We start from the raw sequence: 55,611 nt of genomic DNA, 5'->3' as shown, positions 1-55,611 counted from the left end.
TGTGACGCCGCAGGCGATCTACCAGCGGGTCACGCGCGGTCTGCTCCGCGCCGAGACGGTCGAGCTCGCCGACGGCCGAAAGTACAAGCGGGTGTTCCTGCCCGAGGAGTGAGTCGGGCGAACCGCCGCGGGCGTCAGCCGATCGGCTCGAGGAATTCGAGCCGGTTGCCGTGGCAGTCCTCGCTGTAGAAGCGACGCATGCCCGGGAAGTCGTCGTCGAACCGCACGGGGTACCCCGCGCTGCGGAGTCTGCCCGCCCAGTCGTCGAGATCGGTGACGAGGAGCCCGGGATGCGCCTTCGTCGCCGGGCGGAAGTCGGGGTCGACGCCCAGGTGCAGCTCGATGCCGTGGCCACGGAACCAGCATCCGCCTCGACCGGCGAGCACCGCGGGTTTCTCGAGTTCGGTGAACCCGAGCACTCCGACGTAGAAGTCGCGGAGCGCGGCCTCGTGCCGGGGCGGACATGCGAGTTGGACGTGGTGCAGCATCCGGCCTCCAAAGTCTCTCGATATCAAGATACATCGGGTGACGGTGCCGGCGCCATCAGGGCGCGATCGCGGCGGTGTGCGCCCGGCCCTCAGGCGTCGCGTTCGTCGGGGTCGATCGGGCGCGGAGCCCCGGGCAGCAGCCCCAGCTCGGCGATGAGCGTCTCGGCGCCGTTCTCGCCGATCGCGAAGCACTGCCAGCCCGGTCCGCCGCGGGCGAAGAGGTCGAACGAGACGCGGGCGCCGGCGGCCTCCGTGTCGAACTGGGCGGCGTAGACCGCGCAGGAGCGCTGCGCGGCCGACTGGGCCGTGCCGAAGACCGAGAGCACGATGGGCAGCAGCATGGCGCAGAGGGCGACGAGCACCGTGATGCGGATGGCTCGCCGCCGCCGTTCGCCGAACACGGGGTCGCGCGAGTCATCGTCGTCGTCGCCGTGCAGCTCGGGATGCGGCTCGCTCACGCGGCACCCTCCGCGAAGATCGAGGCGATGCCGCCGGCGCTCGCGAGCAGCGTCGCCGCCGCGACGCCCACGAGCGCACCGCGCGGGGGAGTGATCACGAGCCGGTGCCCGGCGAGCTGGCGGCGTCGCACCGTGCCGATCGCGACGGCGGCACCGGATGCCGCGAACAGCAGCGCCCCGACGGCGACGAGCAGCGGCTGCCCGGTGACGAACCCCGCACGCATCGAGAGCAACGCGTTGACCGCGAGCGCGAGCGCCGTGCGACTCCACGCGAGCGCGGTGCGCTCGGGCTGGAGCCCGGGGTCGCCCGGTGCGGGAACGCTGTGCGCGGCCATGTCAGTCGTCCACAGCCATCAGGCCACGAGCAGCAGCACCACGAGCACGGCGCTCGTCAGGAGGCAGACTGCAGCGAGCGCGGGCAGCACCCAGCTGAACGGGAGCGGGCGGCCGTTCCGGATCGCGATCTCGTTGGCGCGCCACCGCGTGTACGACACGACGCTGAGCACGGCCGCGACGACACCGAGGCCCGTCGAGAGCACGGTCACGACGAGGCGCGGATCGAGCTCCGTCGCGAACTGGTGCAGCAGCACGCCGCCCGCGAGGAGCGCGAGCGCCGTGCGGATCCATGCGAGGAACGTGCGTTCGTTGGCGAGGGTGAACCGGTAGTCGGGTTCCTCGCCCTCGTCACGCCACTTCGGGTCGCGCATGCTCGCCGCCTGTTCCGTGCTCGGTGTCGGTGCGCCGGGCCTCAGTGCGAGGAGGGCGTGGTCTCGATCTCGGAGCGGTCGCCCGACCAGAGGGTGTGGAACACGCCGGCCCGGTCGACCCGCTTGTAGGTGTGCGCGCCGAAGAAGTCGCGCTGGCCCTGGATGAGCGCAGCCGGCAGGCGCTTCGCGCGCAGGCCGTCGTAATAGGCGAGCGACGACGAGAACGCGGGGGTCGGGATGCCGGACTGCGCCGCGATCGCGACGACCCGGCGCCACGCCTCCTGCGCGCCCGCGACGGCGTCGCGGAAGTACGGGGCGACGACGAGCGCGACGAGCGCGGGGTCGTCGGCGTAGGCATCGGCGATGCGGTTCAGGAAGCGGGCGCGGATGATGCATCCGGCACGCCAGATCTTCGCGATGTCGCCCTTCTTGACGTCCCAGCCGTACTGCTCGGCACCGGCGATGATCTCGTCGAAGCCCTGCGAGTAGGCGATGATCTTCGACGCGTAGAGCGCGAGGCGCACGTCTTCGATGAACGCGTCGGCGTCGCCGTCGGCGACCGTCCACGCCTCGGCCGGGCCGGGCAGGTCGGAAGCCGCTTCGCGCTGCGCACGCTTCGAGGAGAGGCTGCGGGCGAAGACCGCCTCGGCGATACCCGAGGTCGGCACGCCGAGGTCGAGGGCGTTCTGCACGGTCCATGCGCCGGTGCCCTTGGCGCCCGCCTCGTCGAGGATGACGTCGACGAGCGGCAGGCCGGTCGCGGCATCCGTCTGGCGCAGCACCTCTGCCGTGATCTCGATGAGGTAGCTCTCGAGCTCGCCCGTGTTCCACTCGGCGAAGATGTCGGCGATCTCGGCGGGGGACTTGCCCGTGCCCTGCCGGATGAGGTCGTAGGCCTCGGCGATGAGCTGCATGTCGGCGTACTCGATGCCGTTGTGCACCATCTTGACGAAGTGGCCCGCGCCGTCGGTGCCGACGTGGGTGACGCACGGCTCGCCCTCGGCGACCGCGGCGATCGAGGCGAGGATCGGGCCGAGGGTCTCGTAGGACTCGGCGGAGCCGCCGGGCATGATCGAGGGGCCGTTCAGTGCGCCCTCCTCGCCGCCCGAGATGCCGGTGCCGACGAAGTGGATGCCGGTGGGGGCGATCTCGCCCTCGCGGCGGATGGTGTCGTGGAAGTTCGCGTTGCCGCCGTCGACGATGATGTCGCCCGGCTCGAAGCGGGCGACGAGTTCGGAGATGACCGCGTCGGTGCCCTTGCCCGCCTGCACCATGATGATCGCCGTGCGGGGCTTGGCGAGCGAGGCGACGAAGTCGTCGTAGCTCTCGGAGGCGACGAATCCGGCCTCGGGGTGCTCGGTCGTCAGCGTACGGGTGCGCTCGGGGGAGCGGTTGAACACCGCGACGGTGTTTCCCTCACGGCTCGCGAGATTGCGCGCGAGGTTCGACCCCATGACCGCGAGTCCGACGACGCCGATGTTTGCTGATGCTGATGCAGGCACGAACACTCTCCTCGTGAGTTTTCTGGGATCGAGTCCAGCGTACTGTGAGCGAGGCTCACCGTTGCGCGACGTTGCTGAGAGGTCCCGGGCGACGCGCGCCGGCAGGGCTGGTAGACTTCATGGTCGGTCAACTGCGCCTCTGGTGCACTGGCCGTGAACTTCGGCGAGGGAGGCCCGGGTTCGTCCGCGTGAGCGGACGCGACGGGTGTCCGTGATCGACGCGGTAGGAGCAGGCTCCACGGCTTTTCCTCACGCTTCTGCGCAGTCCGACTGCGCGCGTTCGAGTCGAAAACAACAGACCACGATCTGGGCCGCGAGCCCGCAAGGAGAGACATCATGGACGAAGACAACAAGGTCGTCGCAGACACCCGCGAGTCGTTCGGCAAGGGCGCTGCCCGCAAGCTGCGCGCCACCGGCAAGATCCCCGCCGTCGTGTACGGCCACGGCACCGAGCCGCGCCACATCGCGCTGCCCGCGCACCAGATCGGCCTGATCCTGCGCAAGGCGAACGCCGTGCTCGACCTGCAGATCGAGGGCAAGAGCCAGCTCGCCCTCGTCAAGGACGTGCAGAAGGACCCGGTGCACCAGGTCATCGAGCACCTCGACCTCATCGTCATCAAGAAGGGCGAGAAGGTCCAGGTCGAGGTTCCCGTGCACGTCGAGGGTGAGACCGCCCCCGGCACGATCGCCGACGTCGACCAGCACACGCTGTCGCTCGAGGTCGAGGCCACGCACATCCCCGAGAACGTCGTCGTGAGCGTCGAGGGCCTCGAAGAGGGCACCCAGATCCTCGCCGGCGCCGTCACGCTGCCCAAGGGCGCGACGCTGCTGACCGACCCCGAGGCGCTCGTCATCAACGTGCACACGCCGCAGAAGGTCGACCTCGGCGAGGAGGCCGCTGAGGCCGAGGCCGAGGGCGAAGCGACCGAGGAAGCTGCCGAAGCCGCTGCCGAAGAGGCCGCCGAGTAGACCTCGAAGCACCGCGACGAGGCCCCGCCTCCCGCATCCGGGTACGCTCGGAATGCGGGGCGCGGGGCCTCGCCCGTTCCACTCACGCATGGAGGTCAGATGGGAATCCTCGACCTGCTGCGCGCGCGCCGGAAGGACGACGACGCCATGCCCCAGAACACCTGGCTGGTGGTCGGCCTCGGCAACCCCGGCGCCCAGTACGCCGGCAACCGTCACAACGTCGGCCAGATGGTCGCCGACGAGCTCGCGGAGCGCATCGGCGCGCCCTTCAAGAGCCACAAGACGCCGTCCCGGGTGGCCGAGGGCTTCCTCCGCCCCGGCGGCCCGAAGCTGGTGATCGCCAAGCCCAACAGCTACATGAACACCTCGGGCGGGCCCGTCTCTGCGCTCCTGAAGTTCTACTCGCTGAGCCCTGATCAGCTCATCGTCGTGCACGACGAGCTCGACCTGCCGTTCGACACCGTCCGACTGAAGCAGGGCGGCGGCCACGGCGGCCACAACGGCCTCCGCGACATCCAGAAGGCGACGGATGCCGCGCCGTTCCTGCGCGTGCGCGTGGGCATCGGTCGCCCGCCCGGGCGCCAGGATCCGGCCGACTTCGTGCTCAAGGACTTCTCGGGTGCCGAGCGCCAGAACCTGCCGAACCTGCTGTCGGATGCCGCGGACGCCGTCGAGGCGGTCGCGAGCGACGGTCTCGTGGCGGCGCAGCAGAGGTTCCACGCGCCGAGCTGAGCTCGGCGCGCTGCTGATCAGATCAGCCGGCGGAGGAACTCCTCGGGCGAGAGGCCCTCGGCCTGAGCACGGACGCGCAGCCGATCGATCTCCTCGGTGGACAGTTCGAGGGTGACGCTGTGCCACGCCTCGGGTTCCTCATCGAGGCTGAACAGCGCGTCGTCGAGGTCGGGCTCGCCGAGCGCGAGTTCGGGTGCACCGAGGTCGATCGGGTCGGGCAGGGCTTCGGGCTCGACCGCGTCCGTGGTGCGCGCGACGGGAGCCGTCGTGGCCTCGCCATCTTCGCAGTCGGTGCTCCAGCCCGGGCCCGACGGGATCTCGCGGCCGCGCTGGTAGGCCTCGGCGACCGCACGAGCACGGGTGTCGGCCGCCTCGTTCAGCGGGTGGCCGATGTGGCCCTTGACCCACTCGAAGCGGTATCGGCGGCCGGCGATCGCCTCGTCGATCTCCTGCAGCAGCTCGACGTTCATCACGGCCTTGCCGTCGGCCTTGCGCCAGCCCTTGCGCTTCCACCCGGGCATCCACTTCGTCACCGAGTTGATCACGTACTGGCTGTCGCACTGCACGAGCAGCTCGTCGTCGAGGTGCGCCGTGGCACGGAAGAGCTCGAGCACCGCCTTCAGCTCGCCCTGGTTGTTGGTCGCGTGCTTCCAGCCGCCGGCCGCCCAGCACGAGTCGTCGACGTACCAGGCCCAGCCCGCGGGGCCGGGGTTTCCGAGGGCCGATCCGTCGGCGGCGGCGGTGATCATTGCGGAGGGCCTCCTGGCGTTTCGTGTGCGGCGCCCATCGTATCGGCCGGCACCGACGCGCGGCATTCCGCGGGTTCCCCCGGCCGGGTGGCTCCTGCGGCGGTGTCGGATGCGCCGCGTAGACTCGACGGGTGAACCTCCAGGGCTTTCTCACGGCGCTCTCGCGTGCCGAAACCATCGAAGCGGCACTCGCCGAAGCCCAGCGGAACGCAGACTTCTCGGCACCCGCGGGCCTCGACGCCCCGTTGCTCGCCGGCCTGCTGCAGCGCCGGGCCGATGCCGGCCTGCCGCCCGCGCTGCTCGCCATCACCGCCACCAGCCGTGAGGGCGAGTCGCTGCGCGCCTCGCTCGCCCCGTACCTGCCCGACGCCGAGCTCATCGAGTTCCCGGCATGGGAGACGCTGCCGCACGAGCGGCTGAGCCCTTCGGCCGAGACCGTCGGCCGCCGGCTCCATGCCCTGCGGCGCATGCACGATTGGGCCGAGGCCGGCTCGCGGCATCCGCTCGTCGTCGTCGCCTCGGTGCGGGCTGCCCTGCAGCCGCTCGCCGACAACCTCGCGTCGCTCGAACCGATCGAGCTCGTCGCCGGCGGGCGCGGCTACAACCTCGCCGAGCTCGCGCTTCGACTCGTCGACCTCGCATATGCGCGAGTCGACATGGTCGCCCGGCGCGGCGAGTTCGCGGTGCGCGGCGGCATCCTCGATGTGTTCCCGCCCACGGCAGACCACCCGGTTCGCGTCGAGTTCTTCGGCGACGAGGTCGAGGAGCTGCGTGCGTTCTCGGTCGCCGACCAGCGCTCGCTGCCCGACGTCATCGAGCGCGTCTCGCTTCCGCCGAGCCGCGAGCTGCTGCTCACCGAGCCGGTGCGGCAGCGCGCCCGCGAGATGGTGCACGAGTTCCCGAGCCTCGCAGGACTCCTCGAGAAGGTGTCCGAGGGCATCCCGGTCGAGGGCATGGAGTCGCTCGCACCGGCGCTCCTCGAACGACTCGTTCCGCTTGCGCACTACCTGCCCATCGGCGCCGCGGTCGCCGTGCTCGAGCCCGAGCGCGTGGCCGGTCGCGCGGTCAACCTCGGCGAGACCAACCGCGAGTTCCTCGCCGCGGCGTGGAATGCCGCGACGGTCGGCGCCGCCGCGCCGATCGACCTCGCCGCCGGCGATTTCCTCACCGTGCGCCAACTGCGGGATGCCGCACTGTTCAGCGCCCCCGGCGAACCCGACCCGCAGCGCGTGTGGTGGAACTTCTCGGGCTTCGACATGGGCGACGCCGCCGAGGTCGTCGCCGCGGCCGGTGGAGCGGCCGAGTCGCACCTGACGAGCTCCTCGGCGACCGTGCGCCTCGCGGCGAACGCGATGCCGAGCTTCCAGGGCAACGTCGCCGGTGCCGTCGACCACGCCGCCGAGCGCCTGCGCGACGGGTGGGCGCTCGTCGTGGCATCCGCCGGTCACGGTCTCGTCGAGCGCGCGCGAGACGTGCTCGCAGAGGCGGGGCTCGCCGCCCGGCTCGTCGACCAGGTGCCGGCCGAGCTCGAGGCGGGCGTCGCCTACCTCGTGCAGGCCGATGCCGCGCACGGCTACGAGGTACCGGGGGTCAAGCTCGGCCTGCTCGCCGAGTCCGAGTTCTACGGGCGCGCGGCCGGCTACGACGCCCGCCAGGGCAAGAAGCTCGCGAGCCGCCGCCGCAACGTCGTCGACCCCCTGCAGCTGAAGGCCGGCGACTTCGTCGTGCACCAGACGCACGGCATCGGCAAGTTCATCGAAATGGTGCAACGAGAGGTCGCCACCGGGGCGCGACCGACCGGCCCGAGCCGCACCGCGGGCATCCAGCAGCAGCCCACGGCGGTGCGCGAGTACCTCGTCATCGAGTACGCGCCGTCGAAGCGCGGCCACGCCGGCGACCGGCTCTTCGTGCCGACCGACCAGCTCGACCTGCTGTCGCGCTACGTCGGCGGCGAGGCGCCGTCGCTCTCGAAGATGGGCGGCAGCGACTGGGCGCAGGCCAAGGGCAAGGCCCGCAAGGCCGTGCGCGACATCGCCGTCTCGCTCGTGAAGCTCTACTCGGCGCGCATGGCGTCGAAGGGGCACGCGTTCGGGCCCGACACCCCGTGGCAGCACGAACTCGAAGAGGCGTTCCCGTTCACCGAGACGCCCGACCAGCTGCAGACGATCGACGAGGTCAAGGCCGACATGGAGCGGTCGATCCCCATGGATCGACTGCTCGCCGGCGACGTCGGCTTCGGCAAGACCGAGGTCGCCGTGCGCGCCGCGTTCAAGGCGATCCAAGAGGGCAAGCAGGTCGCGATGCTCGTGCCGACGACGCTCCTCGTCAAGCAGCACCTCGAGACCTTCAACGAGCGGTACGCGGGCTTCCCCGTGCATGTGCGCGCCCTCAGCCGCTTCCAGACCGACAAGGAGGCCCGCGACACGATCGCCGGTCTCGCCGACGGCACCGTCGACATGGTCATCGGCACGCACCGCATCCTCACCGAGAAGGTGACGTTCAAAGACGTCGGCCTCGTCATCATCGACGAGGAGCAGCGATTCGGCGTCGAGCACAAGGACGCACTGAAGAAGCTGAAGACCAACGTCGACATCCTGGCGATGAGCGCGACGCCGATTCCGCGCTCGCTCGAGATGGCGGTCACCGGCATCCGCGAGATGTCGACGCTCGCGACACCGCCGGAAGACCGCCACCCGATCCTCACCTTCGTCGGGCCCTACTCCGACCAGCAGGTCGCCGCCGCCATCCGGCGCGAGATGCTCCGCGAGGGGCAGGTCTTCTTCGTGCACAACCGGGTGTCGTCGATCAATCGGATCGCGGCCCAACTCGCCGAGCTCGTGCCCGAGGCGCGCATCGCCGTCGCGCACGGTCAGTTGAACGAGCACGTGCTCGAGCAGATCGTGAACGATTTCTGGGAGCGCAAGTTCGACGTGCTGGTCTCGACGACCATCATCGAGACCGGCCTCGACATCACGAACGCGAACACGATCATCATCGACCGGGCCGACAAGTACGGGCTCAGCCAGCTGCACCAGCTGCGCGGCCGGGTGGGGCGCGGCCGCGAGCGCGCCTACGGCTACTTCCTCTACGACCCGGCGAAGCCGCTCTCCGAGACCGCCCACGACCGGCTCTCGACGATCGCGGCCAACAACGAACTCGGCAGCGGCATGCAGGTCGCCCTGAAAGACCTCGAGATCCGCGGCGCGGGCAACCTGCTCGGCGCAGAGCAGGCCGGTCACATCGCGGGCGTCGGCTTCGACCTGTACCTCCGCATGATCGGCGAGGCCGTCTCGGCGTTCCGCGGCGACGTGGCGACGGGCCAGACCGAGCTGCGTCTCGAGCTGCCCGTCGACGCGCACATCCCCGAGGACTACGTCGACTCCGAGCGGCTGCGCCTCGAGGCCTACCAGAAGCTCTCGGCCGCGAGCGGGCCGGCCGCGAAAGACGGCCAGATCGACCAGGTCGTCGACGAGCTCGTCGACCGCTATGGCGAGCCGCCCGAGCAGGTCAAGCACCTCGTGGCGATCTCGAGGCTCCGCCGCGAGGCGCAGCGCGCCGGGCTCTCCGATGTCATCGCGACCGGTTCGAAGCTGCGCATCGCGCCCGCGAACATCCCCGACTCGCGGCGCGTGCGCCTCGAGCGCATGTACCCGGGCGCCAAGCACTTCGCGCAGAACGACGTGATCCTCGTGCCGTTCCCCGTGACCAACGGCGAGCTGCCGAGCGACGGCGACCTCATCGACTGGGTGTCGCGACTCATCACGGCGATCTTCCCGATTCCCGAGGCTTCGGCGACGGATGCCTCGGGCTCCGGCAATGCCGCCATCGTCGACGGGACCGCCGGCTAGACCTTCAGGTGACCCCACTCGGAGAGGAACTCCTCGACCGACATCTGCTCGAGGTCGGCGTTGATCGCACGCAGGAGGGCATCGGCCTCATCGAGCGATCCGGCGCGCGTGCGAATCACGGGGGCGTCGGTGCCCGTGCGCACGATCACGAGATCGGCGACCGACGGCCCACCGAGCCCTGTGGCCTCACCGGCGAGGAGCAGCGCGGCGTGCCAGGCCTTGCCGAGCCCCCGACGTCGGGTCTCCTGGAGTTCGGCGCGAAGGAACCGGGCGGCTGGCGTGCTGTCGCTCATCGTTCGAGTGTCGCACGCGGTCAGCGCGAGAATGCACCGCCGACGCCGGCGTGACCGCCGTGCCGCTTGTAGTGGCGCGAGCGCAGCGTCACGACGACCGCGGAGACGACGATCGCGACGCCCGAGCCGAGCAGCACCGCGAGGGTGCCCTCGTCTGCGACCTCGGGCAGCCCGACGAAGGCGAGTTCGTTCATGAGCAGCGAGACGGTGAAGCCGATGCCGCCGAGCGCGCCGACGACGAAGAGGTCGCCGAGGGTGAGCGGAATCCCGGCGCGGCGCCGCACGACGAGCGCACCGAGGCCGCCGGCCACCATGATGCCGATGATCTTGCCGACCGGCAGCCCGATGAGGATGCCCCAGAACGCCGGGTCGAGCTCGCTCGGCTGCACCTGCGGCACGGCCACCATCGCCGCCGAGAAGGCGAAGAGCGGCAGGATCACGCCGTTCGACCACGGCTCGAGCGCGTGCACCGCGCGGCCTCCGGGGCGGCGTGCCATGACGAGGCCGAGCGCCACGCCCGCGATCGTCGCGTGCACCCCCGACTGGTAGACGAAGTACCAGGCGAGCGCGCCGAGCACGATCAGCACGAGCACGATCGGCCACTGCGGCCTGCGCGAGAGGATCCACCCCGAGCGCGGCTTCATCATGCGGCTCACCGCGCCGAACAGCGCGATCGCGATGCCCGCGAAGCCGATCGAGGCCAGGTTCGCGTCGGCGGTGAAGAAGAAGGCGATGATCAGGATCGCGATGAGGTCGTCGAGCACCGCGAGGGCGAGCAGGAACACGCGCACGCGAGTCGGGATCCAGGTGCCGAACATGGCGAGCACCCCGAGGGCGAAGGCGATGTCGGTCGCGGTGGGGATGGGCCATCCGTCGACCGTGTCGGTGCCCGCCGTGAACGCGAGGAAGATGAGGGCCGGCACGACGACCCCGCCGACCGCGGCGATCGCCGGCAGCAACGCCTTCGACAGGCTGTTGAGCTCGCCGATGACGAGCTCGCGCTTCAGCTCGACCGCGACGATGAAGAAGAAGACGGCGAGCAGGCCGTCGCTGATCCAGTGACCGGCCGACAGGTCGAGGCCGAGCCACGGCAGATCGATGTGCGCGTTCTTGAGCTCGATGAGCGCCGGCCCGAACGAGAGGTTCGCGACCAGGAGGCCGAGGACGGCGGCGATGAGGAGGAGGGCGGCAGCCCAGCGCTCGGAGCGGAGGAAGTTCATATCGGACTCCAGGAAGTCACGTGCACGAGCTGCGTGAGAAGCGCGTGCGACAAGGCGGTACGGTCACGACGGTCTCCCGTCGGCCGACCAGACTTCCCGGCACTCCTCAGGGCAGTCTACGGGCGGCGGGCGTTCGGGGCCGGGCGCCGCGCCTACGCTGGTGCGGTGCAACTCTCGCTCTGGGCGACGCTCCTCGCCGCCTGCTTCGTCATCAGCTTCACCCCGGGCGCCGGTGCGATCAACACGATGGGCAACTCCCTGAACGTGGGGTTCCGCCGCTCCATCTGGGGCATCCTGGGCCAGCAGGCGGCTCTCATCGTGCACATCCTGATCGTCGCCGCCGGCCTCGGAGTGCTCGTCGCAGGATCGCCCGTCGCGTTCGAGATCATCCGCTACGCGGGCGCCGCCTATCTCGTCTACCTCGGCATCCGGCAACTGCTCGCGAAGCCGCAGCCGCAGGCGGTCGATGAGGGCGAGGGCGCCGATGAGGGGTCAGACGAGGGCGACGGCGCAGCCGACGGCGAGGCGGATGCCGCGCGGCGGGCGCCGAACGCGAGCGCCGAGTCGCGCTGGTCGATGTTCCGCAGGGGGCTCTGGGTGAACCTCCTGAACCCGAAGGCGATCGTGTTCTTCCTCGCCTTCCTGCCGCAGTTCATCCGCCCCGAGCTGCCGCTCCTGCCGCAGTACCTGATCGTCGGTCTGACCGTCGTGGTCGTCGACGTGATCGTGATGTGGGGATTCTTCGCGGTGGCCGCGCACAGCCTGCGCCGGTTCACCCGTTCGGTGCGCGGCCAGCGCATCCTGAACGGCATCTTCGGCTCGCTGTTCATCGCCGTCGGCGTGCTGCTCGCGGTCGTGCACTGAGCGTTCGGGAGCAGCGTTCAGGCGACGCGCTCGCGGCCGACGCCACCTAGGCTGCCGGTATGAGCGCAGCGCACCCCGGACTCGACGAACTCATCGACACCGTGGCCCTGCTCCGGGCACCGGGCGGCTGCCCGTGGGACGCGGACCAGACCCACGAGAGCCTCGTGCAGTATCTCGTCGAGGAGAGCTGGGAGCTCATCGACGCGATCGAGTCGGGCAGTCGCGAGGAGATGATCGAGGAGCTCGGCGACGTGCTCTACCAGGTGCTCTTCCACGCCGATCTCGCGGCCCACACCGACGGCGAGCGCTTCGACATCGACGACGTCGCCCGCCACATGACGGCGAAGATGGTGTCGCGGCATCCGCACGTCTTCGGCGATCGCGAGGCCGAGACCGCAGCCGACGTCGTCGCCTTCTGGGACGACCTGAAGGCCGACGAGAAGCCGCATCGCACGAGCGTGCTCGACGGCATCCCGCGCGGCATGCCCGCGCTCGCCCTCGCGCAGAAGGTGCTCGGCAAGGCCGAGAAGGTCGGCGTGGCGGATGCCACGGCGCAGGCCCTGCCCGCCGCCGCGCCGGTCGATGAGGACGAGCTCGGCCGGGTGCTGCTCGGGCTCGTGGCATCCGCGCGTTCGCAGGGTCTCGACGCCGAGCGGGCGCTGCGCGCCGCCGTGCGCGGCCTCGAAGACGAGGTGCGAGCGGCCGAGGAGTCGCGCGCCGGATCGCGAACCGACTGACGCCCCGACCTGCTCGCCGCTGAGCGGCCGGCGGATGCCTCGCGGCGGCCGTGTGACGCGCCGACGACACGCTCGCGGTCGACCCGTCACGGGCGTACCGTCGGACGAGAACTTGACTCCCGAGGGGGGCGCATGGGCATCGAGGACTGGCGGCTCGAGGAGTTCTTCGACCGGTACGCCGAGGCGCAGCGCGACTTCGACGCCGATGCCACCGCCCGGTTCTGGGGGCTTCCCGGCATGGTGATCACCGACGACTTCGCCGGCGCACTCGAGAGCCGCGCCGACATGGCGACCGGGCTCTCGTCGTCGTACCCGCTCCACCGTCGTCTCGGCTTCGCGGGAATCGTGCCCGAGCTCCGCGCGGTCAGCGCACTCACCGACGTCATCTCCCTGGTGCGTGTGCGCTGGAGTCACCTCGATGCGGACGACGAGCTCATCGTGACGAGCGACGTCGAGTACCTCGTGCGCGACGACGCCGACGGGTTGCGCATCTACGTCGCCGTCGGCATCGACGAGGCCGACGCGCTGCGCCGTGCTGCGGCGGCCAAGGGCATCGAGCTCGACGCGGGCTGAGGCGCGGTGGTCGCTCGCCGGGGCTGCGCCCGCGGTCTCACGCCGCGAACGACGCCCGCGTGCTGGAAGAATGGTCGGCATGGCTGCATCCGTCACCCCTCCGCGCGGCATGCGCGACTTCCTCCCCGCCGAGAAGGCCCGCCGCGAGCACGCCCTCGGCGTGATCCGCGGGGTGTACGCGGCGCACGGCTTCGACGAGATCGAGACGCCCGTCATGGAGGACTCGTCGCGGCTGCACGCCGGGCTCGGCGGCGACAACGAGAAGCTCGCCTTCGCCGTCATGAAGCGCGCGCTCGGCGCCGACGACCTCGCGCGCGCCGCGGCATCCGGCGACGCGCTCTCGCTCGCCGACCTAGGGCTGCGCTACGACCTCACGGTGCCGCTCGCCCGGTTCTACGCGACGCACCGGGCAGCGCTGCCGCCCGTGTTCCGCTCGATCCAGATCGCGCCCGTGTGGCGTGCCGAGCGCCCGCAGAAGGGCCGCTACCGGCAGTTCGTGCAGTGCGACATCGACATCATCGGCGAGGCGGGTGCGCTCGCCGAGCTCGAGCTGCTCACCGCGACCGTCGCGACGCTCGATGCGCTCGGCCTCGCGGGCTGCACCATCCGCCTGAACGACCGGCGCATCCTCGCCGGCATCCTCGCCTCGTGGGGCGTGCCCGACGAGCTGCGCGAGCGAGCGCTCATCACGATCGACAAGCTCGACAAGATCGGCACCGGGGGAGTGGCGGCCGAACTCGCCGAGCTCGGCATCGTCACCGGCGACGCGGATGTCGCCGCCGAACTCGAGGCGCTGACCAACGCCGACTGGCACCTCGCCGATGGTGTCGCACCGCCGCCCACCTGGCTCGACGGCGAGGCCTACGCCGACCTGCTCGCGCTGCGCGCGGCCCTGCCCGACGCGGCGATCGAGTTCGACCCCACCCTCGTGCGCGGCATGGGCTACTACACGGGCACGATCTTCGAGATCGCCCACCCCGACTACGGCTACTCGCTCGGCGGCGGCGGCCGCTACGACGGCATGATCGGCCGCTTCCTCGGCCAAGAGGTGCCCGCGTGCGGCTTCTCGATCGGCTTCGAGCGCATCGTCGACCTGCTCGCCGTGCGCGACGAGGAGCGCCCGCGCGCGGTCGTGCTCGTCTACGATACGGACGTCCCGGCCGCACGCCTGCTCGAGCTGAAGCGCGAGCTCGTGGCATCCGGTTCGCGGGTGCGCCTCGAGCGCCGGGTGAAGAACCTGCGCGCCCTGCTCGAGCGCGTCACCGCCGACGGCTTCGACGCGTTCGCGCAGGTCGGCGCCGAGACGACGGATGCCGCGTCGCTCTCGTTCCGCGACCTCGCCGCGTAGTACCTGCGCCGCAGGCACGAGACATCCTCGACCTCTAGACTGACAGGCGGATCACGACGGAGTCGTCCGCTGCATACCCACCCATCACAGAGGAGTTCACTGTGGCAATCATCGAAGCTGTAGGCGCACGCGAGATTCTCGACTCGCGCGGCAACCCGACCGTCGAGGTCGAGGTGCTGCTCGACGACGGTTCGCTGGCCCGCGCTGCGGTGCCCTCGGGCGCATCGACCGGTGCCTTCGAGGCGTACGAGCTGCGCGACGGCGACAAGGACCGCTACCTCGGCAAGGGCGTGCAGAAGGCCGTCGACGCCGTGCTCGACGACCTCGGCCCGGCCATCGAAGACCTCGACGCCGCCGACCAGCGCCTCGTCGACGCGGCGCTCATCGAGGCCGACGGCACCGACAACAAGAGCCGCCTCGGCGCCAACGCCATCCTCGGCGTGAGCCTCGCGGTCGCGAAGGCCGCAGCCGACTCGGCCGACCTGCCGCTCTTCCGCTACCTCGGCGGCCCCAACGCCCACGTGCTGCCCGTGCCGATGATGAACATCATCAACGGCGGTGCGCACGCCGACACCGGTGTCGACATCCAGGAGTTCATGGTGCTGCCGATCGGCGCGCCGAGCTACTCCGAGGGCCTGCGCTGGGGCGTCGAGACCTACCACGCGCTCAAGAGCCTGCTGAAGGCCAAGGGCCTCTCGACGGGCCTCGGCGACGAGGGCGGCTTCGCCCCCGACTTCGCGCACAACCGCGCGGCGCTCGACTTCATCTCCGAGGCGATCGAGAAGGCCGGCTTCACGCTCGGCACCGACCTCGCACTCGGGCTGGATGTCGCGGCGAGCGAGTTCTACGAGAACGGCGTCTACACGTTCGAGGGCAAGGAGCGCACGTCGGCCGAGCTGAGCGCGTACTACGCCGAGCTCGCCGCCGCGTACCCGCTCGTTTCGATCGAGGACCCGCTCGACGAGTCCGACTGGGACGGCTGGGCGCAGCTCACCGCCGAGCTCGGCTCGAAGGTGCAGCTCGTCGGCGACGACCTGTTCGTCACCAACCCGAAGCGCCTCGCCGAGGGCATCGCCAAGCACACCGGCAACTCGATCCTCGTCAAGGTGAACCAGATCGGCACCCTGACCGAGACCCTCGACGCCGTCACCCTCGCGCAGCGCTCGGGCTACACCGCCGTCATGTCGCACCGCTCGGGCGAGACCGAAGACACGACGATCGCCGACCTCGCGGTCGCGACCGACTGCGGTCAGATCAAGACGGGCGCGCCCGCTCGGAGCGAGCGGGTCGCCAAGTACAATCAGCTTCTGAGGATCGAAGAGGAACTCGGTGAGGCCGCGGTGTACGCCGGCCGCACGGCGTTCCCCCGCTACACGGCCTAGAAGCAACACACGTGACGGGGGCGGCCGAGTGGCCGCCCCCGTCGTCGCGTTTCCGGGTGCGATGACGAGGAGGGGCGATGCGCGACGACACCGGTCGGTCCGGCCGCACCCCCCGGCGCCCGACGGTGCCGACCCCGAAGCCGGCCGCGAAGCGCGCCCCCGCGTCGCCCGGTGCGGGTTCGACGGCGTCGACCTCGAAGGGTTCGAAGGCCTCGAACGCGAAGTCGCCGGCATCCGCGAAGGCCTCGAGTCCGAAGTCGTCGGCATCGAAGTCGACGGGCGCGAAGCCGAAGGGTTCCGCGAAGTCCGCCGCAGGGCGGGCGCCGACCGGGCAGGGCTCCGCAGCCGGAGCGGGCTGGCTCAGCGGCATCCGTTTCTCAGGTTTCTCCCTCATCATGATGGGAGTGCTCGTGCTCGCCGTCGTGGTGCTGGCGCCGACCATCGCGGCGTTCGCACAGCAGCGGCAGCAGATCGCCGAGCTCCGCGCCGCCGTCTCCGCCCAGGAGGAGGAGGTGCAGCGGCTGCGCGAAGAACGCGAGCGCTGGAACGACGACACGTTCATCGTGACGCAGGCTCGCGAGCGCCTGTACTACGTGATGCCGGGCGAGGTGAGCTACCTCGTCATCGACGACCGAACGGCGGCGGCGAAGGCGGATGCCATGGCCGAGGTCTCGGCCGAAGTGACCGAATCGAAGGGTGACTGGATGACCACCCTGCTCGGCTCGGTGCTGACCGCCGGGCTCGCCCCCGATGCCGCGCCCCCCGCTGAACCCGCTCCGACCCCCACGACACCGCCAGCAGAACCCGCAGCCGAGGAGACCCGATGACCCGCCCGCCCTTCGAACCGGTGAGCGAGCGCGATGTGCGCATCGTCTCGGCGCAGCTCGGCCGCCCGGCCCGCGACGTCGTGGGCATCGCTGCACGCTGCGTGTGCGGCGCGCCGACGGTCGTCGCCACGGCGCCGCGCCTCTCCGACGGCACGCCCTTCCCGACGTTCTACTACCTCTCGCACCAGGCGGCGACTGCCGCGATGTCGTTCCTCGAGGCCGCCCAGCTCATGGTGGAGTGCACCGAGCTGCTGGCCGCTGATGCGGACGTCGCCGAGGCCTACGGCCGCGCCCACACCGACTACCTCGCCGACCGCGAGTCGATCGCCGTAGTGCCCGAGCTCGCCGGCATCTCCGCGGGCGGCATGCCCACGCGCGTGAAGTGCCTGCACGCGCTCGTCGCGCACTCGCTCGCCGCAGGGCCGGGCGTCAACCCGATGGGCGACATCGCGCTCGAGCGCTCGACCTGGTCGCCCGACGTCTGCCGCTGCCCCGACTACGGCGTCGACGAGGCGCCGGCATCCGCAGCTGCGGCCGAGACCCCCGACGGATCCATCGGGTGAACCGGTCGACGCGCCTGAATCGCCCCGAACGCCCTGCGCGTTCCGGGCGGGCCGGGCGCGCCCGCCGGCCGCTGGCATCCGTCGTGCGTGCCACCGCGACGCTCGCGGCGGTGGCGATGCTCACCCTCACCGGAGCCGGCGCTGCCCACGCCGACCTCGTGCGCGACTACGAGTACTGGCTCGCCGACTACGGCTTCACGACCGCCTGGAACACCACCAAGGGCGAGGGCGTCACGGTCGCGGTCATCGACACCGGTGTGAACGGCAATGTCGCCGAGCTCCGCGGCGCCGTCGTCGGCGGCACGGATGTCTCGGGCCTCGGCACCCCCGACGGCCAGACGCCCGTCGGGGACGACGAGACGCACGGCACGATGGTCGCCGGCCTCCTCGGCGGTCGCGGCACGGGCGAGGGCAGCGGCGTGATCGGCACGGCACCCGAAGCCGACCTGCTCGCCATCTCGGTCGCGTTCGGTCAGGACACCGGGGCGGCGAAGTCGAACGACGACCAGATCGCCGAAGCGGTGCGCTGGGCGGTCGACAACGGCGCCGACGTCATCAACATGTCGCTGACCCGCAACACCCCCGACTGGCCCGAGAGCTGGGACGACGCGTTCATGTACGCCTTCGAGCACGACGTCGTCATCGTCGCGGCAGCGGGCAACCGCGGCAGCGGCACGAGCCAGGTCGGGGCGCCCGCGACGATTCCCGGGGTGCTCACGGTCGCCGGCGTCGACAAGGACAAGAACGCGAGCCTCGACGCGAGCTCGCAGGGCATCTCGATCGCCGTGGCCGCGCCGAGCGAAGACCTGGTCGGCGTGCTGCCCGACGGCAGTCATGTGCAGTGGGACGGCACGAGCGGCGCCGCGCCCATCGTGACCGGCCTCGTCGCGCTGATCCGCTCCGAGTATCCCGACCTCGATGCGGCGAACGTCATCAACCGGCTCATCGCGACGGCCGACCCCAACGGACAGACGGTACCGAGCGCGCTCTACGGGTACGGCCTCATCGATCCGGTCGCCGCGCTCGAGTCGGATGTGCCCACGGTCGACGAGAATCCGCTCGGCAGCCTGGCGGACTGGATCACGCTGCACCGTCGTGCCGAGGTCGAGGCGCCCGACGAGAGCAGCAGCGTCGATCAGCCCATCGTGCCCATCGCCGACCCGCCGCTGCCACGATCCGACGGCGCCCTCACCCTGCTTCCGACGCAGTGGACGCTCGCCTACATCACCGTGCCGCTCTCACTCGTCGCAGGGTTTGGTACGCTAGCAGCGCTGTTGGGCATCGGCGCCACTCGGCATACCAGGCGGACTGTCCGCAATCGCGAGCAGTGATCGCACGCAAATCAGCCCGCACGTTCCAAAACTGAGGAGTCCATTCACCGTGCCCAAGATTCTCATCGTCGGCGGTGGCTATGCGGGGTTCTACACGGCGTGGAAGCTCGAGAAGTGGCTGCGTGCCGGCGAGGCCGAGGTGACGATCGTCGACCCGCTGCCGTACATGACGTACCAGCCGTTCCTGCCCGAGGTGGCTGCAGGGTCGATCGAGCCGCGCCACTCCGTGGTTGCGCAGCGTCGTCACCTGAAGAAGACCAACGTCGTGACCGCGAAGGTCACGCGCATCGATCACGCGGCCAAGACCGCGACGATCACGCCCGAGCTCGGTGAGCCGTGGCAGTTCGACTACGACGTCGTGATCGTCACGGGCGGCGCGGTCTCGCGCACGTTCCCGATCCCGGGCATCGCCGACAACGCGATCGGCCTCAAGTCGATCGAGGAGGCCGTTGCGATCCGCGACCGCGTGCTGACGAACTTCGACAAGGCATCGAACCTTCCCCCCGGGCCCGAGCGCGAGCGCCTGCTCACGTTCGTCGTCGTCGGCGGCGGCTTCGCGGGCATCGAGGTGTTCGCAGAGCTCCGCTCCTTCGCGAGCTCGCTGCTCGAGTACTACCCGCAGCTCACCTTCGATGAGACGCACTTCCACCTCATCGAGGCCATGGGGCGCATCATGCCCGAGGTCTCGCTCGAGACGAGCCACTGGGTCATCAAGCACCTCGCCCAGCGCGGTGCCGAGATCCACCTCGACACGCAGCTCACGAGCGCGGTCGACGGCGTCATCGAGCTGTCGACGGGCGAGAGCTTCGAGACCGACCTCATCGTCTGGACCGCCGGCGTCATGGCGAACCCCGCCATCGTGCGTTCGAGCGACCTTCCCGTCGAGGAGAGAGGCCGCATCAAGACCCGCGCCGACCTCCGCGTCGGCGACGACGACGAGTTCGTGGCCGACGCTTGGGCCGCCGGCGACATCGCCGCGGTTCCCGACCTCACCGGCGGCGGCGTGGGCGGCTACTGCGTGCCGAACGCACAGCACGCCGTGCGTCAGGGCAAGCTGCTCGCGAAGAACGTCGTCGCGGTGCTCCGCGGCGAGGAGCCGAAGCAGTACTTCCACAAGAACCTCGGTGCGGTCGCCGGCCTCGGCGTCGGCTCGGGCGTCTTCCAGTCGGGCAAGCTCGCGATCAAGGGCCTTCCGGCCTGGTTCGCGCACCGCGGCTACCACGGCCTCGCCATGCCCAGTTGGGAGCGCAAGTTCCGCGTCTTCTGGGGCTGGTGGAACAACTTCTGGCTCGGCCGCGACATCGTCTCGCTGAGCGCCGTGCAGCAGCCGCGCGCCCAGTTCGAGTTCTTCGCCGCGCGTCCGAAGCCGCCGGCTGTCGAGGCGCCCGTTCCCGCAGCCGCTCCGGCCGCGAAGGCGGGGAAGTCGGCCAAGCAGGAGGCCGTCGCCGCGAAGTAGCGACGACCCCCTGACTATGCTGTGACGCGGCGTCGCCCTTCGGGGCGGCGCCGCGCTCCCGTAGCCCAATCGGCAGAGGCAGGCGACTTAAACTCGCCTCAGTCTGGGTTCGAATCCCAGCGGGAGCACCGCTGAGGGGGCGCCCCCTCGAGTCGGGTTCGGTCAGCACTCCCGCGCCGCGAGCGTCGGCAGTTCGTCAGCTCACGGCCTTGCGCACGAGTTCCGTGACCTTCGCCTCGACCGCCGGGGTCCAGTTGCGAACCGCGTAGCCGATGGGCCACAGGTCGCCGTCGTCGAGGTTCGCCCGATCCTCGAATCCGATCGTCGCGTAGCGGGTCTTGAACTTCGCGGCCGCCTGGATGAAGACGACCATCTTGCCCTCGGCGTTCGCGAAGCCGGGCATGCCGTAGTACGTCTTCGGCATGAGATCGGGCGCGACCGCGGTGACGACCTTGTAGAGCCCCTCCGCGAGCACCCTGTCGTCGGGCTCCATCTCGGCGATGGCGTCGAGCACCGCCTTGTCGCCGGCAGCGCGGTTCTTGCCGGCCTTCTCCTGCTCGCGGAGCTCCTTCGCGCGCTGCTTGACGGCGTCGCGTTCTTCTTTGCTCAGTCCTCCGGACGTATCTGCCTTCGCCATCTCGTGGTCCTTCCTCGGATCCTCATCGGTGCCGCCGCGTGGGCGGGGCGTCGATGTCAGGCTATGCGGGGGCGAGCGCCCTGCGCTTCTCCATTCCTGATCGATCCCAGCGTGTCGTCAGGTCAGGCGGTCGAGGCGCCGGAGGATGAGCCCCTCACGGAGCGCCCACGGCGACACCTCGAGCTCGTCGACGCCGAATGCGCGCATCGTCTCGGAGAGCACGACGGCGCCGGCGACGATCTGGAACGTGCGGTCTGCCGTGATGCCGGGCAGCGCAGGCCGGGCATCCGCGGGGATGCGCGCGAGTCGCGGCGTCCAGTCGTCGAGGCCGTCGCGGGTCAGGATGCTGCGCTCGGTGTCGCCGAAACCGTCTTCGACACTGCCCGCGAGCCGGGCGAGCGACCGGATCGTCTTCGAGGAGCCGACGACGTGATTCGGGGCCGGCAGGGCCTTGAACGGTTCGACCGCCTCGGCGAGCACCGCCCGCGCGTGGGCACGGAGCCGCGCGACCTGCTCGGGCGAGGGCGGGTCGTCGGGCAGGAACGAGATCGTCGAGCGCCCGGCGCCGAGGGGGAGCGACCGCGCGACATCCGGCACCTCGTCGTTGCCCTGCGCGAGTTCGAGCGAACCGCCGCCGATGTCGAAGAGCAGCAGGCGCCCGGCCGACCAGCCGTACCAGCGGCGCACGGCGAGGTAGGTGAGACGCGACTCGTCGTCGCCCGACAGCACCTGCAGCCGCACGCCGGTGTCGCGCTCGACGAGATCGAGCACGGCCTCGCCGTTCGTCGCCTCGCGGATGGCCGAGGTCGCGAAGGCGAGCAGCTCCTCGATGCCGGCTTCGCGAGCAGCGGATGCCGCCCCGCCCACTGCGGTGAGGATGGCCGTGACGCCCTCGGCGCTGATGGCGCCATCGGGCTCCAGGTAGCGCATGAGCCGCAGCACCGACTTGTGCGAGGCTGTCGGTATGGGGCGTGCGCCTGGGTGCGCTTCGACGACCAGCAAGTGCACCGTGTTGGAACCGACGTCGAGGACTCCGAGGCGCATGCTGCGAGCGTAACGGTTTTCGTGCATACTGATGCGACTGGGACGATCGTCCCACTTCAGTCGTCGAAGGTGTCGAGAGGAGTCGCATTGGCCCGCATCCCCGCTTCAGAACGGCGTGCCGCGCTCGTACAGGCGGCACTCCGCGTGGTGTCCCAGCGCGGAATCGCACACGCAACCACTCGGGCGATCGTCGCCGAGGCGGGCATGTCGCTGGCGAGCTTCCACTACGCGTTCGATTCGCGCGACGAGCTCATCGACGAGCTCATCACGACGGTCGTCGCCCGCGAGCAGGAGGCGGTGCTGCCCGACGACCTGCAGGGGCACGACATCCGCGACATGCTCGAGGCCGGACTGCTGCGCTACTTCGACCACCTCCGCGGCGATCCCGAGCACGAGCAGGCGATGCTCGAACTCACCCAGTACGCGCTGCGCTCGCCCGAACGGCATCCGCTCGCCATCGCCCAGTACGACCGGTACACCGAGCTCGGCGCGAGGTCGCTCTCGGCCGCGGCCGAACTCGCGGGCGTCTCCTGGACCACACCCGTCGAGCAGGTCGCACGGGTCCTCATCGCCTTCACCGACGGGCTCACCCTCACGTGGCTCGTCACCCGCGACGACGACGTCGCCCGGTCGGTCGCACACGCGGCCGCCGACGCCCTTTCGAGAATGGCCGAGCCCCGATGACGAGCCTCGATTCCGCGCCGAACGCGGCGCACCCCACGACCGCCGCGCTCGGCGAACCGGTCCGCCGCGTCTCCGCCGGCTGGATCGCCTCGTTCGCGACGGTCTGGCTGGGCATCTGGATGGCGCAGCTCACCCCGGTGCAGCTGCTCCTGCCTGCGCAGATCGATGCGCAGCTCAAGCCCGACAACTGGGTCGACAGCGTCGTCGCGTTCGGCATCATCTCGGGCATCGCCGCCGTCGCGACGATCATCGCCTACCCGCTCACGGGTGCGCTCTCCGACCGCACGACGTCACGCTTCGGCCGCCGCCGCCCGTGGATCGCGATCGGCGCCGTCGTCTTCGGTCTCTCGCTCGTCACGCTCGGACAGCAGACCGAGATCTGGGCGATCGGGGCGACGTGGGTCGCGGCATCCGTCGGCTTCTGCATCATGACCGCCGCGCTCACCGCGACGATCTCCGACCAGGTGCCCGTCAACCAGCGCGGCTTCGTCTCCGGCTGGATGTCGGCGCCGCAGGCGGTGGGCATCATCGTCGGGCTCGTGCTCGTGACCGAGCTCGTCACCGACGCCTCGCTCGGCTACATCCTGCTCGCGGTGATCCTCGTGGTGCTCGCCGTGCCGTTCCTCTTCCGGGCCGATCAGCCGCTCGCACCGACCGAGCGGGTGCGGGTCACGGCCAAGGGGATCCTCAGCGGGTTCTGGATCAGCCCGCGCAAGCACCCCGACTTCGGCTGGACCCTGCTGAGCCGCGTGCTCGTCTCGGTCGGCAACGCCCTCGGCACGAGCCTGCTGCTCTACTTCCTGATGTTCCAGCTGAAGGACGAGAACGCCGAAGACGACCTCATCGTGCTCACGCTCATCTACATGGTGTTCGTGATCCTCGCCTCGCTCATCCTCGGCAAACTCTCCGACAAGCTCGGCCGCCGCAAGCTGTTCGTCTTCATCGCGTCGGGCCTGCAGGGCGTCGCGGCGCTCATGCTCGGCCTCTTCCCCGACCTCACCGTCGCGATGATCGGTGCGGGCCTCCTCGGCCTCGGCTACGGCTGCTTCCTCTCGGTCGACCAGGCGCTCGCGACGCAGGTGCTGCCCGACGCCGCCTCCCGCGGCAAAGACCTCGGCATCATGAACATCGCCTCGGCCGTGCCCCAGGCGATCGCCCCGATGATCGGCGCCGCTGCCGTGGTCGTATCGGGCTCGTTCATGCTCGTCTTCCTGCTCGGTGCGGCGTTCTCGTTCGCCGGCGCGTTCGCCGTGGCACGGGTTCGGAGCGTGCGCTGATGACGATCGACCTGCGCAAGACCGGCGCGCCGGCATCGGATGCCTCCGACTGGCTGCACCCCGAGAAGTACTGGCCGTCGCTGACCGCCGCCACCGCCCACCTCGACGCGCCCGTCGGTGCGCTCCACCTCGGGGCGCTGCGTCACAACGCGCTCGACATGCTTCGCCGGGCGCATGGCACGCCGATCCGCGTGGCCTCGAAGTCGCTCCGTGTGCGCGGCGTCGTCGAGGCGCTGCTCGCCATGCCGGGCTACCACGGCGTGCTCGCGTACACGCTCGCCGAGGCGCTCTGGCTCGCCGAGACCGTCGACGACGTCGTGGTCGGCTACCCGACCGCCGAACGCGCGGCCATCCGCCGGCTCGCGAGCGACCCCGAGCTCGCCAAGCGGGTGACGCTCATGGTCGACTCTCCGGCGCAGCTCGACCTCGTCGACGCGGTGCTGCCGCCGGGCAAGCGCGAGTCGATCCGCGTGTGCCTCGAGCTCGACGCCTCGTGGAACGCACCGCTCCTCGGTCACCTCGGTGTGCGCCGTTCGCCCGTGCACGCCCCCGAAGACGCCGCGGCGCTCGCCGCGTACATCGTGAAGCGCCCCGGCTTCGAGCTCGTTGGCATGATGGCCTACGAGGCGCAGATCGCCGGCGTCGTGAACCAGCCCGCCGGTCGCCCGGTCGACGGTGCCGTGAACCGCTGGATGCAGTCGCGCTCGATGCCCGAGCTGCGCGAGCGTCGCGGCCGTGCCGTGGCCGCCGTGCGCGAGATCGTGGAGCTCGAGTTCGTCAACGGCGGCGGCACGGGGTCGCTCGAGGCGACCCATGCCGACACCTCGGTGACCGAGATCGCGGCCGGCTCCGGCATCTTCGGCGGGCACCTTTTCGACGGCTACCAGCACTTCACCCCGGCGCCCGCCGCAGCATGGGCCCTCGACATCGTGCGCCGCCCGAGCCGCGACCACGCGACGATCCTCGGCGGCGGCTGGGTCGCCTCCGGCCCGCCCTCCGGTGACCGGCTGCCGAAGATCGTGTGGCCCGAAGGCCTCGTGATGGAACCGCGGGAGATGGCGGGCGAGGTGCAGACCCCGGTGAGCGGGCCGGCTGCACGTCGCATGAAGGTCGGCGACCGCGTGTGGCTGCGTCACACGAAGTCGGGCGAGCTGGCCGAGCACCTGAACGAGTTCGCCGTGGTCGATGCGGGCGAAGTCGTCGACACCATCCCGACATATCGGGGAGAAGGGAAGGCGTTCCTGTGACCGTTGCGGGAGCCGTTTGGCAGGTGAGTACGGGTCGCGATTCGGCTCGTGCACGAGATGAGGAGTCCCTGTGACCGCGACTGGAGCCACTTGGCGCAACTGGGGTCGCACGGAGTCGGTGCGGCCCCTTCGCGTGGAGCGTCCGGCCACGGCCGAGGCGGTGCAGCGGGCGGTCGCGTCGGCTGCGGCATCCGGCCTGCCCATCAAGCCCGTCGGCTCGGGCCACAGCTTCACCGGCATCGCCGTCGCGCCGGGCGTGCAGCTCGACATGACCGGCGTCTCGGGGGTCATCGACGCGGATGTCGCGACGGGCCGGGTCACCCTCGGCGCCGGCACTCGGCTGCACGAGCTGCCCGAGATGCTCGCCCCCTATGGTCTCGCCCTTGCGAACATGGGCGACATCGATCGGCAGACGATCTCGGGCGCGACCTCGACCGGCACGCACGGCACGGGCCTCGGCTTCGGCGGCCTCGCGACGCAGATCGTCGCCGCCCGCCTCGTGACCGGCACCGGCGAGCTCATCACCGTGAGCGAGACCGAGCGCCCCGAACTGCTGCCCGCCGTGCGCCTCGGCCTCGGTGCGCTCGGCGTGCTCGTCGACGTGACGCTGCAGCTCGTGCCGCGATACGTGCTGCACGCCGTCGAGAAGCCCGAGCCGCTGGGCGAGGTGCTGGACGCCTGGGAGGAGCGCGTGCGCGCCGCCGACCACTTCGAGTTCTACTGGTTCCCGCACACCGAGGCGGCCCTCACGAAGACCAACACCCGGCTGCCGGGCGATGCCCCGCGGCGCCCGCTCGGGCGCCTCTCGCGCTGGGTCGACGACGAGCTGCTCGCGAACGGCGCCTACCGCGGCGTCTGCGCGCTCGGCACGGTCGCACCCGGAGTCGTGCCGGCGTTCGCCCGCCAGGTCGAGAAGCTCACCGGAGACCGCGACTTCGCCGACTTCTCGCCGAAGGTCTACATCACCAACCGCACGGTGCGGTTCCGCGAGATGGAGTACGCGGTGCCGCTCGAGGCCGTGCCCGCCGCCATGCGCGAGGTGCGCGAGCTCATCGAGCGGAAGGGCTGGCGCATCAGCTTCCCGATCGAGGTGCGCGCCGCGGCATCCGATGACAACTGGCTCTCGACGGCCCACGGCCGCGAGTCGGGCTACATCGCCGTGCACCGCTACTACCGCGAGGACCCGACCGAGTACTTCGCCGCGGTCGAGGCGATCATGCGCGGCTACGGCGGTCGCCCGCACTGGGGCAAGATGCACTCGCGCGACGCCGAGTCGCTGCGCGAGGTCTATCCGCGCTTCGACGACTTCCTGCGCGTGCGCGACGAACTCGACCCCGAGCGACGCTTCGCGAACCCGTACCTCGATCGGGTGCTCGGCGCCTAGGCGGGTGACGACGAGGGGGCGGATGCCACGTGGCGTCCGCCCCTCGTTCGTGCGCGAGCGAGCGCGTCAGGGCGTGCGGCGACGCAGCGTGATCGAGCCGAGCACGATCGATCCGACGATCCACGCCACGATCACGAGGATCTTCGCCGTGATCCATTCGGCGCTCTCCGAGTCGGCGGCGACGGCCTGCAGGGCGTCGATCGCGAAGCTCAACGGCAGCCACTCGCTGATCGCCTCGAGGGCTTCGGGCAGCTGGTCGCGGGGGATGAAGATGCCGCCGAGGAGGATCTGCGGGAAGACGATGAGCGGCATGAACTGCACGACCTGGAACTCGGAGCGCGCGAACGCGCTCGCGAGCAGGCCGAGTGCGGTGCCGAGCAGGGCGTCGGCGACCGCGACGGCGAAGAGCAGCCAGATCGAGCCCTCGATCTCGAGCCCGCACACCCACACGGCGAACGTGACGGCGATCGCCGTCTGGAACACGGCGAGCAGGCCGAATGCGAGCGCGTAGCCGAGGATGAAGTCGCCCTTGCCCATCGGCATCGAGAGCAGGCGCTCCAGCGTGCCGCTCCGGCGCTCCCTGAGCGTCGAGATGCTCGTGACGAGGAACATCACGATGAACGGGAAGAGGGCGATCATCGCGGGGCCGATGTCGGTGAAGTAGTCGGTGTCGACGAAGATCCACGCGACGAGGCCGATGAGCAGGCTCGGCACCACGAGCAGCAGTGCGACGGTGCGGTGGTCGTGGCGGATCTGGCCGAGCACGCGCCCGGCGGTCGCGAAGGTGCGGGTGAGGTTCATCGCTCCGTCTCCGTCTCCGTCGCCGTTGTGGGGCGCAGATCGGGCTCGCCCCGCTCGATGAGGCGCAGGAAGGCCTGTTCGACGTCGTCGGTACCGGTGACCTGGAGCAGCCCCTGCACGGTGTCGTCGGCGAGCAGCGCGCCGTCGCGGAGCAGCAGCAGGCGGTCGCAGCGCTTCGCCTCGTCCATGACGTGGCTCGAGATGAGGAGTGTCGCGCCGTCGTCGGCGAGGCTGCGGAACAGCGCCCACAGCTCGACGCGGAGCACGGGGTCGAGGCCCACGGTGGGCTCATCGAGCACGAGCACCTCGGGATCGCCGAGGAGGGCGGCGGCGAGCGAGACCCGGCTGCGCTGCCCGCCCGAGAGCGAGCCGACGAGCCGGCCGGCGACGGAGCCGAGGTCGGTGCGGTCGATGACGCGGTCGATGTCGGATGCCGGTGCGCCGATGATGCGCCGGAAGTAGGCGAGGTTCTGCCGCACCGAGAGGTCGTCGTAGACGCTCGCCTGCTGGGTGACGTAGCCCATGCGGGTGCGGAGCGCCCGGCTGCCCGCGGGCAGGCCCAGCACCTCGATCGTGCCCGACTTCACGACCTGCACGCCCACGATCGCGCGCATCAGGGTGGTCTTGCCGCTGCCGCTCGGGCCGAGCAGGCCGATGAGGTGGCCGCGCGGCACGGCGAGCGAGAGTCGGTCGAGCGCGGTGGTGCCACCGCGGACCACCGTCAGGTCCTGCACGATGACCGCGGCGGCGGATGCCGCGCCGGACGCGGGTGCCGCGGCATCCGAGTTATTCATCATGTGCTGAATCATTCGCCGCGGACGCCGGGCTGTCAAGCGTTTCCGGACTCCCGGTCAGGTGCCACTGCACGGCCGGGCCGACCCGGCGCACGAGCTCCTCGACGTCGACCGAGGCGACCGGCTCGAACTCGAGCACGTACCGCACCATGATGACGCCGACGAGCTGCGAGGCCGCGAGCTCGGCACGGAGTTCGGCGTCGTCGGCGTCGCCCAGCGCGGTGGCGATGCGCTGCATGATCTCGTGGCGGAGGAACTCGCGGAGCATGCGGGCGACGGGCCCCTGGCCGATCGCCGATCGCAGCGCTGCCACCGCTGCCGGGCGCACGGCGCCGGAATCCCACGCCGTGAGCACCGCGCGCACGAGACGGCCCCCGAGCTCGTCGATCGGGGCGGCGAGCGCCTCGCGGACGACCCGTTCGGGACGCAGCGGCACCTCGACGACCTCGGCGACGAGCGCCTGCTTGCCGTCGAAGTAGTGATGCACCAATGCCGGGTCGACCTCGGCCCGACGCGCGATCGCCCGCATCGATGCCGCCTCGTACCCGTGCTCGGCGAATTCGGCGGTCGCGGCGGCGAGGATGCGCGCCCGGGTGTCGCCCGCGTTCGCTCCGCGGGGGCGGCCTCGCCGACGGCGTTCCGAGTGCTCCGTCACAGCCTGAGCCTATGCCCGGAGAAGACCCTCCGGATCCTCCGAGTCTCATGGGAAGCACAGCTCACGCGGAGGGTCGCTCGATACACTGAAACCACACAGCAACCGTCGCTCAGAGCGCTTAGGAGTCCGTGCCATGGAATGGCTCATCCCCCTCATCATCGTCGTCGCGCTCGTGGTGATCATCGGCATCTACCTCTGGGCGACGTACAACTCCCTCGTCACGCTGAACGTGCGCGTCGACGAGGCGTGGAGCGACATCACGGTGCAGCTGAAGCGCCGTGCCGACCTGATCCCGAACCTCATCGAGGCGGTCAAGGGCTACGCGGCGCACGAGAAGTCGGTGTTCGAGTCCGTCACCCAGGCGCGCGCCGAGACGCTGACCGCGCAGGGCCCGGCAGAGGCCGGTGCCGCCGAGAACCACATGCAGCAGGCGCTGAAGTCGATCTTCGCGGTCGCCGAGGCCTACCCCCAGCTGCAGGCCAGCCAGAACTTCCTGCAACTTCAGTCGGAGCTCGTCGACACCGAAGACAAGATCCAGGCCTCGCGCCGGTTCTACAACGGCGGCGTGCGCGAGCTCAACACGAAGATCAAGGTCTTCCCGAACACCCTGTTCGTGCGCAACCTCGGCTTCCACGAGCGGGACTTCTTCGAGGTCACGGAGCCGGCGGCGATCGCCGAGCCTCCGCGCGTGCAGTTCTAAGGGCCGGCGTTGTACCGCGCGATCGCGAAGAACAAGCGCAACACCGTCTTCATCGTCCTGTTCTTCCTCGCCATCATCGGCGGGTTGGGCTGGCTGGCGGCGGTCATCTACCAAGACGTCACGATCGTGGTGGTCACGCTCGTGATCGCGACGGCCTACGCGCTGTTCCAGTACTTCACCGCCGACCGTCAGGCGCTCTCGATGTCGGGCGCGGTCGAGCTGCACTCCAAGGCCGACCACCCGCGGCTCTGGCGCACCGTCGAGAACCTCTCGATCACCACCGGCACCCCGATGCCGCGCGTGTTCGTGATCTCCGACCCCGCGCCGAACGCGTTCGCCACCGGCCGTGACCCCGAGCACGCCGTCGTCGCCGCGACCACCGGCCTCCTCGAGATCATGGACGACGCCGAGCTCGAGGGCGTCATGGCCCACGAGCTCGGGCACGTGCGCAACTACGACATCCGGCTCTCGATGGTCGTCTTCGGCCTCGTCGTTGCCGTGGGGTTCATCTCCGACATGCTCGTGCGCATGGCGTTCTTCGGCCGCGGCAACAACAACGGCAACCCGATCGTCATGATCTTCGGCCTCGTCGCGATGCTCATCGCGCCGCTCGTGGCGAGCCTCGTGCAGCTCGCGGTCTCGCGTCAGCGCGAGTACCTCGCCGATGCCACCGGCGCGATGACGACCCGGCACCCCGATGCCCTCGCGCGAGCGCTCCTGAAGCTCGAGACCTACGGCCGGCCCATGCAGCGGCAGAACTCGTCGATGGCCCACCTCTGGATCGCCGACCCGCTGAAGCCCGGCATCATGGACAAGCTCTTCGCCACCCACCCGCCGATCGCCGACCGCGTCAAGCGGCTCGAAGAGATGGGCGGCGCCTTCTAGCGTCGGCTCGGCACTTCAGAGCCCACCATGCTCAGGCGGCGGCTCTGAGCTCAGCTGCGAGCGCAGGGGAGAGGTCGCCCCGCCCGGTCACGCTCACCTCGCCGAGGCCCTGCCAGGCCGCTGCTCGCTGCAGCACCGGCACGAGCCGCGCAGCGGTCTCGGCGGGAGCCCCGGGCTCGGCCCACGCCGACTGCACCCGCAGCACGCCCGCCTGCCGGTCGCTCTTCAGGTCGACCCGGCCGACCACCCGATCGTCGATGAGCACGGGCAGCGAGTAGTACCCGAACTTGCGCTCGGGCTCGGGCGTGTAGATCTCGATGCGGTAGTGGAAGTCGAAGAGCCGCTCGGTGCGCGGGCGGAACCACACCACAGGGTCGAACGGTGAGAGCACCGCGGCCGTCTCGATGCGGCGCGGCCGCTTCGCGTCGCGGTGCAGCCAGGCCGGCGTCTGCCGCGCCCCGGTCCGCCACCCGGGGACCTCGACGGGCAGCAGCACCCCGGCCTCTTCGAGTTCGGTGATCGCCTGTCGCACCGGCGCGCGCTTCATGCGCCAGTAGTCGGCGAGGTCGGCCTCGGTCGCGATGCCCTGAGCGGATGCCGCGAGCGCCACGAGCTCGCGCACGGCGTCGGCCTCGACCGGGGCGGTGCCGAGCAACTCGCCGGGCAGGGCCTGCTCGGGCAGCGCGTAGACGCGCTCGAACCGGCGCCGTTCGACGCACACCACGTCGCCCGTGCGGAACATCATCTCGAGCGTGCGCTTGACGTCCGACCAGCCCCACCAGGGGCCGCGCCTCTCGTTGGAGTCGTGTTCGATCTCGCTCGCCCGCATCGGGCCGTTCGCGGCGAGTTCGGCTCGGAGCCACTCGGCCAGGGTGGCGTTCTCGGCGACCCAGCCGCCCCAGTCGCTGCCCTTGGCGCGGTACTCCTCGCGCCGGAACTCGAAGAGCGGCCACAGCTCGCGCGGGATGTACGCGGCCTGGTGCGCCCAGTACTCGACCATGCGTCCGCGTCGCCCGGTCGTGATGCGGTCGAGCGCGGCCCGGTCGTAGGCGCCCACCCGGCTGAACGCGGGCAGGTAGTGGCTGCGCTCGAACACGTTGACCGAGTCGATCTGCAGCAGGGCGAGCCGGTCGATGACCCCGTTGACGGCGCGCGTGCCCGGCGCCTCGGGCAGTGGGCGCGAGAAGCCCTGCGCGGCCAGTGCGATGCGGCGGGCGAGGGCGGGGCTGACGATGTCGACCATGTGCCTCGACGATAGCGGGGACGGCCGACACTGGGGAGCGACGAGAGCACGTGGCATCCGTGCGCATGCCGTCCAGTTCATACGCCGCGCCTAGACTGGAGCGATGACGGACTCCACGGGGCGGAAACGGGGCCGATTGTCGCGGGGCGCACCAGAGGTGCCGCCGCCCGCGCCGCGGGCGGGGTCCGCACCACGCGAGGTCACCGACAGCATCCCGTTCGGGGTTCGGCTGGCTGCCGGGTGGTCGTGGCGCATGCTGCTCATCGGCGGCGTGCTCGCCGTGGTGGTGTTCCTGATCATCCAGTTGCGCCTCATCGTCATCCCGATGCTCGTCGCCGTGCTCATCGGCGCCCTGCTCGTGCCGTTCTCCGGCCTCCTGCAGCGGCATCGCTGGCCGAAATGGCTCGCGGTGCTGACCGCGATGCTGTCGGCGCTCGTCGCCGTCGGAGGGTTGCTGACCCTCGGAATCACGCAGATCGTGCGGGGATCCGATGAGCTCGCGGCGCAGTCGCTCGTCGCGTGGGACCGGTTCCGCGAATGGCTGCTCACCGGGCCGTTCCACATCACCGAGGCGCAGCTGAACGACTGGGTCGACCAGGTCATCCAGTCGGTGCAGCAGGACACCGGGGTGCTCCTGAGCGGTGCGCTCTCGGTCACCACCACGTTCGGGCATTTCCTCGCGGGCATGCTGCTCGCCCTCTTCGCGACGCTCTTCATCCTCATCGACGGACGCGGCATCTGGAACTGGATCGTCGGCATCTTCCCGCGCCGCGGGCGCGCCGCCATCGACGGCGCCGGCCAGGCCGGCTGGGCGACGCTGCAGAACTTCGTGAAGGTGCAGATCCTCGTCGCGACGATCGACGCGATCGGCATCGGGCTCGGGGCCTTCTTCCTCGGCGTGCCGCTCGCCGTGCCGATCGCGATCCTCGTCTTCCTCGGCTCGTTCATCCCGATCGTGGGTGCCGTGCTCACCGGAGCGCTCGCCGTCTTCGTCGCGCTCGTCTATCTCGGCTTCTGGCAGGCCGTGATCATGCTCGGCATCGTGCTGCTCGTGCAGCAGGTCGAGGGCCACGTGCTGCAGCCGCTCATCATGGGCACCGCCGTGAAGGTGCACCCGCTCGGCGTCGTGGTCGCGGTCGCGACCGGGTCTCTCGTCGCCGGCATCCCCGGCGCGCTCTTCGCGGTGCCCGTCGCCGCCGTCGTGAACGTCATGATCCTCTCGGTCGCGAGCGGTGCGTGGAAGAACGATTCCGGCCCGCCACCACCGGTCCGTTCGGCGCTCTGGCGCACGGTACCGCAGCGCCCAGGCTACAAACGAGGAGAATGAACGAGTTGTCGACCACGACCACGATCGCAGGACCGAGCCTCGCCGATTTCGAGCGTGCGCGGGGCGTGGTCTCCGCCGTCGCCCGGCAGACGCCCATGGAGTCGTCGCGGTTCCTCGCCGAACTGCTCGGGGTTCCCGTGCACCTCAAGTGCGAGAACCTGCAGCGCACGGGGTCCTACAAGCTCAGGGGCGCCTATCACCGCATCGCCGCCCTGACCGAGTCCGAGCGCGCACGCGGCGTCGTCGCGGCGTCGGCCGGCAATCACGCCCAGGGCGTCGCGTTCGCCGCGCGTGAGCTCGGCATCCACGCCACGATCTTCATGCCGGTCGGCGTCGCCCTCCCGAAGCTCGAGGCGACCAAGGCCTACGGCGCCGACGTCGTGCTCCGCGGCGACTCGGTCGGCGAGACCCTCGAGGCCGCGGCGGCGTTCGCCGACGAGACCGGTGCGGTCATCATCCCGCCGTTCGACCATCCCGATGTGATCGCAGGCCAGGGAACGCTCGGACTCGAGATCCTCGAGCAGACCCCCGACGTCGCGACGATCGTGGTGCCCATCGGGGGCGGCGGGCTCGCCGCCGGCATCGCGAGCGCTGCGAAGCAGCGCGCCGCAGCGCTCGGCCGCACGATCCGCATCATCGGCGTGCAGGCCGAGAACGCCGCACCCTACGTCGCCTCGCTCGCGGCGGGCTCCCCGCAGCGCGTGCCGGTCGTGCCGACGATCGCCGACGGCATCGCCGTCTACCGACCCGGCGAGCTGAACTTCGAGATCATCCGCGAGGCGATCGACGAGATCGTCACGGTCTCCGAAGACGACATCGCACGGGCACTCCTCGTGCTGCTCGAGCGCGCGAAGCTCGTCGTCGAGCCGGCCGGCGCGGTCTCGGTCGCGGCGATCATGACGGGCCAGATCGTCTCCGACGGTCCGGTCGTCGCGATGCTCTCGGGCGGCAACATCGATCCGCTGCTCATGCAACGGGTGATCGCGCACGGGCTCGCGGCATCCGATCGCTATCTCACGCTCCGCATCGGCATGCCCGACCGCCCCGGCCAGCTCGCCCGCATCGCCGAACTGCTCGCCGAGGCGAACGCGAACGTCATCGAGGTGCTGCACACACGGCACGGCTCGGGTCTGCAGATCTCCGAGGTCGAGCTCAAGCTCTCGATCGAGACCCGCGGCCCCGAGCACCGTGCCGAGGTCGTCGAGGTGCTGCGACGGGCCGGCTACGAGCCGGTCGTCGACAACGACTAGCGCCTACTGGCCGCCCCAGGTCTCGACGCTCGTGATCTCGACGGCGATCTCGCGACCGTTCGGCGCGGTGTAGCTGGTCTTCTCGCCGACCTTCAGGCCGAGGATCGCGGCGCCGAGGGGGCTCTGCGTGCTCCAGACATCGAGTTCGGAATCTCCGGCGATCTCGCGGCTGCCGATGAGGAACGTCTCTTCGTCGCCCGCGATGATCGCGGTGATGACGGTGCCGGCCTCGACGACGCCAGACGACTGCGGTGCGTCGGCGACCTCGGCGGTGCGGAGCAGCTCCTTCAGCTGACGGATGCGGGCCTCCATCTTGCCCTGCTCGTCTTTGGCCGCGTGGTAGCCGCCGTTCTCCTTGAGGTCGCCCTCCTCGCGCGCGGCCTCGATTCGCTTGGCGATGTCTTCGCGGCCGTGGGTGGAGAGGTGCTCGAGTTCCGCTGCCAGGCGGTCGTAGGCCTCCTGGGTGAGCCAGGTGGCGGTGACGTCCTGCGCCATGATGCACACTCCCGTGTCGGTGCGGCCTCGACCGCACTGACGTATATAGACGTGTCGCCCCGACGGATGTCGGAGCGAATGCCCCATGTTAGGTGAGCCAGCAGCCGTAAATCAAACCGGTGTTCGCCTCCTGGGCGACCCGCACCGTCTCGGTGAGGCTGCGGAGGTGCCGGTCGGACGCCGGAACCTCGATGATCTTCCAGCCCACGACGGTGAAGTCCTCGTTGAAGGCCTGCACGGCGCACGCGGTCTCGTTGCCGGGCGGCACCGACAGGGTCCAGGTGACCTCGACGGCGCGGTTCTCGTTCATGAGGCGGTGCCCGGTGTCGGTGACCTCGATCTGCGGCTTCTGGCCGTCGAGGCCCGCCCAGACGACCCACGCCACGAGCACGATCGCGAACGCGATGGCGCCGCCGATGAGCAGCACCCGGTCGCGGGTGCGGTGCGTGCGGGTGCGCCCGTATCGCTCGTCGAGCACGTCGTTCGAGGGCGCTGCGTTCTGGGGCGCGGTCACCGCAGGCTCCTTCGAGGTCGATCGTCTAGGCTGGAATTCAAGCCTAACGCGCCCGGCGCAGGCCGATGCTCGACAGTGCGAGCGTGATCCAGTGCACGCGTGAAAGAGAGTCCGATGCTCGTCGTCCCAGCCCTGATCGTCCTGGCCGAAGACGAGGAGTTCGACCCCAACACGGTGACGCCCGGCGTCTGGGGCTTCGTCATCACGTTCATCATCATGGTCGCGGTGCTGTTGCTGATCCTCGACATGGTGCGCCGCATCCGCCGCACGAACTACCGCATCGAGGTGCGCGAGCAGCTCGAGGCCGAGGCGCGCGATGCCGAGATCGCCGAGGCCGACGGCCAGGTGACGGATGCCTCCGGCACGCTGCCGCCCGCCGAACCCGGTTCCACCGATGAGGGACCCGACGAGGCATCCGCTCGCTGACCGGGTCTCGGCACGCTCGCGGCGCTCGCCCCCGACCAGCGGGGAGCGCGCTCAGCCCACGTGGTAGACCGGCGCGATCGCGATGAGCAGCGTCGCCGTCCAGTGGCACATGAACGCGAGCACCGTGCACGTGTGGAAGATCTCGTGGAACCCGAAGACCCCGGGCCACGGGTTCGGCTTCTTGAGCCCGTAGACGATGGCGCCGCCCGTGTAGAGCAGGCCGCCGACGATCACGAGCACCATCATCGCGGCGTTCGCGGCGAGCAGGTCGCCGAGGTACATGACGGCCGCCCAGCCGAGCAGCAGGTAGAGCGCGACGTAGAGCCAGCGCGGTGCGCCGATCCAGAACACGCGGAAGCCGATGCCCGCGAGGGCCCCGGCCCAGACGACGCCGAGCAGCAGCCAGCCCTTCTCGGGCGGCAGCGCGAGCACCGCGAGCGGCGTGTAGGTGCCCGCGATCAGCAGGAAGATGTTGGCGTGGTCGATGCGCTTCAGGACGAGCTTCGTCTTCGGCTTCCAGTTGAAGCGGTGGTACAGCGCCGAGTTGCCGAAGAGCAGCATCGAGGAGAGCACGAAGACCGCAGAGGCCCATTTCGCCGGCGAGCCCTCTGCGAGCGCGATGAGCACGATGCCCGCCACGATCGTGACCGGGAAGGTGCCGGCGTGGATCCAGCCGCGCCACGTGGGCTTGACCTCTTCGGGGTGCGCGAGCGAGTCGTCGAGCAGCGGGATGTTCGGCAGGTCGGGGCCGTGCTCGCCCCGCGAGACTGCCACGTCTTCGGGGTCTTCGGGCGCGACGGGGCGGGAGAGTTCGTCCACGGCATCGTGCGATGTGCGCCGGCGCTTCGAGGTCATCCTCACAGCGTAGGACCTCGCCGGTCACGGCCGGCTGTGAGTGTCGGATGCGCCGGAGGGGTAGCGTAGTCCCGTGCAGACGAGCGATCAGCCCCTCGGTCGCGGCATCCTCTACCGCCTCTATCAGAACCGGCTCCGGCGCGGACTCGACCCCGAGGCCATGCCGCGCCACGTCGCGATGATCATCGACGGCAACCGCCGCTGGGCGAAGCAGCTCGGCTACGACAACGCGGCCCACGGCCACCGTGCCGGTGCGGCGAAGATGCGCGAGTTCCTCGAGTGGTGCGACGACGCGGGCATCAAGACGGTCACCCTGTACCTGCTCTCGAGCGACAACCTCGGCAACCGCCCGTCGGCCGAACTCGCCGACCTGATCGAGATCATCGCCGAACTGGCCGAAGAGCTCTCGCACTACCGGAACTGGCGCGTGCAGCACGTCGGGTCGGATGCCGGTCTCCCCGAGCCCCTCGTGGCGGCGCTCGACGCGGCGGAGCACCGAACCGCCGACAAGCACGGGCTGCACGTCAACCTCGCAGTCGGCTACGGCGGCCGCAAGGAGATCACCGACGCGATGCGCTCGATCGTCGCCGAGCACCACGCAGAGGGACGGAGCCTCGACGACCTCGCCGAGCGGCTGACGCCCGACCTCATCGGCCAGCACCTCTACACGGGCGGTCAGCCCGACCCCGACCTCGTCATCCGCACCTCGGGCGAGCAGCGGCTCAGCGACTTCATGCTCTGGCAGTCGGCGCACAGCGAGTTCTACTTCGTCGAGGCGCTCGGCCCCGACCTCCGCAAGGTCGACTTCCTGCGCGCGCTCCGGGACTACACGAAGCGTCATCGCCGATTCGGCGGATGACTCGCGACACCCTCGTCTGCGAGACTATGCGCGCCGACCATCTCAGCCTCGATGAAGGGGGCACCACCACGTGACCATCGACGATTTCACCGCCGGATTCACCCAGGAACCCGGATACCTCGACTACGGCCGGGTCGGGCCGCTCTCGACCTCCGCCGCCGAGGAGTCGCTCGTCTTCACCCAGGTGCTGCAGCGCGCCCGCCACGGCAGCCTCGACGAGATCCGCGAGCAGGACGGGCGGGTGCGCGCGGCGGCGTCGGCGGTCACGGGGTTCCCGGCCGACCAGATCGTCTTCCAGCCCAACACGACGACCGGCATCATGCACGCGATGTTCGGCCTCACCGGCGGGGTGCTGCTCTCGGCAGAGGAGTTCCCGAGCCTGCCCATCGCCGCGGTGCGCGCCCAGGAGGCGCTGCACACCGTGCAGCCCGTGTGGCTCGAGACCGACCACGGCAAGGTGACCCCGGGCCAGATCCGCGAGCAGCTCGAGTCGAACGTGGCCGCCGTCGCGGTGAGCCTCGTCGACTCGCGCTCCGGGTACCTCTGCGACATCGAGGGCATTCGGCAGGTCATCGGCGATCGGCTGCTGATCGTCGACGCCATCCAGGGCTTCGGCGTCGTCGACGCGCCGTGGGAGGTCGCCGACGTCGTGCTGACCGGTGGGCAGAAGTGGTGCCGCGCCGGCTGGGGCACCGGCTTCATGGCGCTGTCGCCGCGCGCGCTCGACCAGTTGACCCCGGTCTTCTCGGGCTTCACGGGCACCGAGGAGGACGAGCCGTGGGGCGAGGTCCCCCCGCCGGCACCCGGCGCACGCGCCTACCGGGTGTCGAACCCCGACCCCCTGGCCGAGGCGCGGTTCGCGGCGAGCCTCGAGGAGATCGCCGACGTCGGCGTCGCCGCGATCAACACCGCGATGACCGAGCGGGTCAGCCAGACCATCGAACTCGCCGACGAGTTCGCGATCGCGGTGGTCTCGTCGCGCGACGAGCGCGAGCGCGCCGGCATCGTCGTGCTTGAACCGCCGACCGAGCAGGTGACCCTGCTCACCGCGTCGCTGCACAACCACGGCGTCACGGCCACCATGCGGCAGGGGCGCATCCGGCTCTCGGTGCACGCCGCGACCTCCGGCGAGACGCTCGAGATGCTGCGGGCGGCGTTCGTCTCGTACGGCACCGCGGCGTCGTATTGAACGGCCATCGGAGGGCCGCGGCATCCGCTCCCAGGTGAACGGCGTGTGTCGCACCGCGTGTCGCTGAGGCCGATTCGCCGGCACCGTCGTAGCGTCTGTGGCATCGGACAAGGAGTCCGATCGAGTCGGCTCGTGAACCGCTCGTGGGAGGTTCGCCGCCGGCACGGAATGCCGAGCTGAAGCTCGGGGCGGGAGCTGGCGTGTCACTCTCTACCTCCAAGTCGACCGATCTCGCGGCGGATGCCGCAGCAGCACAGCAGGAGCGCACATACGTGCTCGACACCTCGGTGCTGCTCTCCGATCCGAAGGCCCTGTTCCGCTTCGACGAGCATGCCGTGGTGCTGCCCGTCGTCGTGATCACGGAGCTCGAGGCCAAGCGGAACGATCCCGAGATCGGCTACTTCGCCCGTCAGGCGCTGCGCATCCTCGATGAGCTGCGCGTCGAGCACGAGCGACTCGACTTCCCGATCACCGTCGGCGACGGCGGGTCGCTCCGCGTCGAGCTGAACCACAGCGACCAGAGCGTGCTGCCGTCGGGGCTGCGGCTCTCCGACAATGACTCCCGCATCCTCGCGTGCGCGCTGAACCTCGCCAACGACGGCCTCGCCGTCACCGTCGTCTCGAAGGACCTGCCGCTGCGCGTGAAGGCCGCGTCGATCGGCCTCGACGCCGCGGAGTACCGGCACGAGCTCGCGATCGACTCGGGCTGGAACGGCATGGCCGAGCTCGACCTCGGCTCCAACGACATGGCGAAGCTCTACGAGCACGAGCACCTGACGGTGCCCGCCGACCTCGAGCAGCCGATCAACACCGGCCTCGTCATCCACTCCGATCGGGGCTCGGCGCTCGGCCGGGTCGTGGGGGAGCGCGAGGTGCGGCTCGTGCGGGGCGACCGCGAGGTCTTCGGACTGCACGGGCGCTCGGCCGAGCAGCGGCTCGCGATCGACCTGCTGCTCGACCCCGAGATCGGCATCCTCTCGCTCGGCGGTCGGGCCGGCACCGGCAAGTCGGCGCTCGCCCTGTGCGCGGGCCTCGAGGCGGTGCTCGAACGCCAGCAGCACAAGAAGATCATGGTGTTCCGCCCGCTCTACGCGGTCGGCGGCCAGGAGCTCGGCTACCTGCCCGGCGACCAGGGCGAGAAGATGAACCCCTGGGGCCAGGCGGTGTTCGACACGCTCGGCTCCGTGGTCTCCGACAACGTGCTCGAGGAGGTGATCGACCGGGGCATCCTCGAGGTGCTGCCGCTCACGCACATTCGCGGGCGCTCGCTGCACGACGCGTTCGTGATCGTCGACGAGGCCCAGTCGCTCGAGCGCAACGTGCTGCTCACGGTGCTCTCCCGCATCGGCCAGAACTCGCGGGTCGTGCTCACGCACGACGTCGCCCAGCGCGACAACCTGCGGGTCGGCCGCCACGACGGCGTCGCGAGCGTGATCGAGACGCTGAAGGGGCATCCGCTCTTCGCCCACATCACGCTCACCCGCTCGGAGCGCTCGGCGATCGCCGCGCTCGTCGCCGAGATGCTCGACGGGCATGAACTGGCCTGAGCAGGTCTGACTGGAGCGGGTCCCGGGCGACCGGGGCCCGCTTCCGCGTGCGCCGGTGTCTCAGCCGAGTCGCGTCAGCCGTAGAGCTTCGCGTCGTACGTGGGGCCGTAGTACGCGTCGAGCGCTTCGACGGATTCGTTCGGCCGTTCGAGCGCCTGCGCGATCAGTGCGCGGCGGGGCGCGGCCGCCGGCGCCCAGGTCTCGGGCTTCCACGTCTGCGAACGCAGGAACGCCTTCGAGCAGTGGGAGAAGATCTCGTCGATCGCGACCTCGAGCACGAGCACGGGTTCGTGCCCGCGCACCTGCATGCGATCGGCGTAGGGCGCATCGCGCAGCAGTCGGCCGCGGCCGTTGATGCGCAGCGTGTCACCGCGGCCCGGGATGACGAAGAGCAGCCCGACGTGCGGGTTCTCGAGCACGTTGTGGAAGCCGTCGGCCCGGCGGTTGCCCGGTCGCTCGGGAATCGCGATGGTCGTGTCGTCGAGCACGATCGCGAAGCCGGCGGGGTCGCCCTTGGGGGAGACGTCGGCGTTGCCGGCGGCATCCGCGGTCGAGACGAAGCAGAGGGGGGATGCCGCGAGCCACTGCCGATCGAGGTCGTGGAGCCGATCGCGGGACTTGTCGCGGGCGGCGGGCAGTGGCGAGCCGATGATCGCCTCGAGTTCGGCGGTGGTCGTGACGGGGGTGCCTCCATGATCCATGGCTCCACGCTACGCCGTCGCCCGACGTCGATCGTCACCGCGGATCGTCCCACTCCGGGCATTGCCTCGGCTATCTCGATATAGCTAGAGTTCGAGGATGGAACCGCTCAGTCGCATCACCGATGCCACCGTCGACGTGCTGCGGGCGCTGCTCGACTCGCACGGCCCGGTCTGGGGACTCGCCCTGGTCAAGGCCTCGGGCCGCCCGGCCGGCAGCGTCTACCCGATCCTCGAACGACTTGAGCGGGCGGGCTGGCTCGCGAGCGAGTGGGAGCAGGATGCCTCGCGCCCGGGCCCGAGACGCCGGTACTACACGTTGAGCGATGACGGCGCGGCGGCGAGCCGGCAGGCGATCGCCTCGCGGTCGACCCGCACGTCGGCCGGGTGCGCCGCGACGGCGACGACGGCGCCCGCCGTCGCGGGCGGACTCGCATGACCGGGCGGATCGCCCGGGGCGGCCTCGCCGTGGCCGTGCGACTGCTGCCCGACGCCCGGCGCGAGCGCTACCGCGAGGAGTGGGCGGCCGACCTGCGGGACGCCCCGGCCGCGGGCGTGTCGACCGCACAACTCGTCGCCGGCGCGTTCGGCGTCGTGCTGAGGGCTCCGCGCTCGCCGGAGGCGTTCGGGGTGACGCAGGGCGCGCTCGCCGGCCGCCGGCTGCGCTGGGCGGCCGCATGGTCGATGGCCGCGGTGATGCTCGCGCTCGGGAGCTTCTTCACTACGCCGTTCCTCGACGGCGGTGCGTTCGGCGACCTGCGCTCGGGCGTGTTCGTCGTCGTCGCGCTCATCGGGGGCGTCGGGCTGGTCTGGCTCGCCGCTGCGATGCACGGGCTGCTCGCGTCACGCGCTCCCGGCTTGCGCTGGGCGGTCAGCCTGGGCGTCGCGGTGCTCGCTGTGCCGGTGCTCGCGGTGCTGAGCGTCGCGCTCGTGCCGGCGATGATGCTCGGCGGAATGCTCGCGGGCGTGGCGATCGCCATCTTCGCCGCGGCGCTCCCCGCCGAGACCGATCCCGAACTCCGCCGTACCCGGCCGGGGCTGCCTGCGCGCCTCGGCACTCGTGCGACGGCGTTCGTCGGCGCGGTCGTCGTGCTCGGCGGCGCCGCGTTCGCCGTCGTGCATATCCTCGTCTGGAACCCCCAGTCGAAGGTGCCGGCACTCTCCCTGCCCGAGATCTACGCGCAGATGGCTGATCGCGGAGAGCCCGCGGGCCCGTCCGTGGCATACGCTCTCGTCTGGGCTGCGACGTGGGTGCCGCTCGGCCTGCTGTTCCTCGCGACGGCCGCCTTCGGCAACCGCGGCATCCTCCGACGCCTCGACGCCCGCCGCATCGCCCGCGCGAGCCTCGTCGCCGTCGTCGGCATCGGGTTCACGCAGTGGGTCGCCGGGTTCTCGATGGGCATGTCGATCGCCGACACCTTCGCAGTGAGCGGCGGCGACAGCGCGGTCAGCGGGCTGCTGCTGACCGCTGCGGCGACTGTCGCCGGTGTCATCGTGGCGCTGCGCGTGCTGCCGCCGGCATCCGTCGCCCGCTCGGCCCGCGCGATCGCCTGAAGCGCGGCCGCCTGAGAGGATCGGATCATGCGGTCGAAACGTGCGGTGCTCTTCGACGTCGACGGCACGCTGATCGACGCGATGGCGGGTCAGCGGCGCATCTGGCACGAGTGGGCCGAGCGATTCGACCTCGACCCGTCGGTCGTGTACGAGACGGCGATGCGCACACGGCCGATCGAGACCGTGGCCGAAGTGCTGCCGGGGCGCGACCCGGCTCCGCTCGTCGCCGTGTTCGAACAGCTCGAAGACGTGGAGGCCGAGCACGGAGCGCTCCACGGCATCGACGGAGCCGCGCTGCTCCTCTCGTCGCTCGAGCCGAACACGTGGGCTCTCGTGACCTCGAACGCCGAGCGGCGGGTGACGGCACGGTTCCGTCGCCTCGGGTTGCCGTTGCCCGAGGTCATCGTCGACAACCGGGCGACCACCGCGGGCAAGCCGTCGCCCGACCCCTACCTGCTCGCGGCTCACCGGCTCGGAGCCCACCCGCATGACTGCCTGGTGATCGAGGACGCTCCCGCGGGCGTCGCCGCGGGGCTCGCCGCCGGCATGGCGACCTGGAGCGTGAACGGCGAGGCGCCGGTCGCCGGCGCCCATCGGCATTTCCGCCGGCTCGCAGACGCGTCGGCCGACATCATGGGCTTCCTCGCGGGCCATGGCGTGCACGCGACATCCGCCTGACGTAGCCGGCTGCAGACGACGAAGCGCCCCGCGGATCGGCGGGGCGCTTCGTGATTCGCTGAGGCTCAGGCCTGCGGCGGACGCGTCATCGAGAGCAGGTCGAGCGCGGTGTCGAGCTGCTCGACGGTGAGGTCACCGCGCTCGACGTAGCCGAGGTCGATCACGGCTTCGCGCACCGTGATGCCCTTGGCCACCGAGTGCTTCGCGATCTTCGCGGCGGCCTCGTAGCCGATGAGCTTGTTGAGCGGGGTCACGATCGAGGGCGACATGCCTGCGAGGGCGGTCGCACGCTCGACGTCGGCCTCGAGGCCGTCGATCGTCTTGTCGGCGAGCACGCGCACCGAGTTGGCGAGCAAGCGGATCGACTCGAGCAGTGCCGTGCCCATGACCGGGATCTGCACGTTGAGTTCGAAGGCACCGGATGCACCGGCCCACGCGATCGTCGCGTCGTTGCCGATGACCCGTGCGCAGACCATGAGCACGGCCTCGGGAACGACGGGGTTCACCTTGCCCGGCATGATCGAGGAGCCCGGCTGCAGGTCGGGGATGCGCAGTTCGCCGAGGCCGGTGTTCGGGCCGGAACCCATCCAACGGAGGTCGTTCGAGATCTTCGTGAGGCTCACGGCGATCGTGCGCAGCGCGCCCGAGGCGTCGACGAGTCCGTCGCGGTTGGCCTGCGCCTCGAAGTGGTCGGCCGCCTCGGTGACCGGCAGTTCGGTCTCGGCCTGGAGCAGCGAGATGACGAGCTGCGGGAACCCGGCCGGAGTGTTGATGCCGGTGCCGACGGCGGTGCCGCCGAGCGGGACCTCGGCGACGCGGGGGAGCGCCGTGCGCACGCGCTCGATGCCGAGGCGGATCTGGCGGGCGTAGCCGCCGAACTCCTGGCCGAGGGTGACGGGGGTCGCGTCCATGAGGTGGGTGCGGCCCGCCTTGACGACGCCGGCCCACTCGACGGCCTTCGCCTCGAGGGCGACGGCGAGGTGGTCGAGCGCGGGGATGAGCTCGTCGATGAGCGCCGCCGTCACGGCGATGTGCACCGAGGTCGGGAAGACGTCGTTCGACGACTGCGAGGCGTTCACATGGTCGTTGGGGTGCACCGGGCTGCCGAGCTTGCCCGTCGCGATGGTGGCGAGCACCTCGTTCATGTTCATGTTCGAGGAGGTGCCCGAGCCGGTCTGGTACACGTCGACCGGGAAGTGCTCGGTGTAGCTGTGGACACCCGCGATGACCTCGTCGGCGGCGTCTTCGATCGCCTTCGCGATGGCCGGGTCGAGCACGCCGAGCTGCGCGTTCGCCTGCGCGGCCGCCTTCTTGATGCGGGCGAGTGCCTGGATCTGCTGGGGCTCGAGACCCGCGCCGGAGATGGGGAAGTTCTCGACGGCGCGCTGCGTCTGCGCCCGGTAGAGGGCCGATGCGGGCACCCGCACCTCGCCCATCGTGTCGTGCTCGATGCGATAGTCGGCGGCGTTGTCCACCACGGTGTGTTCCCTTCGATGTGCTTGCCGGATGTCCCGGCTGATGCCGCTCGTTCGTTCGGCGTGAGCCGTCAGACCGAGCCGACGACGATGTCGGTCTCGACGCGACCCTCGAAGAGTCGGTAGTTCGCTCCGACGATAGCCAGCGTACCCGCTGCGATCGCGTCGCTGATCATCTCGGAGGCGGCCACGAGCTCGGTCACGGTGTTGCGCAGGTGCTCCCGGCCGACGAAGCCGGTGTCGACGTGGGCGGGGTCCACCGGCGCGTCTGCTGCGCCCCCGGCGACCTTGCGCACGGCGGGGACGATCTTCTCGACGAGGCCGGCGATGTGCACCGGCAGCGGGGTCGCGTCTTCGGCCTCGGAGTCGATGGCGGCGCGCACGGCACCACACTCGTCGTGCGCGAGCACGATGACGAGCGGCACGTGCAGCAGGCCGACGGCGTACTCGAGCGACCCGAGCGACGACGGGGTCACGACCTGGCCGGCGTTGCGCACCACGAAGGCGTCGCCGAGACCCACGTCGAAGATGATCTCGGCCGCGAGGCGGGAGTCGCTGCATCCGAAGATCGCGACGAGCGGGCGCTGCGCGTGCGCGAGCGATGCGCGGCGGTCGACGTCTTGACGCGGGTGGAGGGGTTTTCCCTCCACGAAGCGGGTGTTGCCGCTGCGGAGCTCGCGCCACGTCTCAGCCGGAGTCTGCGGACGATCTTTCGGCTGCGTGGTCACGTGGTGCCCTTTCAGTCCTGCGCCTCGATCGTCGGCGTGAGCGCCGACGCGAGCGTCTCGAATTCTTCGGGTGTCGCGGTGCCGAGCAGCACGAAGGTGCTGCCGCCCGCTTCGGTGGTGAGGCCGTAGCGGGCGTTGCCGACGTCTTCGGGGGACTCGCGGTTGTCGTACACCGTCCACTCGACGCCGTCGATGGTGGTGGTGTCCACGGCGAGCGTGCGGGCGAGCAGCCCGGCGACCCACGTGGGGTTCGCGTCGAGGCCCTGGTAGAGCCCGATGAATTCGTCACTCGGGGTCAGGTAGCCGACGTACCACGCGGTCACGTCGTCGGCCTGGCTGACGCGGAGCTCGGCGGCGTTGGCGCGCCAGCCCTCGGGCAGCTCGGGCACCGCGAGCGGGTCGACGCTCGCGGCCTGCGCCTGCTCGGCGAGGGATGCCACGTCGATGTCGCGCTCGATCGGAGTGTCGCTGCGGGGCACGAGCAGCACGATGACGAGCATGACCGCGAGGCTCGCGCCGAGCGCGAGCAGGAGGTTGCGCAGTGTCTGGCGCTGGCGGTGCTTGAGGGAGTTCTCGGCCTTGCGGGCCGCCGTCTCTTCGGGGGTCTCGGGCCGGCCGAGCTCGGCCACGACCCGCGGTGCACGCTCCGCCATCAGCGGTCGCCGCTGTCGTCGGACGCGGCGCGCGAGGCGCCGCCGCGGGCCGCCTCGAGGCGGGCCTTCGCGCCGATGAGCCACTCCTCGCAACGGGCGGCGAGGGACTCTCCGCGCTCCCAGAGGGCGAGCGACTGCTCGAGCGTCGCCGAACCCTGCTCGAGCTCGCCGACGACCTGCACGAGTTCGTCGCGCGCCTGCTCGTAGCTCAGCTCGGAGACATCGGTGGTGGAGGGCATGGCGTCCATTCTATTCGGCGTGCTCGTGAGCTTTATTCAGCGGCGAGGTCGTGCACCGAAGGCACGGCGCCGCGGGAGACGGCGGCGAACGCGCCCTCGGCGAGCGTGACCGTGACCTCGGCGCCATCGGGCGCCCCGGCGGGGCCGCGCACCACATGGCCGTCGGCGCCCTGCACGATCGCGTAGCCGCGGTCGAGCGTGGCCTGCGGCGAGAGCGCTCGCAGGTGTCCGCGCAGCTCGGCGACGCGGTGGGTCTGCCGATCGATCGTGCGCTCGACGAGCTCGGCGCCGCGAGCCACCCATCGGGTCAGGTCTTCGGCGCGGCGGTCGACGATCCATGAGGTCTCTGCGAGCGCCGGTCGCGACCGCAGGTGACCGATGCGGTCGATCTCACGGGAGAGGATCGCCTGCAGCCGCATGCCGAGCCGGGCACGGGCCTGCTCGACCCGCACGAGTTCTTCGTTGACGTCGGGCACGACGCGCTTCGCGGCATCCGTCGGGGTCGAGGCCCGCAGGTCGGCGACCTCGTCGAGCAGCGGCCGGTCGGCCTCGTGCCCGATGGCCGAGACGATGGGGGTGGATGCCGCGGCGGCCGCTCGCACGACGCGCTCGTCGCTGAAGCCCAGGAGGTTCTGGAAGTCGCCGCCGCCGCGGGCGATGATGATGACCTCGACCTGCGGATCCGCGTCGAGTCGCTCGATCGCCGCCACGACCTCTGGGACGGTGCGATCGCCCTGCACGGCGGCGTGCACGACGCGGAACTCGACGGCGGGCCAGCGCAGCTTGGCATTGCGCAGCACGTCTTTCTCGGCGTCGCTGTCTTTGCCCGTGATGAGGCCGACGACGCCCGGCAGGAACGGCAGGCGTCGCTTGCGGTCGGCATCGAACAGCCCCTCGGCCGCGAGCTGGGTGCGCAGCCGCTCGAGGCGTTCGAGCAGGTCGCCGAGGCCGACGTGCTTCAGCTCGAAGACCTGCATCGAGAGCGAGCCGCCCTTGACCCACCAGTTGGGCTTCACGAGCGCGATGACCCGGTCGCCCTGCTTGAACTGCTCGTCGAAGCGGGCGCGCACCGACGACCAGACCTGGAACGAGAGCGTCGCCTCGGCGTCGAGGTCTTTCAGCTTTCCGTAGACGTTGCCGCCCGAGACGCCCCACTGGGTGATCTCGCCCTCGACCCACACCGTGCCGAGCCGATCGATGTACGCCTTGAGCTTGCCCGAGAGGAGCGCGACCGGCCACGGAGCTTCGCGTGTCGCCGGTGCATCCGTCATGTCTGGCCTCCCAGCCGTCTGCCCGTGTCAGCCGCGTAGGATGGGCACCGTGACGAGCACTACGGAAACCCCGCGAATCGGCCTTGGCATGCCCCGAGTTCCGGGCGTGCGCGGCCGGCTCAAGGATAACCCCGTCCCCGGACAGAAGCGGGTGCTGCTCGCCGCACCGCGCGGCTACTGCGCGGGCGTCGACCGTGCCGTGATCGCGGTCGAGAAGGCCCTCGAGCACTACGGCGCCCCGGTGTACGTGCGCAAGCAGATCGTGCACAACATCCACGTCGTCACCGAGCTCGAGGCGCAGGGCGCGATCTTCGTCGAAGAGGTCGACGAGGTGCCCGAGGGCGCCCACATCGTCTTCAGCGCGCACGGCGTCTCGCCGGCCGTCGTGAACGCCGCCGCCGACCGCGGCCTGCACGCGATCGACGCGACCTGCCCGCTGGTGACCAAGGTGCACCGGGAGGCCGTGCGCTTCGCGCGCGACGACTTCGAGATCCTGTTGATCGGCCACGAGGGCCACGAAGAGGTCGAAGGCACGGCGGGTGAAGCGCCCGATCACGTGACGATCGTCAACAGCCCCGACGACGTCGACAACATCGAGGTGCAGGACCCCGACAAGGTCGTCTGGCTCTCGCAGACCACGCTCTCGGTCGACGAGACCATGGAGACCGTGCGCCGCCTGCGCGAACGCTTCCCGAATCTTCAAGACCCGCCCTCCGACGACATCTGCTACGCCACCCAGAACCGCCAGGTCGCGATCAAGAAGGTCGCACAGGATGCGGAGCTCGTGATCGTCGTGGGCTCGGCCAACAGCTCCAACAGCGTGCGCCTCGTCGAGGTCGCGCTCGAGTACGGCGCGAAGGCCGCCTACCGGGTCGACTACGCGAGCGAGGTCAAGCAGGAGTGGCTCGACGGCGTCGAGACGGTCGGCGTGACGAGCGGGGCGTCCGTGCCCGAGGAGCTCGTGAAGGAGCTGCTCGACGCACTGTCCGACGCGGGATACGGCTCGGTCTCCGAAGTGAAGACGGCTGAAGAGGACCTGATGTTCTCGCTGCCGAAGGAGCTGCGCAAAGACCTGCAGGGCAACCGCGACGAGCGTGCGCTCGGCGGTCGGGCGCGCGCGCAGCGCTGATTCGGCGAAGGATGCCGCGGCCGCGCGTTCAGCGGCCGGTGGACCCGCTCAACCGGTGACGGTCGTCGGCCAGCCACTCGCGTTTCCGCCGTCGGCGAACATCGCCGTATTGCGCCGGATTCTCGCGCATCGGGGGATGGAGTGAGCGCTCACTCCGCGTAGTATCGCCCGCATGACCTCGAGTACCGAGCGTGCGACGCGCGCGAAGCCGATGCCGGTCGAGGAGCGTCGAGCGGCGATCGCACGGGCGACCCTGCCGCTGCTCGTCGCCCACGGCCGCGACGTCACGACCCGGCAGATCGCCGACGCATCCGGGGTCGCCGAGGGCACGCTGTTCCGCGTGTTCGACGACAAGGAGGCGATCATCGACGCGGCCGTCGAGCACTTCCTCGACCCCGAGCCGTTCCGCGCGGCGCTCCGCAGCATCGACCCGTCGCTGCCCCTCGAGCTGAAGGTCGAACTCGTGCTCGCCCGGTTCCTCGACCGTTTCAGCGGCATCTTCGGGGTCTTCGCGGCCCTCGGAAACCGACCTCGACCACCCGCGCAGAACCTCGAGATCATCACGGGCATCTTCGACGAGCTGCTCGCCCCCGACCTCGAGGCGCTGCGCGTTCCGCCCGCCCAGGTCTTCAAGTTCGTGCGACTCGTCGCGTTCTCGTCGGCGATGCCGCAGTTCGGCCCGACCATCGGGCTCGACACCGACGAGCTCGCGCACCTCATCGTGCACGGCATCGCGACATCGGCGGGCGCACCCGCGCCGGCGGCATCCGCTGCCGTTCTCGAACCGACCATCCAGACCGCTCCGACCAGCCCGATGGGAACCACTCCATGCTGATGAAACTGCTGCGCCGGCACCTCCGGCCGTACTGGGCGCTGCTCCTCGGCGTCCTCGTGTTCCAGCTCGCGCAGTCGATCGCCTCGCTGTACCTGCCGACGCTGAACGCCGACATCATCGACGACGGCGTCGCAAAGGGCGACACCGGCTTCATCATCTCGACGGGCGGGGTGATGCTCGCGATCACGCTGGCCCAGGTGGCGTGCGCCATCGCGGCCGTGTACTTCGGCGCGAAGGCGGCGATGGCCTTCGGCCGCGACCTGCGGGTCGCCGTGTTCCGCAAGGTCGCCGACTTCTCGGAGCAGGAGGTGTCGCGCTTCGGCGCCCCGAGCCTCATCACCCGCTCGACGAACGACGTGCAGCAGGTGCAGATGCTCGTGCTCATGTCGTGCACGATCCTCGTCTCCGCGCCGATCCTCGCGATCGGCGGCGTCTACATGGCGCTGCGCGAAGACCTCGCACTGTCGTGGATCATGGTCGTCGCCGTGCCCGTGCTGCTGGTCTCGGTCGGGCTCATCATCAGTCGCATGGTGCCGCTCTTCCAGTCGATGCAGAAGCGCATCGACGGCGTCAACCGAGTACTCCGGGAGCAGCTGACGGGCATCCGCGTCATCCGCGCCTTCGTGCGCGAGGGCGTCGAGAGCGAGCGCTTCGACGAGGCGAACGACGCCCTCACCGACACCGCGCTGAAGGCGGGGCGCCTCTTCGCCCTCGTCTTCCCGGTCGTCATGCTCGTGCTGAACGTCTCGAGCATCGCAGTGCTCTGGTTCGGGGCGTACCGCGTCGAAGACGGCTCGATGCAGATCGGCTCGCTCACCGCCTTCCTCAGCTACCTCATCCAGATCCTCATGGCAGTGATGATGGCGACGATGATCGCGTTCCTGCTGCCGCGCGCCGCCGTCTCCGCCGGCCGCATCGGCGAGGTGCTCGAGACGGCGTCGAGCGTCGTCGATCCCGCGCAGCCCGTCTTCACGCTCACCGCCCCCGGCACGGTGGAGTTCCGCGGCGTCGACTTCGCCTACCCCGGCGCTGAGGAGCCCGTGCTGCACGACCTGAACTTCGTCGCAGAGCCCGGCCAGGTCACGGCGATCATCGGCGCCACCGGCTCGGGCAAGACGACGATCGTCAACCTCGTCGCGCGCCTCTTCGACGCGACCGGAGGCTCCGTGCTCGTCGGCGGCGTCGACGTGCGCGAGCTCGACCCTGAGGTGCTCGGCGCCCAGCTCGCCCTCGTGCCGCAGAAGCCCTACCTCTTCGCCGGCACCGTCGGCTCGACGCTGCGCTACGGCGACCCCGAGGCGAATGACGCCGAGCTCTGGAGCGTGCTCGAGACCGCGCAGGCGCAGGACTTCGTCGCCGCGATGCCCGGCCAGCTCGAGGCGCCCATCGCGCAGGGCGGCACGAACGTCTCGGGTGGCCAGCGACAACGACTGTCCATCGCGAGAGCCCTCGCGAAACGACCACCGATCTACCTGTTCGACGACTCGTTCTCGGCCCTCGACACGGCGACCGACGCCCGCCTGCGCGCCGCCCTGTCGCGCACGGTGTCCGAGGCCACGATGATCGTCGTCGCCCAGCGCGTCGCCACGATCGTCGGCGCCGACAAGATCCTCGTCGTCGAAGACGGCCGCATCACGGCGCAGGGCACCCATGAGGAACTGCTCGCGAGCTCCGAGGCGTACGCCGAGATCGTCGAGAGCCAGCTGAGCGTGGAGGAGGCGGCATGAGCGCGTCGCAGGGACAGCCCCAGGAGCCCGCCGAGTCGCAGGAGGCCCCGGCAGCCGAGGAGACCCCGGCCGCCCCGGCTCGCCCGGTCGGCCCGCCGCGCCGCGGTCCGATGGGCGGCGGCGGCCCGATGGGCGGCATGGGCATGCCCGCCGAGAAGTCGATGAACTTCTGGCCGTCGGCCAAGCGCCTGCTGCGCCGGCTCGAGCCCGAGCGCGCCCTCGTGGTCGCCGTGGTGCTGCTCGGCGTCGTGAGCGTCGTCTTCTCGGTGCTCGGCCCGAAGATCCTCGGTGAGGCCACGAACATCATCTTCGAGGGCTTCCTCTCGTCGCAGATGCCCGCGGGGGCCACGCAGCAGCAGGTCGTCGACGGGTTGCGCGCATCGGGTGACACCCAGCAGGCCGACATGGTGTCGTCGATGAACCTCGTGCCCGGCCAGGGCATCGACTTCAGCGCCCTCGCGACCGTGCTGCTCTGGGTGCTCGCGCTCTACGTGCTCGCCTCGCTCTTCGGCTGGGCGCAGGGCTACGTGCTCAACGGCGTCACGCAGCGCACCGTCTACCGCCTGCGCCAGGAGGTCGAGGAGAAGCTCCACCGCCTGCCGCTCTCGTACTTCGACAAGATGCAGCGCGGTGAGCTGCTCTCCCGCGTGACGAACGACATCGACAACGTCTCGCAGTCGCTGCAGCAGACGATGAGCCAGCTGCTGACGTCGCTGCTCACCGTCATCGGCGTGCTCGTCATGATGTTCATCATCTCGCCGCTCCTCGCCGCGATCGCGCTCGTCACGATTCCGCTCACGATCTTCATCACGACCGTCATCGCGAAGCGCTCGCAGAAGCTCTTCGTCGCGCAGTGGACCCACACCGGCACGCTCAACGCGCAGATCGAGGAGGCCTACTCGGGCCATGCCCTCGTGCGCGTCTTCGGGCGCCGTCGCGAGGTCGAGCGCGGCTTCGACGACAAGAACGACCAGCTCTACGAGGCGAGCTTCGGCGCGCAGTTCGTGAGCGGCATCATCATGCCGGCCATGATGTTCGTCGGCAACCTCGTCTACGTCGCGATCGCCGTCGTCGGCGGGCTCATGGTCGCGGCAGGCAGCATCAGCCTCGGTGACGTGCAGGCGTTCATCCAGTACTCCCGGCAGTTCACCCAGCCGCTCAGCCAGCTCGGCTCGATGGCGAACCTCCTGCAGTCGGGCGTCGCGAGCGCCGAGCGGGTGTTCGAGCTGCTCGACGCCGACGAGCAGGTGCCCGACCCGGTCGAGCCCGAGGCCGCTGCCGATGCCGACGGCGATGAGGGCGCGGCATCCGGTCGTCTCGTCTTCGACGACGTCTCGTTCAGCTACGACCCCGAGAAGCCGCTCATCGACGACTTGTCGCTGACCGCGGAACCCGGGCAGTCGATCGCGATCGTCGGCCCGACCGGAGCGGGCAAGACCACGCTGGTGAACCTCATCATGCGCTTCTACGAGCTGGACTCCGGGCGAATCACCCTCGACGGCGTCGACATCACGCGCATGACGCGCGACGAGCTGCGCGGCCGCATGGGCATGGTGCTTCAGGACACCTGGCTGTTCACGGGCACGATCCGCGAGAACATCGCCTACGGGCGACCGGATGCCTCGGAGGACGAGATCCTCGAAGCGGCCCGGGCGACCTACGTCGACCGCTTCGTGCGCACGCTCCCCGACGGCTACGACACGGTGCTCGACGACGAGGCGTCGAACCTCTCCGCAGGTGAGAAGCAGCTCATCACGATCGCGCGCGCGTTCCTCGCGCAGCCGGCCGTGCTCATCCTCGACGAGGCGACCAGCTCGGTCGACACGCGCACCGAGCTGTTGCTGCAGCACGCCATGAACGCGCTCCGCAAGAACCGCACGAGCTTCGTGATCGCGCACCGGCTCTCGACGATCCGCGACGCCGACCTCATCCTCGTGATGGAGGACGGGCACATCGTCGAGCAGGGAAACCACGCCGAGTTGCTCGCCGCGGGCGGCGCGTACACGCGGCTCTACGAGGCGCAGTTCGCGGCGCCCGCCGATGCGGCGGCGCTCGTCGACCCCGAGGACGTCGGGGGACCGGGCACGGCCACCGGCGGCATGGAAGCGGTGCCGGAGGGCGCCGCGAGCTGACCGGCGCCGCCGCGACGTCCTCGCGACGCGCGGGATGCGCCTCCGACACGACGGATGAGATGTGCCTCCGACGGGGGCTTGTGCGCGCATACGAGCACGGCGAGGATGCAACCGTCAGGGCACGTCAGAACCTTCGTCCTTACACGTCATCCGGCTTTCCATCCCTGAGCGACCCGTGCGTGTCAGTTGGAGGTACCCGATGTCTCGCAAGCCCAGCAAACTCATCACCGCCGCGGTCGCCGCGGTCGCGTGCCTCCTGGCCCCCGTGGTCGTCGCGGGGCCGAGTCAAGCGGTCCCCGATATCGGGCGGGATCCCGCCGTGATCAGCGAGTGGAACGCGATCGCGGTCCGCACGATCGCCACGGAGAACGGCACACCGGTGCCGGCATCGCCGCTGTACTTCGCATTCGTGTCGATCGCGATGCACGACGCCGTCGCCACCATCGAGGGCGGGTTCGAGCCGTTCACCGAGCTCCCGCGAGCTCACGCGCATGCCTCGCCCGAGGTGGCGGCGGCGACGGCGGCTCACCACGTGTTGAAGCACTACTTCCCGAACTCGGGCGCGAACCTCGATGCCGACTACGCGGCGTTCCTCGCAGAAGTGCCGAAGGGAGTCGGCCTCGTGCACGGCACGCGCGTCGGTGAGGACGCGGCGGCAGCGATCATCGCGTTGCGCGCGGACGACGGGCGCGGAGATCCCCATCCGTTCCTCGCCCAACCCGACATCGGCGTCTGGCGGCCGACTCCCGATCTGCTCCTGCCGATGGCGGTGTCGTGGCTCGGCTTCGTCGACCCGCTCGTGATCGACTCGCCGACGCAGTTCGCGCCCGCCGGGCCCGATCCCGTCGAGTCGGACGCGTACGCCACGGACTTCACCGAGGTGAAGGAGAAGGGCGCGCTGAACGGGTCGACCCGCTCGGATGACGAGAGCGCGACAGCATTGTTCTGGACCGCGAATCCGGTGGCGCAGTACAACGCGGTGATGCGTGCTGAGACGGCGCAGCGCGGGTACGACATCGGCGAATCCGCTCGTGCATTCGCGCTGCTCGGCACCTCGATGGCCGACACGCAGATCACCTGCTGGCGGTCGAAGTTCGATGAGGCGTACTGGCGCCCGATCACCGCCATCCACGAGGCCGGCGCCGACGGGAATGATGCAACGATGGCGGACCCGATGTGGAAGGCCTTCCGCGAGACCCCGCCGTACCCCGACTACACGAGCGGGCACGCCTGTGTGACCGGCTCCGCGTCGGAGGTGTTCGGCCATCTGTTCGGCGCCGACACGATAGACATCGATGTTCCGTCGACCGTGCAGGGCCGTCCCGACCGGCACTTCGCGGCGACGAGCGACCTCGATGACGAGGCCATGAACGCGAGGATCTGGCTCGGCTTCCACTTCCGGAAGGCGATGACCGACGGGAACGCCCTCGGCCACAGCGTCGCCGGTCATGTGATCGACAGCGCGTTCGTCTCGACCGACTGATCGCAGCCACGCCGACGATCAGGTATCCAGGAGGCGCAGCGCTTCAGGCGGAGCCCGAGAACGACGGGCGACCGGGCCCGCGGTCGTCTACGGCTGGGCGGGCGACAGGGGCAGGAACGTCGGGTCGCTCGTGAACACGAGCATGCCGACGACCACCACGACGATGAACGCAGCGACGCCCGCGAGGAGCGGAACCCACCAGGCCAGCCGGCTGGCTCGCATGCGTGCGCGCGACCAGAGCAGGGCGCCGACCCACAGCGCGAGCTGCAACGCGATGCCGATGAAGATGAACACGGGCACCGCGGGGCCGGGAGTGAAGTCGGCCGGCCCGTCGACGCCGAGCATCGATGCCGAGAGCTTCGCCGATTCGAGCGCCGTCGCCGGCAGCTGGAACAGCGCCAGGCTGTTGTAGAGCGCGCCGAACACGCCGAAGATCAGCAGGGCGATCGTCCACATGCGATCGATCGGGTGCGCGCGGGCAGCGGCAGCACCCGAGGGAGCCGCCGGGGCAGCGGGAGCAAGGGCGGCGGCCGACTCGGCGTTCGCCGCGTCGGCGGCCGCTGCGCGCTCATCGACCGGCGGCGTCCACGTCCACCCTTCGGGGGCGTACTCGCCGTATTGCGGACGAGGCCGCTCGTCGTGCCGCGGCGACGGCGCGGCGGGCGGGGTCGCCCCTCCGTTCGTCGTTGCGGCGTCGCCCGACTGGTCGGGCGTTCGAGCGGCCTCGTGCTGCGACATCCGTGCCCTACGCGCTGATCGACTGCGCGGCGGAACCGAGCTGACGGGTCGACTCGCCGACGCGAACCGCCATGGCGGTCTCGGCGACCTTGCCCCAGGCACGCGGGTCGTACTGCTTCTTGTTGCCGACCGAGCCGTCGACCTTCAGCACGCCGTCGTAGTTCTGGAACATGTAGCCGGCGACGGCGCGCGTGTACGCGTACTGCGTGTCGGTGTCGATGTTCATCTTCACGACGCCGTTCGCGACGGCCTCCGCGATCTCGGCGTCGGTCGAGCCCGAGCCGCCGTGGAAGACGAGGTCGAGCGGCTTCGCCGCGGTGCCGTACTTGGCCTGCAGGCCGTCCTGGATCTCCTTCAGGAGCGCCGGACGCAGCTTCACGTTGCCGGGGGCGTAGACGCCGTGCACGTTGC

Annotated in this window: 58 protein-coding genes and 1 tRNA gene (2 of these 59 only partly in view); 34 read left to right on the top strand and 25 right to left on the bottom strand. The window is 70.4% G+C overall.

The features are described 5' to 3' along the window. Window positions 1–112, top strand: partial view of a hypothetical protein gene (locus JOE59_RS10840; RefSeq protein WP_204460454.1) — the final stretch only. Its footprint begins 383 nt before the window's first position; the window shows 112 of its 495 coding nt (coding positions 384–495); the start codon falls outside the window, past its left edge; its stop codon occupies window positions 110–112. 22 nt (window positions 113–134) lie between these two features. Here the strand turns inward: JOE59_RS10840 and JOE59_RS10835 are convergent, their stop codons facing one another. From JOE59_RS10835 to gnd, 5 genes are all read right to left on the bottom strand, one after another. Beyond that, a complete protein-coding gene (locus JOE59_RS10835; RefSeq protein WP_204460453.1) occupies window positions 135–488 on the bottom strand; it encodes a VOC family protein in 354 nt (117 codons plus the stop codon). Window positions 489–577: 89 nt separating this feature from the next. Then, complete coding sequence (locus JOE59_RS10830) at window positions 578–946, bottom strand: hypothetical protein (protein WP_204460452.1); 369 nt, start codon at window positions 944–946, stop codon at window positions 578–580. Next, a complete protein-coding gene (locus JOE59_RS10825; protein WP_204460451.1) occupies window positions 943–1,281 on the bottom strand; it encodes a DUF202 domain-containing protein in 339 nt (112 codons plus the stop codon). Before JOE59_RS10825 ends, JOE59_RS10830 begins: the two co-directional genes overlap by 4 nt. An 18-nt stretch (window positions 1,282–1,299) precedes the next feature. Beyond that, window positions 1,300–1,653 (bottom strand): YidH family protein, encoded by a 354-nt coding sequence (locus JOE59_RS10820; RefSeq protein WP_204460449.1) that lies wholly within the window; start codon window positions 1,651–1,653, stop codon window positions 1,300–1,302. A 41-nt stretch (window positions 1,654–1,694) separates the two neighbouring features. After that, entirely contained in the window at window positions 1,695–3,161 is a 1,467-nt protein-coding gene (gene gnd, locus JOE59_RS10815) for an NADP-dependent phosphogluconate dehydrogenase (protein ID WP_374191123.1), read from the bottom strand. Between the two features lie 330 nt (window positions 3,162–3,491). Between gnd and JOE59_RS10810 the strand changes: the two genes are divergently transcribed. Together JOE59_RS10810 and pth are read left to right on the top strand one after the other, a co-directional pair. Next, window positions 3,492–4,124: a 50S ribosomal protein L25/general stress protein Ctc gene (locus JOE59_RS10810; RefSeq protein WP_204460447.1), complete on the top strand. Its 633-nt coding sequence runs from the start codon at window positions 3,492–3,494 to the stop codon at window positions 4,122–4,124. A gap of 147 nt (window positions 4,125–4,271) precedes the next feature. Next, window positions 4,272–4,856, top strand: a complete 585-nt coding sequence (pth, locus tag JOE59_RS10805) for an aminoacyl-tRNA hydrolase (RefSeq protein ID WP_204463358.1) — start codon at window positions 4,272–4,274, stop codon at window positions 4,854–4,856. Window positions 4,857–4,873: 17 nt separating this feature from the next. On the opposite strand, the gene JOE59_RS10800 is transcribed toward pth, so the two are convergent. Continuing rightward, a complete protein-coding gene (locus tag JOE59_RS10800; protein WP_204460446.1) occupies window positions 4,874–5,605 on the bottom strand; it encodes an RNase H family protein in 732 nt (243 codons plus the stop codon). 131 nt (window positions 5,606–5,736) lie between these two features. On the opposite strand from JOE59_RS10800, the gene mfd reads away from it, so the two are divergent. Continuing rightward, window positions 5,737–9,453, top strand: coding sequence for a transcription-repair coupling factor (gene mfd, locus JOE59_RS10795; protein WP_204460445.1), 3,717 nt, complete (start codon window positions 5,737–5,739; stop codon window positions 9,451–9,453). On the opposite strand, the gene JOE59_RS10790 is transcribed toward mfd, so the two are convergent. Together JOE59_RS10790 and JOE59_RS10785 are read right to left on the bottom strand one after the other, a co-directional pair. Beyond that, on the bottom strand, window positions 9,450–9,746 hold the full coding sequence (locus JOE59_RS10790; RefSeq protein ID WP_204460444.1) for a hypothetical protein: 297 nt from the start codon (window positions 9,744–9,746) through the stop codon (window positions 9,450–9,452). The genes mfd and JOE59_RS10790 overlap by 4 nt on opposite strands. A 20-nt stretch (window positions 9,747–9,766) precedes the next feature. Next, window positions 9,767–10,966, bottom strand: a complete 1,200-nt coding sequence (locus tag JOE59_RS10785) for a Na+/H+ antiporter NhaA (protein WP_204460443.1) — start codon at window positions 10,964–10,966, stop codon at window positions 9,767–9,769. A 165-nt stretch (window positions 10,967–11,131) separates the two neighbouring features. Between JOE59_RS10785 and JOE59_RS10780 the strand changes: the two genes are divergently transcribed. From JOE59_RS10780 to JOE59_RS10735, 10 genes are all read left to right on the top strand, one after another. Continuing rightward, window positions 11,132–11,830: a LysE family transporter gene (locus JOE59_RS10780; RefSeq protein WP_204460441.1), complete on the top strand. Its 699-nt coding sequence runs from the start codon at window positions 11,132–11,134 to the stop codon at window positions 11,828–11,830. Window positions 11,831–11,889: 59 nt separating this feature from the next. After that, window positions 11,890–12,567 (top strand): nucleoside triphosphate pyrophosphohydrolase, encoded by a 678-nt coding sequence (locus JOE59_RS10775; protein ID WP_204460439.1) that lies wholly within the window; start codon window positions 11,890–11,892, stop codon window positions 12,565–12,567. A gap of 132 nt (window positions 12,568–12,699) precedes the next feature. Beyond that, window positions 12,700–13,140: a DUF6841 family protein gene (locus tag JOE59_RS10770; protein ID WP_204460436.1), complete on the top strand. Its 441-nt coding sequence runs from the start codon at window positions 12,700–12,702 to the stop codon at window positions 13,138–13,140. Between the two features lie 79 nt (window positions 13,141–13,219). Further along, window positions 13,220–14,488 (top strand): histidine--tRNA ligase, encoded by a 1,269-nt coding sequence (gene hisS / locus JOE59_RS10765; protein ID WP_204460433.1) that lies wholly within the window; start codon window positions 13,220–13,222, stop codon window positions 14,486–14,488. Window positions 14,489–14,589: 101 nt separating this feature from the next. After that, the gene (gene eno / locus JOE59_RS10760) at window positions 14,590–15,870 is read left to right on the top strand and encodes a phosphopyruvate hydratase (protein ID WP_204460431.1); all 1,281 of its coding nucleotides are present in this window, start codon (window positions 14,590–14,592) and stop codon (window positions 15,868–15,870) included. Window positions 15,871–15,947: 77 nt separating this feature from the next. After that, window positions 15,948–16,697: an FtsB family cell division protein gene (locus tag JOE59_RS18765; RefSeq protein ID WP_239560207.1), complete on the top strand. Its 750-nt coding sequence runs from the start codon at window positions 15,948–15,950 to the stop codon at window positions 16,695–16,697. Then, on the top strand, window positions 16,694–17,260 hold the full coding sequence (locus tag JOE59_RS10750; RefSeq protein ID WP_204460429.1) for a DUF501 domain-containing protein: 567 nt from the start codon (window positions 16,694–16,696) through the stop codon (window positions 17,258–17,260). The genes JOE59_RS18765 and JOE59_RS10750 overlap by 4 nt, the downstream gene beginning before the upstream one ends. Beyond that, complete coding sequence (locus tag JOE59_RS10745) at window positions 17,257–18,591, top strand: S8 family serine peptidase (protein ID WP_307837034.1); 1,335 nt, start codon at window positions 17,257–17,259, stop codon at window positions 18,589–18,591. The genes JOE59_RS10750 and JOE59_RS10745 overlap by 4 nt, the downstream gene beginning before the upstream one ends. A gap of 49 nt (window positions 18,592–18,640) precedes the next feature. Next, window positions 18,641–20,047 carry an NAD(P)/FAD-dependent oxidoreductase gene (locus tag JOE59_RS10740; protein ID WP_204460427.1) on the top strand — a complete coding sequence of 469 codons (1,407 nt, stop codon included), beginning with the start codon at window positions 18,641–18,643 and terminating at the stop codon, window positions 20,045–20,047. Between the two features lie 54 nt (window positions 20,048–20,101). Then, window positions 20,102–20,175 (top strand) — tRNA-Leu (locus JOE59_RS10735). Between the two features lie 68 nt (window positions 20,176–20,243). Here the strand turns inward: JOE59_RS10735 and JOE59_RS10730 are convergent. Together JOE59_RS10730 and JOE59_RS10725 are read right to left on the bottom strand one after the other, a co-directional pair. Beyond that, complete coding sequence (locus JOE59_RS10730; protein ID WP_204460424.1) at window positions 20,244–20,684, bottom strand: iron chaperone; 441 nt, start codon at window positions 20,682–20,684, stop codon at window positions 20,244–20,246. A gap of 117 nt (window positions 20,685–20,801) precedes the next feature. Beyond that, window positions 20,802–21,728, bottom strand: coding sequence for a Ppx/GppA phosphatase family protein (locus JOE59_RS10725; protein WP_204460422.1), 927 nt, complete (start codon window positions 21,726–21,728; stop codon window positions 20,802–20,804). An 87-nt stretch (window positions 21,729–21,815) separates the two neighbouring features. Here JOE59_RS10725 and JOE59_RS10720 point away from each other — a divergent pair, with 87 nt between their 5' ends. From JOE59_RS10720 to JOE59_RS10705, 4 genes are all read left to right on the top strand, one after another. Further along, window positions 21,816–22,412, top strand: a complete 597-nt coding sequence (locus JOE59_RS10720; RefSeq protein ID WP_204460420.1) for a TetR/AcrR family transcriptional regulator — start codon at window positions 21,816–21,818, stop codon at window positions 22,410–22,412. After that, window positions 22,409–23,689, top strand: a complete 1,281-nt coding sequence (locus JOE59_RS10715; protein WP_074261511.1) for an MFS transporter — start codon at window positions 22,409–22,411, stop codon at window positions 23,687–23,689. The genes JOE59_RS10720 and JOE59_RS10715 overlap by 4 nt, the downstream gene beginning before the upstream one ends. Further along, complete coding sequence (locus JOE59_RS10710) at window positions 23,689–24,936, top strand: amino acid deaminase/aldolase (RefSeq protein ID WP_204460418.1); 1,248 nt, start codon at window positions 23,689–23,691, stop codon at window positions 24,934–24,936. The genes JOE59_RS10715 and JOE59_RS10710 overlap by 1 nt, the downstream gene beginning before the upstream one ends. Before the next feature lie 70 nt (window positions 24,937–25,006). Next, on the top strand, window positions 25,007–26,320 hold the full coding sequence (locus tag JOE59_RS10705) for a D-arabinono-1,4-lactone oxidase (protein WP_204460417.1): 1,314 nt from the start codon (window positions 25,007–25,009) through the stop codon (window positions 26,318–26,320). Window positions 26,321–26,386: 66 nt separating this feature from the next. Here the strand turns inward: JOE59_RS10705 and JOE59_RS10700 are convergent, their stop codons facing one another. From JOE59_RS10700 to JOE59_RS10690, 3 genes are read right to left on the bottom strand one after another with little or no spacing between them, the layout of a single operon-like run. Then, window positions 26,387–27,121 carry an ABC transporter permease gene (locus JOE59_RS10700; protein WP_204460416.1) on the bottom strand — a complete coding sequence of 245 codons (735 nt, stop codon included), beginning with the start codon at window positions 27,119–27,121 and terminating at the stop codon, window positions 26,387–26,389. Further along, window positions 27,118–27,918, bottom strand: a complete 801-nt coding sequence (locus JOE59_RS10695) for an ABC transporter ATP-binding protein (RefSeq protein ID WP_204460415.1) — start codon at window positions 27,916–27,918, stop codon at window positions 27,118–27,120. Before JOE59_RS10695 ends, JOE59_RS10700 begins: the two co-directional genes overlap by 4 nt. Continuing rightward, window positions 27,908–28,570, bottom strand: a complete 663-nt coding sequence (locus tag JOE59_RS10690) for a TetR/AcrR family transcriptional regulator (protein WP_307837033.1) — start codon at window positions 28,568–28,570, stop codon at window positions 27,908–27,910. The genes JOE59_RS10695 and JOE59_RS10690 overlap by 11 nt, the downstream gene beginning before the upstream one ends. A gap of 133 nt (window positions 28,571–28,703) precedes the next feature. Between JOE59_RS10690 and JOE59_RS10685 the strand changes: the two genes are divergently transcribed. Both JOE59_RS10685 and JOE59_RS10680 read left to right on the top strand, forming a co-directional pair. Continuing rightward, window positions 28,704–29,270, top strand: coding sequence for a LemA family protein (locus tag JOE59_RS10685; protein WP_204460414.1), 567 nt, complete (start codon window positions 28,704–28,706; stop codon window positions 29,268–29,270). A 9-nt stretch (window positions 29,271–29,279) separates the two neighbouring features. After that, window positions 29,280–30,155, top strand: coding sequence for a M48 family metalloprotease (locus JOE59_RS10680; protein WP_204460412.1), 876 nt, complete (start codon window positions 29,280–29,282; stop codon window positions 30,153–30,155). Window positions 30,156–30,186: 31 nt separating this feature from the next. Here JOE59_RS10680 and JOE59_RS10675 read toward each other — a convergent pair whose 3' ends face one another. Then, window positions 30,187–31,398, bottom strand: a complete 1,212-nt coding sequence (locus JOE59_RS10675) for a winged helix-turn-helix domain-containing protein (RefSeq protein WP_204460409.1) — start codon at window positions 31,396–31,398, stop codon at window positions 30,187–30,189. Between the two features lie 103 nt (window positions 31,399–31,501). Here JOE59_RS10675 and JOE59_RS10670 point away from each other — a divergent pair, with 103 nt between their 5' ends. Further along, complete coding sequence (locus tag JOE59_RS10670; RefSeq protein WP_204460407.1) at window positions 31,502–32,725, top strand: AI-2E family transporter; 1,224 nt, start codon at window positions 31,502–31,504, stop codon at window positions 32,723–32,725. Continuing rightward, window positions 32,722–33,975, top strand: coding sequence for a threonine ammonia-lyase (gene ilvA, locus JOE59_RS10665; protein ID WP_204460406.1), 1,254 nt, complete (start codon window positions 32,722–32,724; stop codon window positions 33,973–33,975). Before JOE59_RS10670 ends, ilvA begins: the two co-directional genes overlap by 4 nt. 3 nt (window positions 33,976–33,978) lie before the next feature. Here the strand turns inward: ilvA and greA are convergent, their stop codons facing one another. Together greA and JOE59_RS10655 are read right to left on the bottom strand one after the other, a co-directional pair. Beyond that, entirely contained in the window at window positions 33,979–34,470 is a 492-nt protein-coding gene (gene greA / locus JOE59_RS10660) for a transcription elongation factor GreA (protein WP_074261501.1), read from the bottom strand. An 88-nt stretch (window positions 34,471–34,558) separates the two neighbouring features. Beyond that, entirely contained in the window at window positions 34,559–34,984 is a 426-nt protein-coding gene (locus JOE59_RS10655; protein WP_204460405.1) for a DUF4307 domain-containing protein, read from the bottom strand. A gap of 114 nt (window positions 34,985–35,098) precedes the next feature. On the opposite strand from JOE59_RS10655, the gene JOE59_RS10650 reads away from it, so the two are divergent. Then, complete coding sequence (locus JOE59_RS10650) at window positions 35,099–35,410, top strand: hypothetical protein (RefSeq protein ID WP_204460404.1); 312 nt, start codon at window positions 35,099–35,101, stop codon at window positions 35,408–35,410. Between the two features lie 51 nt (window positions 35,411–35,461). On the opposite strand, the gene trhA is transcribed toward JOE59_RS10650, so the two are convergent. After that, window positions 35,462–36,265, bottom strand: coding sequence for a PAQR family membrane homeostasis protein TrhA (trhA, locus tag JOE59_RS10645; protein ID WP_204460401.1), 804 nt, complete (start codon window positions 36,263–36,265; stop codon window positions 35,462–35,464). 73 nt (window positions 36,266–36,338) lie between these two features. Between trhA and JOE59_RS10640 the strand changes: the two genes are divergently transcribed. From JOE59_RS10640 to phoH2, 3 genes are all read left to right on the top strand, one after another. Continuing rightward, window positions 36,339–37,124, top strand: a complete 786-nt coding sequence (locus JOE59_RS10640; RefSeq protein WP_204460400.1) for an isoprenyl transferase — start codon at window positions 36,339–36,341, stop codon at window positions 37,122–37,124. 70 nt (window positions 37,125–37,194) lie between these two features. Continuing rightward, a complete protein-coding gene (locus JOE59_RS10635; RefSeq protein ID WP_204460399.1) occupies window positions 37,195–38,313 on the top strand; it encodes an aminotransferase class V-fold PLP-dependent enzyme in 1,119 nt (372 codons plus the stop codon). 200 nt (window positions 38,314–38,513) lie between these two features. Beyond that, window positions 38,514–39,860, top strand: a complete 1,347-nt coding sequence (phoH2, locus tag JOE59_RS10630; RefSeq protein ID WP_307837031.1) for an RNA 5'-3' helicase PhoH2 — start codon at window positions 38,514–38,516, stop codon at window positions 39,858–39,860. 74 nt (window positions 39,861–39,934) lie between these two features. Here phoH2 and JOE59_RS10625 read toward each other — a convergent pair whose 3' ends face one another. Next, window positions 39,935–40,561: an MSMEG_1061 family FMN-dependent PPOX-type flavoprotein gene (locus tag JOE59_RS10625; protein WP_204460398.1), complete on the bottom strand. Its 627-nt coding sequence runs from the start codon at window positions 40,559–40,561 to the stop codon at window positions 39,935–39,937. Window positions 40,562–40,658: 97 nt separating this feature from the next. Here JOE59_RS10625 and JOE59_RS10620 point away from each other — a divergent pair, with 97 nt between their 5' ends. Genes JOE59_RS10620 through JOE59_RS10610 form a run of 3 tightly spaced genes read left to right on the top strand, consistent with a single transcriptional unit; the run spans window position 40,659 to window position 42,790 of the window. Then, window positions 40,659–40,997 (top strand): PadR family transcriptional regulator, encoded by a 339-nt coding sequence (locus JOE59_RS10620; protein WP_204460397.1) that lies wholly within the window; start codon window positions 40,659–40,661, stop codon window positions 40,995–40,997. After that, a complete protein-coding gene (locus JOE59_RS10615; protein WP_204460396.1) occupies window positions 40,994–42,112 on the top strand; it encodes a serine/threonine-protein kinase in 1,119 nt (372 codons plus the stop codon). The genes JOE59_RS10620 and JOE59_RS10615 overlap by 4 nt, the downstream gene beginning before the upstream one ends. A 27-nt stretch (window positions 42,113–42,139) precedes the next feature. Continuing rightward, window positions 42,140–42,790 (top strand): HAD-IA family hydrolase, encoded by a 651-nt coding sequence (locus JOE59_RS10610; protein WP_204460394.1) that lies wholly within the window; start codon window positions 42,140–42,142, stop codon window positions 42,788–42,790. Window positions 42,791–42,855: 65 nt separating this feature from the next. On the opposite strand, the gene JOE59_RS10605 is transcribed toward JOE59_RS10610, so the two are convergent. The 5 genes from JOE59_RS10605 to xseA all read right to left on the bottom strand — a co-directional run bounded on the left by JOE59_RS10605 (window position 42,856) and on the right by xseA (window position 47,156). Next, complete coding sequence (locus JOE59_RS10605; RefSeq protein ID WP_204460391.1) at window positions 42,856–44,268, bottom strand: class II fumarate hydratase; 1,413 nt, start codon at window positions 44,266–44,268, stop codon at window positions 42,856–42,858. Between the two features lie 68 nt (window positions 44,269–44,336). Beyond that, window positions 44,337–44,993, bottom strand: coding sequence for a carbonic anhydrase (locus JOE59_RS10600; RefSeq protein ID WP_179552529.1), 657 nt, complete (start codon window positions 44,991–44,993; stop codon window positions 44,337–44,339). Between the two features lie 11 nt (window positions 44,994–45,004). Further along, window positions 45,005–45,646, bottom strand: a complete 642-nt coding sequence (locus JOE59_RS10595; RefSeq protein WP_204460389.1) for a DUF4245 domain-containing protein — start codon at window positions 45,644–45,646, stop codon at window positions 45,005–45,007. Then, window positions 45,646–45,894, bottom strand: coding sequence for an exodeoxyribonuclease VII small subunit (locus JOE59_RS10590; protein ID WP_204460386.1), 249 nt, complete (start codon window positions 45,892–45,894; stop codon window positions 45,646–45,648). Before JOE59_RS10590 ends, JOE59_RS10595 begins: the two co-directional genes overlap by 1 nt. Window positions 45,895–45,917: 23 nt before the next feature. Next, window positions 45,918–47,156 (bottom strand): exodeoxyribonuclease VII large subunit, encoded by a 1,239-nt coding sequence (gene xseA / locus JOE59_RS10585; RefSeq protein WP_204460384.1) that lies wholly within the window; start codon window positions 47,154–47,156, stop codon window positions 45,918–45,920. A gap of 88 nt (window positions 47,157–47,244) precedes the next feature. Here xseA and JOE59_RS10580 point away from each other — a divergent pair, with 88 nt between their 5' ends. The 5 genes from JOE59_RS10580 (at window position 47,245) to JOE59_RS10560 (ending at window position 54,462) form a co-directional block, all read left to right on the top strand. After that, window positions 47,245–48,285 carry a 4-hydroxy-3-methylbut-2-enyl diphosphate reductase gene (locus JOE59_RS10580; RefSeq protein WP_204463355.1) on the top strand — a complete coding sequence of 347 codons (1,041 nt, stop codon included), beginning with the start codon at window positions 47,245–47,247 and terminating at the stop codon, window positions 48,283–48,285. A 172-nt stretch (window positions 48,286–48,457) separates the two neighbouring features. Further along, the gene (locus JOE59_RS10575; protein WP_204460382.1) at window positions 48,458–49,120 is read left to right on the top strand and encodes a TetR/AcrR family transcriptional regulator; all 663 of its coding nucleotides are present in this window, start codon (window positions 48,458–48,460) and stop codon (window positions 49,118–49,120) included. Then, entirely contained in the window at window positions 49,114–50,847 is a 1,734-nt protein-coding gene (locus JOE59_RS10570) for an ABC transporter ATP-binding protein (protein WP_204460380.1), read from the top strand. The genes JOE59_RS10575 and JOE59_RS10570 overlap by 7 nt, the downstream gene beginning before the upstream one ends. Window positions 50,848–50,957: 110 nt before the next feature. Then, window positions 50,958–52,979, top strand: coding sequence for an ABC transporter ATP-binding protein (locus JOE59_RS10565; RefSeq protein ID WP_204463354.1), 2,022 nt, complete (start codon window positions 50,958–50,960; stop codon window positions 52,977–52,979). A gap of 199 nt (window positions 52,980–53,178) precedes the next feature. Next, entirely contained in the window at window positions 53,179–54,462 is a 1,284-nt protein-coding gene (locus tag JOE59_RS10560; protein ID WP_204460378.1) for a vanadium-dependent haloperoxidase, read from the top strand. An 87-nt stretch (window positions 54,463–54,549) separates the two neighbouring features. Here the strand turns inward: JOE59_RS10560 and JOE59_RS10555 are convergent, their stop codons facing one another. Together JOE59_RS10555 and fbaA are read right to left on the bottom strand one after the other, a co-directional pair. After that, a complete protein-coding gene (locus JOE59_RS10555; protein ID WP_204460377.1) occupies window positions 54,550–55,200 on the bottom strand; it encodes a DUF6264 family protein in 651 nt (216 codons plus the stop codon). Between the two features lie 7 nt (window positions 55,201–55,207). Then, on the bottom strand, window positions 55,208–55,611 hold the end of the coding sequence (gene fbaA / locus JOE59_RS10550; RefSeq protein ID WP_074261482.1) for a class II fructose-bisphosphate aldolase. It continues 628 nt past the right edge of the window; only the last 404 of its 1,032 coding nucleotides appear in the window; its start codon lies off the right edge, out of view; the stop codon is at window positions 55,208–55,210.

Source organism: Agromyces cerinus (assembly GCF_016907835.1).
GTDB classification, from domain to species: Bacteria; Actinomycetota; Actinomycetes; order Actinomycetales; family Microbacteriaceae; genus Agromyces; species Agromyces nitratus.
Note: the sequence above shows the minus strand (reverse complement) of the source record. Positions and strands in the feature narration are given on the sequence as shown.

Coding starts and splice junctions, on each gene's coding strand:
- JOE59_RS10810 (WP_204460447.1), top strand. CDS start 3,492: ATGGACGAAGACAACAAGGTCGTCGCAGACACCCGCGAGTCGTTCGGC.
- JOE59_RS10820 (WP_204460449.1), bottom strand. CDS start 1,653: ATGCGCGACCCGAAGTGGCGTGACGAGGGCGAGGAACCCGACTACCGG.
- JOE59_RS10790 (WP_204460444.1), bottom strand. CDS start 9,746: ATGAGCGACAGCACGCCAGCCGCCCGGTTCCTTCGCGCCGAACTCCAG.
- JOE59_RS10625 (WP_204460398.1), bottom strand. CDS start 40,561: ATGGATCATGGAGGCACCCCCGTCACGACCACCGCCGAACTCGAGGCG.
- JOE59_RS10715 (WP_074261511.1), top strand. CDS start 22,409: ATGACGAGCCTCGATTCCGCGCCGAACGCGGCGCACCCCACGACCGCC.
- JOE59_RS10695 (WP_204460415.1), bottom strand. CDS start 27,918: ATGATGAATAACTCGGATGCCGCGGCACCCGCGTCCGGCGCGGCATCC.
- JOE59_RS10565 (WP_204463354.1), top strand. CDS start 50,958: ATGGGCGGCGGCGGCCCGATGGGCGGCATGGGCATGCCCGCCGAGAAG.
- hisS (WP_204460433.1), top strand. CDS start 13,220: ATGGCTGCATCCGTCACCCCTCCGCGCGGCATGCGCGACTTCCTCCCC.
- JOE59_RS10595 (WP_204460389.1), bottom strand. CDS start 45,646: ATGGCGGAGCGTGCACCGCGGGTCGTGGCCGAGCTCGGCCGGCCCGAG.
- JOE59_RS10685 (WP_204460414.1), top strand. CDS start 28,704: ATGGAATGGCTCATCCCCCTCATCATCGTCGTCGCGCTCGTGGTGATC.
- JOE59_RS10800 (WP_204460446.1), bottom strand. CDS start 5,605: ATGATCACCGCCGCCGCCGACGGATCGGCCCTCGGAAACCCCGGCCCC.
- JOE59_RS10675 (WP_204460409.1), bottom strand. CDS start 31,398: ATGGTCGACATCGTCAGCCCCGCCCTCGCCCGCCGCATCGCACTGGCC.
- JOE59_RS10825 (WP_204460451.1), bottom strand. CDS start 1,281: ATGGCCGCGCACAGCGTTCCCGCACCGGGCGACCCCGGGCTCCAGCCC.
- greA (WP_074261501.1), bottom strand. CDS start 34,470: ATGGCGCAGGACGTCACCGCCACCTGGCTCACCCAGGAGGCCTACGAC.
- JOE59_RS10570 (WP_204460380.1), top strand. CDS start 49,114: ATGCTGATGAAACTGCTGCGCCGGCACCTCCGGCCGTACTGGGCGCTG.
- JOE59_RS10775 (WP_204460439.1), top strand. CDS start 11,890: ATGAGCGCAGCGCACCCCGGACTCGACGAACTCATCGACACCGTGGCC.
- JOE59_RS10700 (WP_204460416.1), bottom strand. CDS start 27,121: ATGAACCTCACCCGCACCTTCGCGACCGCCGGGCGCGTGCTCGGCCAG.
- pth (WP_204463358.1), top strand. CDS start 4,272: ATGCCCCAGAACACCTGGCTGGTGGTCGGCCTCGGCAACCCCGGCGCC.
- JOE59_RS10770 (WP_204460436.1), top strand. CDS start 12,700: ATGGGCATCGAGGACTGGCGGCTCGAGGAGTTCTTCGACCGGTACGCC.
- JOE59_RS10620 (WP_204460397.1), top strand. CDS start 40,659: ATGGAACCGCTCAGTCGCATCACCGATGCCACCGTCGACGTGCTGCGG.
- JOE59_RS10580 (WP_204463355.1), top strand. CDS start 47,245: ATGCCCCGAGTTCCGGGCGTGCGCGGCCGGCTCAAGGATAACCCCGTC.
- JOE59_RS18765 (WP_239560207.1), top strand. CDS start 15,948: ATGCGCGACGACACCGGTCGGTCCGGCCGCACCCCCCGGCGCCCGACG.
- JOE59_RS10650 (WP_204460404.1), top strand. CDS start 35,099: ATGCTCGTCGTCCCAGCCCTGATCGTCCTGGCCGAAGACGAGGAGTTC.
- JOE59_RS10615 (WP_204460396.1), top strand. CDS start 40,994: ATGACCGGGCGGATCGCCCGGGGCGGCCTCGCCGTGGCCGTGCGACTG.
- JOE59_RS10730 (WP_204460424.1), bottom strand. CDS start 20,684: ATGGCGAAGGCAGATACGTCCGGAGGACTGAGCAAAGAAGAACGCGAC.
- JOE59_RS10575 (WP_204460382.1), top strand. CDS start 48,458: ATGACCTCGAGTACCGAGCGTGCGACGCGCGCGAAGCCGATGCCGGTC.
- xseA (WP_204460384.1), bottom strand. CDS start 47,156: ATGACGGATGCACCGGCGACACGCGAAGCTCCGTGGCCGGTCGCGCTC.
- trhA (WP_204460401.1), bottom strand. CDS start 36,265: ATGACCTCGAAGCGCCGGCGCACATCGCACGATGCCGTGGACGAACTC.
- ilvA (WP_204460406.1), top strand. CDS start 32,722: ATGAACGAGTTGTCGACCACGACCACGATCGCAGGACCGAGCCTCGCC.
- JOE59_RS10750 (WP_204460429.1), top strand. CDS start 16,694: ATGACCCGCCCGCCCTTCGAACCGGTGAGCGAGCGCGATGTGCGCATC.
- JOE59_RS10725 (WP_204460422.1), bottom strand. CDS start 21,728: ATGCGCCTCGGAGTCCTCGACGTCGGTTCCAACACGGTGCACTTGCTG.
- JOE59_RS10785 (WP_204460443.1), bottom strand. CDS start 10,966: ATGAACTTCCTCCGCTCCGAGCGCTGGGCTGCCGCCCTCCTCCTCATC.
- JOE59_RS10835 (WP_204460453.1), bottom strand. CDS start 488: ATGCTGCACCACGTCCAACTCGCATGTCCGCCCCGGCACGAGGCCGCG.
- JOE59_RS10610 (WP_204460394.1), top strand. CDS start 42,140: ATGCGGTCGAAACGTGCGGTGCTCTTCGACGTCGACGGCACGCTGATC.
- JOE59_RS10555 (WP_204460377.1), bottom strand. CDS start 55,200: ATGTCGCAGCACGAGGCCGCTCGAACGCCCGACCAGTCGGGCGACGCC.
- JOE59_RS10710 (WP_204460418.1), top strand. CDS start 23,689: ATGACGATCGACCTGCGCAAGACCGGCGCGCCGGCATCGGATGCCTCC.
- JOE59_RS10560 (WP_204460378.1), top strand. CDS start 53,179: ATGTCTCGCAAGCCCAGCAAACTCATCACCGCCGCGGTCGCCGCGGTC.
- JOE59_RS10590 (WP_204460386.1), bottom strand. CDS start 45,894: ATGGACGCCATGCCCTCCACCACCGATGTCTCCGAGCTGAGCTACGAG.
- JOE59_RS10670 (WP_204460407.1), top strand. CDS start 31,502: ATGACGGACTCCACGGGGCGGAAACGGGGCCGATTGTCGCGGGGCGCA.